Source organism: Algorimicrobium algoritergicola, assembly GCF_008086165.1.
Classification (GTDB): domain Bacteria; phylum Bacteroidota; class Bacteroidia; order Flavobacteriales; family Flavobacteriaceae; genus Algorimicrobium; species Algorimicrobium algoritergicola.
Genome location: NZ_VSKL01000005.1, coordinates 57,672 through 115,342 on the forward strand (window position 1 = coordinate 57,672; position 57,671 = coordinate 115,342).

Annotated in this window: 48 protein-coding genes, 1 tRNA gene and 1 pseudogene (2 of these 50 cut by a window edge); 26 read left to right on the forward strand and 24 right to left on the reverse strand. The window is 34.3% G+C overall.

The annotated features are described in order from the left end of the window. From asnB to secDF, 8 genes and pseudogenes are all read left to right on the forward strand, one after another. On the forward strand, window positions 1-1,022 hold the 3' portion of the coding sequence (gene asnB, locus ES675_RS12220; protein WP_066254013.1) for an asparagine synthase B. The gene continues 640 nt to the left of window position 1, outside the view; the window shows 1,022 of its 1,662 coding nt (coding positions 641-1,662); its start codon lies off the left edge, out of view; the stop codon is at window positions 1,020-1,022. A gap of 458 nt (window positions 1,023-1,480) precedes the next feature. Continuing rightward, complete coding sequence (gene tnpA, locus ES675_RS12230; RefSeq protein WP_066254015.1) at window positions 1,481-1,942, forward strand: IS200/IS605 family transposase; 462 nt, start codon at window positions 1,481-1,483, stop codon at window positions 1,940-1,942. Between the two features lie 125 nt (window positions 1,943-2,067). After that, window positions 2,068-2,724 (forward strand): annotated as a pseudogene (locus ES675_RS16630) (DUF6090 family protein). A gap of 439 nt (window positions 2,725-3,163) precedes the next feature. Next, the gene (gene gyrB / locus ES675_RS12245; RefSeq protein ID WP_066254022.1) at window positions 3,164-5,113 is read left to right on the forward strand and encodes a DNA topoisomerase (ATP-hydrolyzing) subunit B; all 1,950 of its coding nucleotides are present in this window, start codon (window positions 3,164-3,166) and stop codon (window positions 5,111-5,113) included. A gap of 98 nt (window positions 5,114-5,211) precedes the next feature. Beyond that, on the forward strand, window positions 5,212-6,222 hold the full coding sequence (locus tag ES675_RS12250) for a DUF6588 family protein (RefSeq protein ID WP_066254026.1): 1,011 nt from the start codon (window positions 5,212-5,214) through the stop codon (window positions 6,220-6,222). 85 nt (window positions 6,223-6,307) lie between these two features. Further along, window positions 6,308-7,234, forward strand: a complete 927-nt coding sequence (gene mdh, locus ES675_RS12255; RefSeq protein WP_066254029.1) for a malate dehydrogenase — start codon at window positions 6,308-6,310, stop codon at window positions 7,232-7,234. Between the two features lie 76 nt (window positions 7,235-7,310). Then, entirely contained in the window at window positions 7,311-7,973 is a 663-nt protein-coding gene (locus tag ES675_RS12260; protein ID WP_066254032.1) for a hypothetical protein, read from the forward strand. Window positions 7,974-8,132: 159 nt separating this feature from the next. After that, complete coding sequence (secDF, locus tag ES675_RS12265) at window positions 8,133-11,096, forward strand: protein translocase subunit SecDF (RefSeq protein WP_066254038.1); 2,964 nt, start codon at window positions 8,133-8,135, stop codon at window positions 11,094-11,096. 382 nt (window positions 11,097-11,478) lie between these two features. On the opposite strand, the gene ES675_RS12270 is transcribed toward secDF, so the two are convergent. The 6 genes from ES675_RS12270 to folE form a co-directional block, all read right to left on the reverse strand. Next, on the reverse strand, window positions 11,479-11,976 hold the full coding sequence (locus tag ES675_RS12270; RefSeq protein ID WP_066254040.1) for a DUF192 domain-containing protein: 498 nt from the start codon (window positions 11,974-11,976) through the stop codon (window positions 11,479-11,481). 5 nt (window positions 11,977-11,981) lie between these two features. Beyond that, window positions 11,982-12,908, reverse strand: a complete 927-nt coding sequence (gene lgt / locus ES675_RS12275) for a prolipoprotein diacylglyceryl transferase (RefSeq protein WP_066254042.1) — start codon at window positions 12,906-12,908, stop codon at window positions 11,982-11,984. Between the two features lie 230 nt (window positions 12,909-13,138). Next, on the reverse strand, window positions 13,139-13,381 hold the full coding sequence (yidD, locus tag ES675_RS12280; protein WP_082985965.1) for a membrane protein insertion efficiency factor YidD: 243 nt from the start codon (window positions 13,379-13,381) through the stop codon (window positions 13,139-13,141). A gap of 196 nt (window positions 13,382-13,577) precedes the next feature. Beyond that, window positions 13,578-15,056 (reverse strand): cysteine--tRNA ligase, encoded by a 1,479-nt coding sequence (gene cysS / locus ES675_RS12285; protein WP_066254049.1) that lies wholly within the window; start codon window positions 15,054-15,056, stop codon window positions 13,578-13,580. A 66-nt stretch (window positions 15,057-15,122) separates the two neighbouring features. Continuing rightward, window positions 15,123-15,485 carry a four helix bundle protein gene (locus ES675_RS12290; protein ID WP_082985966.1) on the reverse strand — a complete coding sequence of 121 codons (363 nt, stop codon included), beginning with the start codon at window positions 15,483-15,485 and terminating at the stop codon, window positions 15,123-15,125. 139 nt (window positions 15,486-15,624) lie between these two features. After that, window positions 15,625-16,302 (reverse strand): GTP cyclohydrolase I FolE, encoded by a 678-nt coding sequence (gene folE / locus ES675_RS12295; protein WP_066254054.1) that lies wholly within the window; start codon window positions 16,300-16,302, stop codon window positions 15,625-15,627. A gap of 202 nt (window positions 16,303-16,504) precedes the next feature. Here folE and ES675_RS12300 point away from each other — a divergent pair, with 202 nt between their 5' ends. Next, the gene (locus ES675_RS12300; protein WP_066254057.1) at window positions 16,505-24,478 is read left to right on the forward strand and encodes a T9SS type B sorting domain-containing protein; all 7,974 of its coding nucleotides are present in this window, start codon (window positions 16,505-16,507) and stop codon (window positions 24,476-24,478) included. Window positions 24,479-24,928: 450 nt separating this feature from the next. On the opposite strand, the gene ES675_RS12305 is transcribed toward ES675_RS12300, so the two are convergent. Both ES675_RS12305 and ES675_RS12310 read right to left on the reverse strand, forming a co-directional pair. Beyond that, on the reverse strand, window positions 24,929-26,452 hold the full coding sequence (locus ES675_RS12305; RefSeq protein WP_066254059.1) for an OmpP1/FadL family transporter: 1,524 nt from the start codon (window positions 26,450-26,452) through the stop codon (window positions 24,929-24,931). 29 nt (window positions 26,453-26,481) lie between these two features. Next, complete coding sequence (locus tag ES675_RS12310) at window positions 26,482-27,465, reverse strand: hypothetical protein (RefSeq protein WP_066254062.1); 984 nt, start codon at window positions 27,463-27,465, stop codon at window positions 26,482-26,484. 99 nt (window positions 27,466-27,564) lie between these two features. Between ES675_RS12310 and proS the strand changes: the two genes are divergently transcribed. The 3 genes from proS to rpsT all read left to right on the forward strand — a co-directional run bounded on the left by proS (window position 27,565) and on the right by rpsT (window position 29,549). Then, complete coding sequence (gene proS, locus ES675_RS12315) at window positions 27,565-29,043, forward strand: proline--tRNA ligase (RefSeq protein ID WP_066254065.1); 1,479 nt, start codon at window positions 27,565-27,567, stop codon at window positions 29,041-29,043. Window positions 29,044-29,200: 157 nt separating this feature from the next. Then, window positions 29,201-29,272: transfer RNA gene (locus ES675_RS12320), tRNA-Glu, on the forward strand. 25 nt (window positions 29,273-29,297) lie between these two features. Further along, window positions 29,298-29,549, forward strand: coding sequence for a 30S ribosomal protein S20 (gene rpsT / locus ES675_RS12325; protein ID WP_066254070.1), 252 nt, complete (start codon window positions 29,298-29,300; stop codon window positions 29,547-29,549). A 160-nt stretch (window positions 29,550-29,709) separates the two neighbouring features. Here rpsT and rho read toward each other — a convergent pair whose 3' ends face one another. Beyond that, on the reverse strand, window positions 29,710-31,374 hold the full coding sequence (rho, locus tag ES675_RS12330; RefSeq protein ID WP_066254073.1) for a transcription termination factor Rho: 1,665 nt from the start codon (window positions 31,372-31,374) through the stop codon (window positions 29,710-29,712). A 203-nt stretch (window positions 31,375-31,577) separates the two neighbouring features. Between rho and ES675_RS12335 the strand changes: the two genes are divergently transcribed. Continuing rightward, on the forward strand, window positions 31,578-31,988 hold the full coding sequence (locus ES675_RS12335; protein ID WP_066254076.1) for a DUF4293 domain-containing protein: 411 nt from the start codon (window positions 31,578-31,580) through the stop codon (window positions 31,986-31,988). Between the two features lie 56 nt (window positions 31,989-32,044). Here ES675_RS12335 and ES675_RS12340 read toward each other — a convergent pair whose 3' ends face one another. After that, window positions 32,045-32,536 (reverse strand): metallophosphoesterase family protein, encoded by a 492-nt coding sequence (locus tag ES675_RS12340; RefSeq protein WP_066254077.1) that lies wholly within the window; start codon window positions 32,534-32,536, stop codon window positions 32,045-32,047. 106 nt (window positions 32,537-32,642) lie between these two features. Between ES675_RS12340 and truA the strand changes: the two genes are divergently transcribed. Continuing rightward, window positions 32,643-33,392, forward strand: coding sequence for a tRNA pseudouridine(38-40) synthase TruA (gene truA, locus ES675_RS12345; protein ID WP_066254080.1), 750 nt, complete (start codon window positions 32,643-32,645; stop codon window positions 33,390-33,392). Further along, window positions 33,382-35,154 (forward strand): ABC transporter ATP-binding protein, encoded by a 1,773-nt coding sequence (locus ES675_RS12350; RefSeq protein ID WP_066254083.1) that lies wholly within the window; start codon window positions 33,382-33,384, stop codon window positions 35,152-35,154. Before truA ends, ES675_RS12350 begins: the two co-directional genes overlap by 11 nt. 7 nt (window positions 35,155-35,161) lie before the next feature. On the opposite strand, the gene ES675_RS12355 is transcribed toward ES675_RS12350, so the two are convergent. The 3 genes from ES675_RS12355 to folP are packed head-to-tail and all read right to left on the reverse strand — an operon-like array spanning window position 35,162 to window position 37,475. Next, window positions 35,162-35,947, reverse strand: coding sequence for a diadenylate cyclase (locus tag ES675_RS12355; protein ID WP_066254086.1), 786 nt, complete (start codon window positions 35,945-35,947; stop codon window positions 35,162-35,164). A 34-nt stretch (window positions 35,948-35,981) separates the two neighbouring features. Continuing rightward, on the reverse strand, window positions 35,982-36,647 hold the full coding sequence (locus ES675_RS12360; RefSeq protein WP_066254091.1) for a hypothetical protein: 666 nt from the start codon (window positions 36,645-36,647) through the stop codon (window positions 35,982-35,984). A 6-nt stretch (window positions 36,648-36,653) separates the two neighbouring features. Continuing rightward, the gene (gene folP, locus ES675_RS12365) at window positions 36,654-37,475 is read right to left on the reverse strand and encodes a dihydropteroate synthase (RefSeq protein ID WP_066254094.1); all 822 of its coding nucleotides are present in this window, start codon (window positions 37,473-37,475) and stop codon (window positions 36,654-36,656) included. A gap of 182 nt (window positions 37,476-37,657) precedes the next feature. Between folP and ES675_RS12370 the strand changes: the two genes are divergently transcribed. The 7 genes from ES675_RS12370 (at window position 37,658) to ES675_RS12400 (ending at window position 43,146) form a co-directional block, all read left to right on the forward strand. Then, window positions 37,658-38,203, forward strand: a complete 546-nt coding sequence (locus tag ES675_RS12370) for a DUF1599 domain-containing protein (protein ID WP_066254099.1) — start codon at window positions 37,658-37,660, stop codon at window positions 38,201-38,203. 80 nt (window positions 38,204-38,283) lie between these two features. Continuing rightward, a complete protein-coding gene (locus ES675_RS12375) occupies window positions 38,284-39,381 on the forward strand; it encodes a BT_3928 family protein (protein WP_066254104.1) in 1,098 nt (365 codons plus the stop codon). Window positions 39,382-39,416: 35 nt separating this feature from the next. Continuing rightward, window positions 39,417-40,493, forward strand: coding sequence for an ABC transporter permease (locus tag ES675_RS12380; protein ID WP_148367479.1), 1,077 nt, complete (start codon window positions 39,417-39,419; stop codon window positions 40,491-40,493). Between the two features lie 111 nt (window positions 40,494-40,604). Further along, the gene (tpiA, locus tag ES675_RS12385) at window positions 40,605-41,354 is read left to right on the forward strand and encodes a triose-phosphate isomerase (protein WP_066254109.1); all 750 of its coding nucleotides are present in this window, start codon (window positions 40,605-40,607) and stop codon (window positions 41,352-41,354) included. 12 nt (window positions 41,355-41,366) lie between these two features. Further along, on the forward strand, window positions 41,367-42,206 hold the full coding sequence (gene prmA / locus ES675_RS12390) for a 50S ribosomal protein L11 methyltransferase (protein ID WP_066254113.1): 840 nt from the start codon (window positions 41,367-41,369) through the stop codon (window positions 42,204-42,206). Window positions 42,207-42,250: 44 nt separating this feature from the next. Beyond that, entirely contained in the window at window positions 42,251-42,526 is a 276-nt protein-coding gene (locus ES675_RS12395; protein ID WP_066254117.1) for an ATP-dependent Clp protease adaptor ClpS, read from the forward strand. Between the two features lie 191 nt (window positions 42,527-42,717). Further along, a complete protein-coding gene (locus tag ES675_RS12400) occupies window positions 42,718-43,146 on the forward strand; it encodes an Ohr family peroxiredoxin (RefSeq protein WP_066256650.1) in 429 nt (142 codons plus the stop codon). Between the two features lie 552 nt (window positions 43,147-43,698). Here the strand turns inward: ES675_RS12400 and ES675_RS12405 are convergent. From ES675_RS12405 to ES675_RS16450, 4 genes are all read right to left on the reverse strand, one after another. Continuing rightward, window positions 43,699-44,646, reverse strand: a complete 948-nt coding sequence (locus ES675_RS12405; protein ID WP_066256613.1) for a HipA domain-containing protein — start codon at window positions 44,644-44,646, stop codon at window positions 43,699-43,701. Next, window positions 44,643-44,957, reverse strand: a complete 315-nt coding sequence (locus ES675_RS12410; protein ID WP_066256616.1) for a HipA N-terminal domain-containing protein — start codon at window positions 44,955-44,957, stop codon at window positions 44,643-44,645. Before ES675_RS12410 ends, ES675_RS12405 begins: the two co-directional genes overlap by 4 nt. Beyond that, the gene (locus tag ES675_RS12415; RefSeq protein WP_066256619.1) at window positions 44,929-45,171 is read right to left on the reverse strand and encodes a helix-turn-helix domain-containing protein; all 243 of its coding nucleotides are present in this window, start codon (window positions 45,169-45,171) and stop codon (window positions 44,929-44,931) included. The genes ES675_RS12410 and ES675_RS12415 overlap by 29 nt, the downstream gene beginning before the upstream one ends. Before the next feature lie 110 nt (window positions 45,172-45,281). Next, window positions 45,282-45,437, reverse strand: a complete 156-nt coding sequence (locus ES675_RS16450) for a hypothetical protein (RefSeq protein ID WP_170244089.1) — start codon at window positions 45,435-45,437, stop codon at window positions 45,282-45,284. Between the two features lie 191 nt (window positions 45,438-45,628). Between ES675_RS16450 and ES675_RS12420 the strand changes: the two genes are divergently transcribed. From ES675_RS12420 to ES675_RS12435, 4 genes are read left to right on the forward strand one after another with little or no spacing between them, the layout of a single operon-like run. After that, window positions 45,629-46,384, forward strand: a complete 756-nt coding sequence (locus tag ES675_RS12420; RefSeq protein ID WP_066256620.1) for a hypothetical protein — start codon at window positions 45,629-45,631, stop codon at window positions 46,382-46,384. Window position 46,385: 1 nt separating this feature from the next. Continuing rightward, on the forward strand, window positions 46,386-46,781 hold the full coding sequence (locus ES675_RS12425; protein ID WP_066256622.1) for a DUF5675 family protein: 396 nt from the start codon (window positions 46,386-46,388) through the stop codon (window positions 46,779-46,781). Window positions 46,782-46,785: 4 nt separating this feature from the next. Then, window positions 46,786-47,010: a hypothetical protein gene (locus tag ES675_RS12430; RefSeq protein ID WP_066256626.1), complete on the forward strand. Its 225-nt coding sequence runs from the start codon at window positions 46,786-46,788 to the stop codon at window positions 47,008-47,010. Between the two features lies 1 nt (window position 47,011). Beyond that, window positions 47,012-47,191: a hypothetical protein gene (locus ES675_RS12435; RefSeq protein WP_066256630.1), complete on the forward strand. Its 180-nt coding sequence runs from the start codon at window positions 47,012-47,014 to the stop codon at window positions 47,189-47,191. 1,510 nt (window positions 47,192-48,701) lie between these two features. Here the strand turns inward: ES675_RS12435 and ES675_RS12440 are convergent. From ES675_RS12440 to ES675_RS12470, 7 genes are all read right to left on the reverse strand, one after another. Then, window positions 48,702-49,433, reverse strand: a complete 732-nt coding sequence (locus ES675_RS12440; RefSeq protein ID WP_066256633.1) for an SOS response-associated peptidase — start codon at window positions 49,431-49,433, stop codon at window positions 48,702-48,704. Window positions 49,434-49,613: 180 nt separating this feature from the next. Then, window positions 49,614-51,419: a tetratricopeptide repeat protein gene (locus ES675_RS16690; protein WP_066256636.1), complete on the reverse strand. Its 1,806-nt coding sequence runs from the start codon at window positions 51,417-51,419 to the stop codon at window positions 49,614-49,616. Between the two features lie 224 nt (window positions 51,420-51,643). Then, a complete protein-coding gene (locus ES675_RS12450; RefSeq protein WP_066256639.1) occupies window positions 51,644-53,956 on the reverse strand; it encodes a DEAD/DEAH box helicase in 2,313 nt (770 codons plus the stop codon). Then, the gene (locus tag ES675_RS12455; protein ID WP_148367481.1) at window positions 53,953-54,636 is read right to left on the reverse strand and encodes a hypothetical protein; all 684 of its coding nucleotides are present in this window, start codon (window positions 54,634-54,636) and stop codon (window positions 53,953-53,955) included. Before ES675_RS12455 ends, ES675_RS12450 begins: the two co-directional genes overlap by 4 nt. A gap of 165 nt (window positions 54,637-54,801) precedes the next feature. Further along, window positions 54,802-55,440, reverse strand: coding sequence for a hypothetical protein (locus ES675_RS12460; protein WP_066253061.1), 639 nt, complete (start codon window positions 55,438-55,440; stop codon window positions 54,802-54,804). Next, window positions 55,440-57,092 carry an RNA-directed DNA polymerase gene (locus tag ES675_RS12465; RefSeq protein WP_066253065.1) on the reverse strand — a complete coding sequence of 551 codons (1,653 nt, stop codon included), beginning with the start codon at window positions 57,090-57,092 and terminating at the stop codon, window positions 55,440-55,442. Before ES675_RS12465 ends, ES675_RS12460 begins: the two co-directional genes overlap by 1 nt. A gap of 230 nt (window positions 57,093-57,322) precedes the next feature. Then, window positions 57,323-57,671, reverse strand: the 3' end of a protein-coding gene (locus ES675_RS12470) for an endonuclease (protein WP_066253067.1). It continues 716 nt past the right edge of the window; 349 of the gene's 1,065 nt are visible here — the last part of the coding sequence; the start codon falls outside the window, past its right edge — the gene reads right to left on this strand; its stop codon occupies window positions 57,323-57,325.

Here is a 57,671-nt window from a genome sequence, read left to right on the forward strand (position 1 = left end):
CCTTGGAAGCTGCAGTTCATAGACAGCTTATGAGCGATGTACCTTATGGTGTTTTATTGTCAGGTGGATTGGATTCGTCTGTAACGTCAGCCATCGCCAAGAAATATGCGCAAAAACGTATTGAAAGCGATGATACAACAGATGCTTGGTATCCACAATTACATAGTTTTTCAGTCGGATTAGAAGGGTCGCCAGATTTAGCCGCAGCCAGAAAGGTTGCGGACCATATTGGAACGGTTCATCATGAAATAAAATTCACAATCCAAGAAGGATTAGATGCGATAAAAGATGTTATTTACCAGTTAGAAACGTATGATGTAACAACTATTCGTGCGAGTACACCTATGTATTTAATGGCACGAGTTATAAAATCCATGGGAGTAAAAATGGTGTTATCTGGTGAAGGTGCTGATGAATTATTTGGCGGTTATTTATACTTTCATAAAGCACCAAATGCTCAAGAATTTCATGAAGAAACCGTTCGGAAATTAAGCAAATTGCATCAGTATGACTGTTTACGAGCTAACAAAAGTCTTGCGGCTTGGGGAATTGAAGGGCGTGTACCATTTTTAGATAAAGAATTTATGGATGTGGCTATGCGTATCAACCCACAAGATAAAATGATTAACGGCGAGCGCATGGAAAAATGGGTTGTTAGAAAAGCCTTTGAAGATATGATTCCTGAATCTGTAGCTTGGCGACAAAAAGAACAATTTAGTGATGGTGTAGGTTATAGTTGGATAGATTCCTTAAAAGAGGTGGTTGCCACAGAAGTAAGTGATGAGCAACTAGCAAACGCGAAGTATAAGTTTCCATTGCAAACACCAACTAGTAAGGAGGAGTTTTATTACCGTTCTATTTTTGCTGAACACTTTCCAAGTGATGCCGCAGCCTTATGCGTACCGCAAGAAGCTAGCGTAGCTTGTAGTACTAAAATTGCCTTGGAATGGGATGAAAGTTTTAAAAATATGAACGACCCAAGCGGAAGAGCCGTTGCTAATGTGCATGCTGACGCGTATTAATGAGGTTCTGAATTTTCTAGACGCAGTCGCAGAAAATTCAGTTAAACCGAATTAATCCCGATGTATATCGGGATCTTATAGTGATTACACATTTTGTTTTATTTATTCAAAGATTAAGCATTTTTAAAATTAAATAATTGAAAGCCAGTTTTTAAGCTGGCTTTTTTATGGGTTTATTTCTAATGTTTCATTACATTTAGAAGCACAAACCAACCATATCTACATCATAATTCCTGCTTACAAACTAATAGTAAGCCCATGATTAAATTTTTCAGGCGTATTCGTCAAGGTCTTTTAAACGAAGGCCTGCCTGCCGGACAAGCAGGGAAAACCTCCAGATACTTTAAATACACCATTGGTGAAATCCAGTTCAGTCCCATTAGGGACTACATATGGGTAGAAAAAAATAGAAAAGTCATCCAGCGTGCCGTTAGGTACGCCATGTAAAGCAGTCAAAAATGGCAAACACATATACCCAAATACATATCCAGACCGTCTTTGCCGTAAAAAACCGCCAAAGCCTCATACAATATGAATGGGAAGATGAACTTTATAAATACATGACAGGTATTATTCAGAATAATGGACATAAGGTATTGCAAGTCAATGGTGTGTCAGGTTATATCCATATTGTGTTTGGCATGCGACCTGTTCAATCATTATCGGATTTAATGAAACAGGTTAAACAGGATTCATTAAGGTGGATAAACAATAAAGGATTTTTGAAAGAGAAATTTTCGTGGCAAGCTGGATATAGCGCTTTCTCTTATTCAAAATCAGAGGTGTCAAATGTTGTAAATTATATTAAAAACCAGGAACAACATCATAAAACTATAACCTTTCAAGATGAATATTTACAATTGTTAAAGGACCTCAACATGGATTATGATGAGCGGTATATATTGAAATCGGTACTGTAATATATTCTGTACTTCAAGGCACAGAAACTATTTTGCCGTCATTTCGCTACCAATATAAAGTCCCTAGCGGGACAAATAATAATTAACCAATGATTAAATTCTTTAGAAAAACACGCTACAACCTCATGAAAACTGGCAAAATAGGTAAATACTTCAAACACGCCATTGGTGAAATCGTACTCGTTGTTATTGGTATTCTTATTGCACTTTCAATTAACAATTGGAATGAAAACCGAAAACATGCCATTGCCGAACAAGAGTTTTTTTAGAGTATTAAAGATGATCTAAAACAAGATCTAGATTTTATAAATTATGTTCAATCCTATTCCAAACCTAAAATTGATGCCTATAACCTGTTAAGTAGTAAATATTCAGAAGATTATGACAGCCACAAAACGACAATAGACTCTTTAATGGCTGTTTATCTTTTTGCTGGGCAACGAACCTTTTATCCAGTTTCGGGAGCTTTTAAATCATCAATAGCTGGAAATGAAATTAATACGTACAATCACAAAAAGATCATTCAAAATATTATAAAGTTGTATGGTTCTAATTACGATAGACTAATAGATAATGGGAAAATTGTTGATGAAAGATGGAGTAATTTAGGTGAAAAATATATTTATAGCAGAAGAACATCTTCGTTTAATAGAGTCACTAATGATGTTTATACTGATATGTTAGATGACTTCCACTTTCATTATATCCAGTTACACTGGTATAATAAATTATTAGATGAAACCGAAGTAGAAGTCAATCAGGTATTAAAACAATTACAATGATTAAATTCAAAAAATGGAATCCTTTGAAAACTAGGTATGATTAACTTTTAAAGAATACAAATAAGTAGAATTCAAGTGATTTTTAATCTATTTGAAACAAAATGAAAACAGTAAATTTTAGTTTTAAAGCCATTTAGAGAAAACCTATTTTTCCGAAGAATGAAAAAACATCAAAAATTCGTTTTAAGGTGTTTTTTAGTCGATTTAAAGCGCTTTTAAGTAATTAACAAATGTTGATAATTTTCAACTTCAATCCATAAAAAGCTTTTAAAAAGCATCAAAATGTTGTATCTTTGGTTGTATTCAAAAGGATGCTTTTAAAGCGTCTTTTTTTGTGCTAATAAAATTCATTTTTAAGAATTATAAAACTTAACAGTAAGCCATAATAGTGTTCTTTCCTTTGGAAAGGAGCCAGAAAAGGCTTAAAATTATTTAAAACATGAGCGAAAAAAGAGAAGAATTTAATAAGGATAACTATTCAGCAGATAGTATTCAGGCATTAGAAGGCATGGAGCACGTGCGCATGCGTCCTTCCATGTATATTGGAGATACTGGTACGCGTGGTTTACACCATTTAGTTTATGAGGTGGTGGATAACTCTATTGATGAGGCTTTAGCCGGACATTGTGATAATATTAGCGTTACCATAAATGAGGATAACTCGATTACCACCGAAGATGATGGTCGTGGTATTCCTGTAGACATGCACAAAAAAGAAGGCGTTTCAGCTCTAGAAGTTGTTATGACCAAAATTGGTGCAGGTGGAAAGTTTGATAAAGATTCTTATAAAGTATCAGGTGGTCTGCATGGTGTTGGTGTCAGTTGTGTGAATGCACTGTCTATTCATTTAAAAGCAACTGTTTACAGAAAAGGTGAAATCTGGGAGCAAGAATATGAAAAAGGTAAAGCCATGTATCCTGTTAAGAAGGTTGGCGAAACGGATAAACGAGGTACCATAGTTACCTTTAAACCCGATCCTACAATTTTTACACAAACTTTAGAGTATAATTATGACACGTTAGCTAGCAGAATGCGCGAACTAGCGTATTTAAATAAAGGCATCACGATTCATTTAATTGATAAGCGTCATAAAAAAGATGATGGTGAATTTGAAGGTGAAACATTCCATTCTAAAGAAGGGCTTAAGGAATTTATCAAGTTTTTAGATGGTAATCGTGATCCATTAATTAAAGATGTTATCTTTTTTGAAGGTGAAAAGAACGATGTTCCAGTTGAGGTAGCTATGATTTATAATACATCGTATGCCGAAAATTTACATTCGTATGTAAATAATATTAATACACATGAAGGTGGTACACACTTATCAGGTTTCCGTCGTGGATTAACACATACCCTTAAAAAGTATGCAGACGAATCTGGCATGTTAGACAAATTGAAATTTGATATTGCAGGTGATGATTTCCGTGAAGGATTAACAGCTATTATTTCTGTAAAAGTTCAAGAGCCACAATTTGAAGGCCAAACTAAAACCAAACTTGGTAACAGAGAGGTTTCTGCTGCTGTAAGTCAATCGGTTTCAGAAATGCTTACCGATTATTTAGAAGAACATCCAGACGATGCCAAAATCATTGTTCAGAAAGTTATTCTAGCCGCTCAAGCACGTCACGCTGCACAAAAAGCGCGTGAAATGGTGCAGCGTAAAACCGTTATGAGTATTGGTGGTTTACCTGGGAAATTAAGTGATTGTTCTGAACAAGATCCTGCAAAATGCGAAGTATACCTAGTTGAGGGAGATTCGGCAGGTGGGACGGCTAAACAAGGTAGAGACCGTATGTTTCAAGCTATTTTACCATTACGTGGTAAGATTTTGAATGTAGAAAAAGCCATGACACATAAGGTTTTTGAAAACGAGGAAATCAAAAATATCTTCACAGCTTTGGGTGTAACTATAGGAACAGAAGAAGATAGTAAAGCGCTAAATTTATCAAAATTGCGCTACCATAAAGTGGTTATTATGTGTGATGCCGATATTGATGGTAGTCACATTGAAACCTTAATTCTAACATTCTTTTTTAGATATATGAAAGAATTAATTGAAAATGGACACATTTATATTGCGACACCTCCATTGTATTTAATTAAAAAAGGAGCCAAAAAACAATATGCTTGGAATGATGAGGAGCGTGCTGCTATTTTGAGTGATTTTGGTGAAAATTCTAAAATTCAACGTTACAAAGGTTTAGGTGAAATGAATGCAGAGCAACTCTGGGATACCACTATGAATCCTGAATTTAGAACCTTACGTCAAATACAAATTGATAATGGTGTAGAAGCAGATCGTGTATTCTCCATGCTAATGGGAGACGAGGTGCCACCACGTAGAGAATTTATTGAAAAGAATGCTATTTATGCAAATATTGATGCATAAATAGAACTTTAGATCATAAAAAATTAACGCGCTTATAAACCAATAAGCGCGTTTTTTCGTTTATATTGTAAATAAGATCCCTAAAATTGAAAATAATTATGAAACATATACCTATATTACTGTTGTTGCTTGCCTCGTCTGGAATATACGCCCAACAAAACATAGACGACTTATTAGCTGCTGGTGTAAATGACGCCAAGCAGTTTAGTAAGGATTATTTAGCGCCAGCCACTGAAGGTTTGGTTTATGGTATAAATAATGGTTGGTTTAATCATGGAAAAGGCCAGAAGCAATTTGGTTTTGAAATCGGATTAGTAGCCAATACCTCTTTTATCGGTTCGGATAAAAAATCGTTTGAAATGCGGGTAAGCGATTATGATAATATACGGTTTCCTGACAATAGTCCATCTAAAATAGTGGCAACTGCTTTAGGGAATAACGATCCAGATATGGTTGTTATTTTAACCTATGATGATCCTATTTTTGGCAATCAAGAAACAGAAATCACCTTGCCAACAGGTTTGGGGTCATCTGATATTAATATAATACCTACCGCTTTTCTTCAGGTTGGTTTTTCACCTTTTAAAGGAACACAATTAAAAGCGCGTTATTTTCCTAAAATAGAAGTAGACGATGTGAAGACGGGGTTATATGGCATTGGTTTGCAACAGGAATTTACAACTTGGTTGCCAAAAGCAGAATTGTTTCCCGTGGCTATTTCAGGCTTAATAGCTTATACACATTTAGATGGTAGCTATGATTTTACAGATGAAGGTATCGTTGAAGGTCAAAATCAACAAATACAAACTCAAGTTAATACCATGTTGTACGAACTTATTGCGTCTACTAAATTCAAAGTATTAAACGTTTATGGAGGTCTGGGCTATGTGAGTGGAAAATCTGAAACCGATTTATTGGGAACCTATGTCGTCTCGGATGGAATTTTGTTTTCAGAATCCATAACAGACCCGTTTTCAATAGAAGAAAAAGTAACAGGTATACGCACTACTTTAGGTGCTAATTTAAAGCTTGGTATTTTTGTTATAAATGCGGATTATACGTTTGCAGAATTTAATAGTGCAACATTAGGATTACAGCTGTCCTTTTAGATTTTATTAAATCTTCAAACATATATGGTATAAAAATATTAAATTTGTAAAAATTAATGTTTCACAAATAAAAAATCATATATACATGAAAGTAACAGTAGTAGGAGCTGGAGCAGTAGGAGCCAGTTGTGCAGAATACATTGCTATTAAAAATTTCGCATCAGAAGTTGTTCTGTTGGATATTAAAGAAGGTTTTGCTGAAGGTAAAGCTATGGATTTAATGCAAACAGCATCATTAAACGGATTCGATACAAAAATAACTGGTATTACTAATGATTATTCGGCAACTGCCAATAGTGATATTTGTGTAATTACCTCTGGTATTCCTAGAAAACCAGGTATGACACGTGAGGAGTTAATCGGAATTAATGCAGGTATTGTAAAGTCGGTTTCTGCTAGTTTAATAGAGCATTCGCCAGAAACGATAATCATTGTGGTAAGTAACCCAATGGATACGATGGCATATTTAGTTCATAAAACAACCGGTTTACCAAAACACCGTATTATTGGAATGGGTGGCGCATTAGATTCGGCACGTTTTAAATACCGTTTAGCAGAAGCTTTAGGAGCACCTATTAGCGATGTGGACGGAATGGTAATTGGAGGTCATAGTGACACAGGAATGGTGCCATTAACCCGTTTAGCGACACGTAACTCTGTGTTGGTTTCTGAATTTTTATCAGAAGACCGTTTAAACCAAGTATTGGAAGATACGAAAGTAGGAGGCGCAACCTTAACCAAATTATTAGGAACATCTGCTTGGTATGCACCAGGAGCTGCCGTAAGTGGATTAGTTCAAGCTATTGCTTGCGATCAGAAAAAAATGTTCCCATGTTCTGTATTACTAGAAGGTGAATATGGTTTAAATGATATTTGTATTGGAGCACCAGTAATTTTAGGTCGCAACGGTATTGAAAAAATTGTTGAAATCGAATTGTCAGAGGCTGAAAAAGCGCACATGCAAGAAAGCGCAGAAGGTGTAAGAAAAACAAATGGCCTTTTGGCATTATAATTGTATAAAATGAAATCCGTTGTTCTAGATTACTAAAACAACTATTAATCAATAAATAATTTAAAAAATAATTCAAATGAAAAAACTAATTTTTGTTTTAGTATTCGCCATGAGCCTGACAGGTTTTGCACAAGAAGCGATGACTGAAGGTGTAGTTAAATCTAAACAAACCATGTCTAGTGATAACGAGCAAATGCAAGCGCAATTGGCTATGGTAGGAGATATTCTTACAACTACGTATTTTAAGTCAGATAAAACACGTTCTGAAACGTTTAACTTAATGTCTGGAAACACCACAACTGTTATGAATGGTGAAACCAAAGAAATGTTAACGTTTATGGACAACCAAATGACTGGAAAAAGTTATACGATTTCAGATATGACACCAAGTGAAGAGGATACAGCAGGTATGAAAGTAGTAAAAGGTGATGAAACCAAAACTATTTTAGGTTATGTGTGCCAAGAATACAATGTGACACTTGAAAAAGAAGGTGCAACTGTAGCAATGGATATCTATGTAACAGATAAAATTCAAGCTATGAATCCGCAAGTGATCCAAATGGGTGCTCAAATTGATGGATTTCCATTATATATGAAAATGGATGTAAGTCAAATGGGAATGGCATTAACTATTACAAGTGAAGTTACAGAGATTAATAAAGAAACTGTTTCTGCTGATAAATTTGATATGACACCTCCTGAAGGGTACAAAAAAACAGATAAATTAATGGGAATGTAATTTTCTTAAATTTATAATATTGAAAAAACAGCTGAATAAGCTGTTTTTTTTTGTTTAAAAACGAACAGAAACTATGCAAACCTTTTGTTAAATCATTATAGAAGATATATATTTGCTCGTTTTTAAAAATATCAACAATAAATTATAATTTGACACATAATGCAAAATAAAGGATTAGTAAAACTGTTTGCAATTTTGTTTGGACTGGTAAGTATTTACCAGTTGTCTTTCACTTTTAAGGCAAATAGTATTGACAACCAAGCTACGGCGTATGCAAATGGCGATGAGGTAAAAGAGCGCAAATATTTGGATTCTCTTGATAATGAGGAGGTTTATAACTTGGGTGTAGCTAGCTATAACTATTCAGAGGTTAAAGAAAATGCCATGAACCTTGGTTTGGATTTAAAAGGTGGTGTTAGTGTTATTCTTCAGATATCTGTAAAAGATATTTTAAAAGGATTGGCTAATTACAGTAAAAATCCAGTTTTCAATCAAGCATTAGAAAATGCAGATGAAGCACAAAAGAATAGTCAAAATACATTTGTTGAAGACTTTTTCCTAGAATTTGATAAAATTAAAGGCGATACTAAATTAGCGTCCCCAGATATTTTCTATACACGCGCACTTGATGGCGAAATAGAAGGTAACATGACAGATTCTGATGTAAAACCTATTATAGAACGTAAAATTGACGAATCTATCATTTCTGCTTTCGAAGTACTGCGTAAACGTATTGATGAGTTTGGTGTAACATCACCAAGTATTCAACGTTTAGGTAATACAGGTCGTATTTTAGTAGAACTTCCAGGTGTTAAAGACAAGGAACGTGCTCTTAAATTATTACAAAGTACAGCGCAATTAGAATTTTGGGAAGTATCGAAACGTGATTTATTTGGACAATTCTTATTTGATGCTAATAACCTTCTTAAAGAATTAGAAGCACCAAAAACAGAAGATGTTGCTGAAACAGAGCCTCAAGATTCTGAAGATACGGCTATTGAAGATTTATTAGGAGCAGATCCAGATTCTACAGCTACAGAAATTAATCCATTACGTGATTTATTATTCCAATCTCAAAACCCAGCTACCATTGCTATGGTAAACCTTAGGGATAGAGATAAAGTATTGGGGTATTTAAACATGCCTCAAGTAAGATCATTATTACCTGGCGAACAACGTTTTGTTAAGTTCGCGTTTGGAAAGCCTGCAAAGGATAGTGAAGTTGTTGAATTATATGCTTTAGAAGGCAACAGAGATAACGTACCACAATTAAGTGGAGCTGTTGTTACTGATGCACGTCAAGAGTACGATCCAATGGGTAAACCAACGGTTTCAATGGTCATGAACTCTAAAGGTGCTAAAATCTGGGAAGAAATGACCGGTAAAGCATTTACGCAAGGTTCTAATATTGCTATTGTTTTAGATAATGTTGTGTACTCGGCTCCTGGTGTATCTACAGGTCCAATTTCTGGTGGTAACTCATCGATCTCTGGTAACTTTACATTAAATGAAGCAACGGATTTAGCAAACGTTTTACGTGCTGGTAAATTACCAGCTTCAGCCGATATTATTCAAGGTGAAGTTGTTGGGCCATCATTAGGTCAAGAAGCTATTGAAAGTGGTCAAAATTCATTCCTTATTGCATTAGCTTTAGTATTGGTTTGGATGTTCCTTTACTACGGTAAGGCAGGTCTATTTGCTGATATTGCCATGATGTTTAATATTCTATTAATCTTTGGTGTATTATCAGGATTAGGTGCTGTATTAACATTACCTGGTATTGCTGGTATTGTTTTAACGATTGGTATGTCTGTGGATGCAAACGTACTTATCTTTGAGCGTATTCGAGAAGAAATTGCTAAAGGTAAAGGCCTGAAAGAATCTATTAATGATGGTTTTAGTAATGCATTGTCTTCTATTTTAGATGCCAACATTACAACAGGTTTAACGGCTTTAATTTTATTCATATTCGGAACAGGTCCTATTAAAGGATTTGCTACAACCTTATTAATTGGTATTGCAACCTCTTTATTCACGGCAATCTTTATTACAAGATTATTAGTGGATTGGTATGCTAACAAAAACGGAAATTTAGATTTCTCTACAGCAATTACTAAAAATCTTTTCAGAAATATCAATATCAATTTCTTAAAGAAACGTAAAGTTGCTTATATCATTTCAACGGTTGCTATTCTTGTTAGTTTAGGATCTTTATTTACAAATGGTCTAGATCAAGGTGTAGATTTTGTTGGAGGTAGAACCTATCAAGTGCGTTTTGCAGAACCTGTTAGCGCTAACGAAATTTCAGAAACTTTAGCAGATGCCTTTGGTAGTGCCGAAGCGAAAACGTTTGGTAATTCAAATCAATTGAAAATAACGACTAAGTATAAAGTAAACGAAACAGATAATGCTATTGATGAGGAAATCAGAAATACATTATTCACAGAGTTACAACCTTATATGCCAGGTCTTACTTACGATGAGTTTATTAGTGATGACCAAGGTAAAACAGTTGGTTTAATGAAATACTATAAAGTGAGTCCTACCATTGCTGATGATATTAAAAAATCATCTATATGGGCAATTTTTGGATCATTAGTAGTTGTATTCTTATATATCTTAATCCGATTTAAAAGATGGCAATTCTCATTGGGTGCGGTTGCGGCTGTATTCCATGATGTATTAATTTTATTAGGTGTTTTCTCTTTAACGTATAAGTACATGCCATTTAGTATGGAAATAGATCAAGCATTTATTGCGGCTATCCTTACGGTTATTGGTTACTCGTTAAATGATACGGTAGTTGTATTTGATAGAATTCGTGAATTCTTTAATGAACATACAAGCTGGCCATTTAATAAAGTAATTAATGTGTCATTAAGTAGTACATTAAGTAGAACATTAAATACCTCTTTAACAACATTAGTGGTATTATTATCCATCTTCATTTTTGGTGGTGATTCTATTAGAGGCTTTATGTTTGCATTAATTGTTGGTGTTATAGTAGGTACCTACTCATCATTATTTATAGCAACACCTTTAATGTATGATGCTGTTAAAAAAGGCGATGCTGCCAATGCATTAAAAGAAAAAGAGAAAGTAGAAGAAGCGGAAATTGCTTAATCTATAAATTTAAATATATTAAAAAGCCTTTTTGATTCACTTCAAAAAGGCTTTTTTTATGGGTTCATATTTCTATTTTAATATACTATCTGAATTACCAATTATTATGTTAATAATCTCTCTTTCATATAACATACCAATTTATTAATTCATGGTCACACGGATAAGTAGCTTGGAGAGCACCCAAAGATTTTATATATATAAAAAGACCTAACAGGTTTTTAAAACCTGTTAGGTCTAATAGAAGTCATTAAATAGTAACCCTCAAAACAGAATAAAAATATAGCTGTTTTTAATTTACAATATGGTTAGGTCTATATAAAGAGCGCTAAAATAGTGTCTCAAAAAAAGATGTAATTTGAACTTATATTAAAGATTAATATTAGTTAGTTTTGGAAAACGTCATCTTATCTCCAACCTCTAAATTCCATTTTTTAACCAATCCAGCATTAACCTCTAAAACATATTTGGCTGCGGCATTGGATGGCAAAGAGCCTTCATTAAATGGTTGTGCATTTTCCTGAAAACTAACCACATTTTTATTGGTGTCTAAATAAATAAGATCTAAAGCAAAACGGGTGTTTTTCATGTAGAATGAACGTGGTTGTTCGTTAGGGAAAATAAATAACATACCACGATTCGCCTTCATGGATTCCCGATACATTAATCCGGTTTGGGTTTCAAATTCGTTATCAGCAATTTCAATATCTAATGTAGAAACAACCGAATCGTTGGTTGTTTTTATAAGCTGTAGCGTGCCTTCTTTCTTAAAAGTGACTTTAGCTTGTTTGGGTTTTTTGGGTTCTTCTTTACAAGAGGTTAAAGCCAAAATAAATAATGTTGCAGATAAACAAACAATTTTAAAATAAGAACGTATCATAGAAACTAGCTACTGGTTTTCGGTTTATACATAAACATAAAATAGAGTCCAATTAATATAAATGGAACACTTAACATTTGCCCTGTATTTAATCCCAGGAACGTAATATACTCATCGCCTTGTGGTTCTTTTACAAACTCTACAAAGAAGCGAATGGTCCATAATAACACTAAAAACAGTCCAAATAAGTAGCCACTTTGTTGTCCTTTATTGGTTTTCTGATAAATAAACCAAAGGATCAGAAAAACGAATATATAACAAAACGATTCATATAATTGTGCTGGATGACGAACAGGAACCGCATCTAATAGATGTTGAAACTGCGGATTGTTAGTCACGGCCGCATATGCTTCTTTATAGTTTTCAATACCAGTTTCAGCTACAATCTGTCGCTTGCTATAATAATCTTGAACAAAACGAACACCTAAAGGTGAATCGGTTATTTTTCCTATAATTTCAGAATTAATAAAGTTACCAATTCTGATAAAAACAGCACCAGAAGCAACGGATATCACCACGCGATCTAAAATCCACATCAGTGATTTGTATTTGTATTTTCTTCGATATAAATACATACCTATTATAATTCCAATAGCGGCACCATGACTAGCTAATCCTTGAAAACCGGTAAATTGAAAACCACCTTTAAAACTAAATGGCAAAAAGATGCTAAAGAAATCTTCTGAAATCAATTCCGATTGGTAAAAAAGCACATGACCTAATCTGGCACCAAGCATGGTGGCCAAAACGGTATATATAAAAAGAGGGTCTAAATAATCTAGATTAACGTTCTCTTTAAGAAAAATACGCTTCATGATTTGAAAACCTAATAGGAAGGCAACAATCCACATGACACTATAAAAGTGTAATTCGAAAATTCCGAAAAGATCTAATCCCGTTATTGGGTTCCAATCAAATTGTAGTAAAAACATATGTCATCGTTTGTGTGCGTAAATATATGCAATTGGAAATGGATACGAAAGCAACAACTTATAATGAAATGTTATTTTTTAATTGATTTTGTCATATAGCAGGACGTATGATTGTGGCAACTTTCTTACTAATTTTGGAACATGAGGAGAGATTCATCATGGCGTTCTGAATGACATTTTGCTTTTCAATTTCTCCCAATTGCTATCGGGATTCAACTTCAACTTCAATTTCAAACGTCCTCCTTTCCCGGAACTGGATCAAATCCAGAACGTCCCCATGGATGACAACTAAAAATCCTAATAACCGCCAATTTCCCACCTTTAAAAAAACCATGTTTCTCCAATGCCTCTTTTGCATAATGTGAACAGGTAGGTTGAAACCGACACGTAGAAGGTGTCAATGGCGAAATTAAGATTTGATAAATCTTAATTATTAAAAGAAATGGATATGTGAGTATTTTTTTTAGCAAAATTTGCTGATAGTTTGTTTGTTGTTAAGTTGTTTGTTGTGTAAAACTGACAAAAGTTATTTCATGTAAAGCAATGGCTGGATAATTCTGTCAACGAGTTAAATCTATTTAGAAGATTATCAAATCTAAATTAAATAGCTCCAAAACAAAAAAACGCATAACAGTGAGCTACAACTGAACAATAAACGCATCACGGTCTCTAATATGAAAAGGTCGTTCCTTCACGACTATCATTTAATTGAATTCCAGCTTCAGCTAATTCATCACGAATTTGGTCTGATAATGCAAAATCCTTATTCGCACGTGCTTCTTGGCGTAATTTAATGAGTAATTCCACAGCACCTGATAATTTATCAGACGAGTTATCAGCTTTCTTCGAGTTTTTTAAACCTAAAACATCAAAAATAAAAGCGTGTATAGTTGTTTTAAGCATCTCTAAATCCGTAGCAGTAATCGTTGCTGAACCATCATGAATTTGATTAATAAACTTGACCGATTCAAATAAATGAGCAATAAGAATTGGCGTATTAAAATCGTCATTCATAGCATCATAACAAAATTGTTTCCATTTGGAAATGTCCTGTGTAGATGTGGTAGATTCTTTTAATAGTTCCAATAAATTAACAGCATCCATGAGTCGCTTAAACCCTTTTTCACTAGAGTCAAGGCCTGCATCGGTTAAATCTAAAACACTTCTATAAGACGCTTGCATCATAAAAAACCGAATAACACTTGGGCTGTAGGCTTTGGACATGATATCATTATCGCCAGAAAGTAATTCAGCCGGATTGATATAGTTACCCGTTGATTTGCTCATTCTTGCACCATTCAATTCTAGCATATTAGCATGCATCCAATATTTTACGGGCGTTTGACCTTTAGCAGCTTGATTTTGTGCAATTTCACATTCGTGATGTGGGAACTTTAAGTCCATTCCGCCACCATGAATATCAAAATAATCACCAAGATATTTGGTGCTCATGGCAGTACATTCTAAATGCCACCCTGGGAAACCATCGCTCCAAGGAGATGGCCAACGCATAATATGAGCTGGTTCTGCTTTTTTCCAAAGTGCAAAATCTTGAGGATTCTTTTTGTCACTTTGTCCATCAAGCGCACGTGTATTATGAATTAAATCTTCTAATTTTCGTTTGCTTAAAATACCGTATTCATTAGACTCATTATATTTATGAACATCAAAATAAACCGAACCGTTTACCACATAAGCAAAACCGTTATCTATAATAGATTGAATGAGTTCTATCTGCTCAATAATATGACCCGTTGCGGTTGGCTCTATACTAGGCGGTAAAAAGTTAAACGTATTCAATACATTATGAAAATCAACCGTATACCGTTGAACAATTTCCATGGGTTCAATAGCTTCTAAACGTGCTTTTTTAGTGATTTTATCTTCACCAACATCGGCATCATTTTCTAAATGACCAGCATCTGTAATATTACGGACATAGCGCACTTTAAAGCCCAAATGTTGGAGGTATCGAAAAATCATATCGAAAGACATAAACGTTCGTACATTTCCTAAATGGACATTACTATAAACCGTTGGGCCACAAACGTACATGCCAACATAACCATCGGTGATGGATTTAAACGTTTCTTTTTCACCACTTAATGTGTTGTAAATTTTTATGTTTTGTTGGTTGTATAATTGCATGTTTTGTTGTTTGGTGTTTGTCGTAGAGTTGTTAAGTTGACTTGTCTTCGGCTAGAAAAGTTTATTTTAAGAATTCAGAAAATGATTTCTTAATGCATTAATTTTATTGGTAATTGATTCTAGGTCTAATCTAATATTTTTATAATTATCTTCTGATATGAAATCTAATTCTTTTGAAATTATAGTTTGGTTCAATAATTCAAGCGAAGAACTATAAGCAATCGTCATAAAATGCGCTTTATCTTTATTAGTTAATCTGGCTGTACCTTCGGCAATATTCGATGACACAGAAACAGAACAGCGTCTCATTTGAGAGATAAGTCCAAATTTTTCTTTGGAAGGATATAAATCTGTTATTTTATAAGTTTTAACCGCTAATTGGATCGCTTCTTTCCAAACATCTAATTTTTCAAAAGAATATATATGCATGTTTTTTATGTATTTTGTTGTTTAGCGCTTAGTGATTAAAAAAAAATATTGATGTTGATAAATAATAATTAGAGGCTTTTTAACTAACTTTTTTATCATTGGACAGGCAACTCCACAACAAACAACTCTACAACTAACATTAAAAGGCAGTATCCAATTTAATATAATCTAAAAACTCACGTCGTGTTCCTGCTTCTTTAAATTTTCCGCCAAATTCCGCAGTAACAGTACTACTTTCCGTATCGCGAATCCCTCTGGAATTTACACATAAATGCTTCGCATCTATAACGCAAGCAACATCATCCGTATTTAATACGTTTTGAAGTTCCTTAACAACTTGAATGGTTAAACGTTCTTGAACTTGTGGACGTTTCGCAAAATAATCAACAATCCGGTTCATTTTAGACAACCCAACAACGGTTCCGTTAGAAATATATGCTACATGGGCTTTACCCACTATTGGTAACAAATGATGTTCGCACGTTGAATACACCGTAATGTTTTTTTCAACAAGCATTTCACCATACTTATATTTATTATCAAAGGTTGACGCGCTTGGTTTTTTATCCGGATTTAAACCGCCAAAAATTTCATTCACAAACATTTTAGCTACACGGTTTGGAGTTCCTTGTAGGCTGTCGTCTGTTAAATCAAGACCGAGTGTTTCCAAAATATGGCGCACATCTTCTTTAATTATTTTTATTTTTTCTTCTGAATTTAAAACAAAAGCATCGCTTCGTAATGGTGTGTCAGCCGATGTTCCTACATGGTCATCTCCAATGGCATCAAAATCAGCTGTATTATCATTAATTTTCATTATTTCGAAATAAATAGGTTTTTAATCTGCAAAGATAAGGAATTCCATTTTTTTGATAACTGAATTAACAAACAATTAATTTCATGTAAAAATTGGGAAGGTTTCCTTAAATTTTTCTTAATTTACACCTCAAAATTTATATGTATAATAATCCTAATATTATAGATCTCCCCTCTATGATCAAGGATTTAGTTAAAATCTCATGAAAAAGATAATTACTTTAGTTTGTTTTCTGTTTATTGGTACAGCTTATGCGCAACTTATTGCTATTGATGATGTCGTAACGGGCCGTTCTGATAATCCAACTCTAGCTACTGCTACAGGTGATCGTATGTTTTTAAACGATTACTTTAATGGTGTAGCCCTGAATTTTGGAACTCGTAATAACTTTACTTTTACGGAAATCACACCAGATCCTTCGGGTTTCACGACGTTTGATGGGGCTCAACAATTCGTTCAAATTGCACCAAACACGCCACAAGGAATTTATTATATTACCTACCAGATTTGTGAAAATGCGAATCCAACAAATTGTGATACCGCTGAAATTGAAATTCGGGTTTTTCCAGCTAGTTTAAGTTCTGGGTCCGGATCTTCTGAAATTGATATTTCTGTAAGTAGCGGAACCATTAACTGTGCAGCGAATGTTTGTATTACAGATGCGTTTTGTATCGATTTAAATACAGGAACTATTCCTGAAATTATTTTATCTGCAGATTATAACGAGGTAGGTGAGACATCTTCCTACGTTGTAAACCCTATAGATCCAAACCCACCATTTTCTTATGCAGAAGCCAGTGCTGGTATACCATTAACATCAGATGATAATTGGAGTGGTGTTTTAGATTTTGTATTCGATTTTGAGTTTTATGGTCAAAATTATACGCAATGTGTACTGTCTACAAATGGCGCGGTTAGTTTTAATTTAGGGAAGGCTGGAACTCCGCATCCATGGAATATGACAGGTTCACCAGTTAATATTCCAAATACTTCCGCTCCTTATAATGGCGCGAATATTTTTGGAGCCATGCACGATACAAACCCAGGTACATCTGGTACGCAGGGCACAGATTATGATATTAATTATCAAGTAAAAGGAGAAGCACCGTTTCGAGTATTTGTATTTAGTTCTCGTAATGTTGCCCATTTTAGCTGCTCTAGCTCAAAGACATATCAAATGATATTGTTTTATGAATCCACTAATATTATAGAAACCTATATTTCTCAAAAGGATATATGTCCATGGAATAACGGTCTGGCAGCAATAGGAATACAAAACCCAGCTATGACACAGGGTATTTTTCCTCCAAACAGGGCTAATAATGTTTTTACGGTTAGTTTTTTAAACCCAGAAGCCTATCAGTTTGTTCCTAGTGGTGGATCTACAATAACAACTTTTGAATGGTTAGATGAAGCAGGTACTGTTATTGGTACAGATCCAACAAATTTAGCAGTATCGCCAAGTCAAACTACCACCTATATAGCACAAGTAACCTATACAGATGCTATTTCTGGTACAGAATATGTTGCTTTTCGTCCAATTACCGTAGTGGTAGCGCCTACACCAGCCGTTACGGTTACCGCAAGTGCAGATGTATGTGATGCCGGTGATGCCGTATTTACTATTACTGGGTCAGAAAATGATGTGGTAGAATACAATATTAATGGAGGCGCAACACAATCCGTTATGCTAGACGCAACGGGAATTGAAGTTATTACGCTTACGGGAATTACAACCACTCAAACTATAAACTTGTTATCGGCAAATAACTTGAATTCTGTTTGTGGTGGTGCAGTGGCTTTATCAGCAACCGTTACCGTAAATACAACACCAACTGTAGATACCCCAGCAGATGTAACAGCATGTAACGATTATACCTTACCAGCATTAACAGTTGGTACTTATTATACTGCTACAGGAGGTCCAGCAGGAACAGGAACAGTATTAAATGCAACGGATGTTATTACAACCACGCAAGATATTTATGTCTATGCCGAAACAGGAACAACACCAAATTGTTTTGATGAACATGTGTTTACGGTCACTATAGATAGTTGTACGCTATCTGTAACGGCAACGGCTGATATGCCATCCATTTGTAATGATGCCGGAGTAGATGTGACGTTAACAGCAACACCTTCGCCTGCAGTAGCCATAGGAACATATAGTTACAGTTGGAATGTTCAAGGAAACGCAACGGTTTTAGGAACGAATCCAACGTTGGTTTTATCGCCACCACCTGCTGCTACAACAACTTATGAAATCACTCTAATCGATGATGGATTAGCGCCACCCAATGACACAGTAACCAATACGGTAACCGTAACGGTAAATACAACACCAACGGTTAATGCTCCAGTTGACGTCGTAGCATGCGATTCCTATATTTTACCTGCTTTAACAAGTGGTAATTATTTCACGGCAACAAACGGAGGAGGAACTGCGTATAATGCAGGAGACACAGTATCATCGACACAAACAATATATGTATATGGAGAAACAGGCACCACGCCTAATTGTTCTGATGAAAATAGTTTTATAGTAACCATAAATGATACACCAGTGGTTGATGATCCTGCCGATGTGACTGTTTGCGATACCTATGTGTTGCCAGCTTTAACTGGTGGGCAATATTACAACGGAACAGCTGGTTCGGGCGGTTTAATTGCGGCTGGAACAGCTATTAATGCATCGCAAACTATTTATGTATATGCGGAAACAGGAACAACACCTAATTGTTTTGCAGAAAATAACTTTCTTGTAACGATTAATAATACACCACCTGCAGATGCACCAGCAGATGTAACCGTTTGTAATGAATATGCATTACCAGCTTTAGGGAATGGAACGTATTATACAGGAGCAGGCGGAACTGGAACGGTTTTAAATGCTGGACAAATTCTTACCACCACACAAACCGTTTATGTGTATGCCGAAACAGGAACAACACCAAATTGTTTTACCGATAACAGTTTTATTGTAACTATTGATATTTGTACACTTTCAGTAACAGCAACTGCTGATTTACCTGTAATTTGTAATGATGCAGGAGCAGATGTGACGCTAACAGCAGCACCTACTCCAGCAGTAGCCATAGGAACCTATAGCTATAGTTGGAATGTGCAAGGTGATCCAACAGTTTTGGGAACGAATCCTACACTGCTGTTATCACCACCTCCAACAGCAACGACAATTTATGAGGTGACTTTAACCGATGATGGATTAACACCACCAAATGATACCGCAACCAATACCGTAACTGTCGTTGTAAATATAACGCCAACGGTTGACAATCCAGCCGATGTAACGGCATGTGACACCTATGTTTTACCAGCTTTAACGAGCGGAAATTATTTCACAGGATCAAATGGAACAGGAACAACTTATAATGCAGGCGATACTATTTCAACCACACAAACGATTTTTGTATATGGTGAAACGGCTACAACACCAAATTGTACTGATGAAAATAGTTTTATTGTTACTATTAATGATACTCCAATAGTTGATGATCCAGCTGATGTTACTGCTTGTGATACGTATGTATTACCAGCTTTAACAGGTGGACAATATTATAATGGTACTGGAGGAACTGGTGGAATTATTGCAGCAGGAACTGCCATCAATGCTTCGCAAACTGTTTATGTATATGCAGAAACAGGAACAACACCAAATTGTTTTGCGGAAAATAGTTTTGATGTCACTATTAATGCAACACCTATAGTTGATGATCCATTAGATGTCATTGCTTGTGATAGTTATACACTTCCAGCTCTAACGAATGGTTCGTATTTTACAGGAACAGGAGGAACAGGAACAGCTTATACTGCTGGAGAAGTAATTACAAGTACACAAACAATTTATGTGTATGCTGAAACAGGTACAACACCAAATTGTTTTGCTGAAAATGATTTTGAAGTGACTATTAATAATACACCAAACGTTGATAATCCAGCTGATGTTACCATTTGTGATTCTTATACGTTACCAGCTCTAACAATAGGAAGCTATTATTCAGGTCCTTTAGGAACTGGAACGGTATTAACCGCTGGTCAATCCGTTACTACCAGTCAAACCATTTATGTATATGCAGAAACAGGAACAACACCAAATTGTTTTGCAGAAAATAATTTTGATGTAACCATTAATCCAACGCCTTTAGTTGATGATCCTGCCGATGTTGCGGAATGTGTTACCTATACCTTACCAGCATTAACCAATGGAGCCTATTATACCGGAGCAGGTGGAACTGGAACTGTTTTATTGGCAGGACAAAATATTACAACCACACAAACGATTTATGTCTATGCTGAAACAGGAACCACACCAAATTGTTCTGCTGAAAATGATTTTGTTGTGACAATCAATCCACTGCCAACTATTATTGCACCAGCGCCACTTTTTGCTTGTGATGATAATGTGCCAGATGGTATGACCGAAATTGATTTAACCGTTACGAATAACGAAATTACTGGGAATAACCCGAATTATATTGTAACGTATTATAATTCCGCTGCAGATGCTATTGCAGGAACACCTCAAGTTACACCATCGGCAACAGCCTATATTGGAACGGATGGTGAAATTGTACATGTTCGTGTCCAAGATGCTACAACAGGTTGTTTTGATGTAACAACATTAACACTTAATGTAGTAAGTGCACCAGCAGCTAATACACCAGCAGACTTGCATTACTGTGATCCAGATAATGATGGTTTAGGAACATTCGATTTGTCAGGTATTGCAGCACAAGTAACAACAGATCCTGCTTTAGAAGTAACTTTTCACTTAACGCAACAAAATGCGATTGATGATGTATTACCATTAGGGAATACTTTATCTAATTTATTAGGTCAAATTATTTATATCCGTGTGGATTATGCGGGAGCAACAACGGATTGTCCAACTATTGTACAATTGTTGTTAATTGTGGATGAAACGCCAGTAATTGAAGAAAATCCAGATCCAATCGAGCTTTGTGATGACGCCGTTGCTGATGGTTTAACAGAATTTGATTTAACAGTAAGGAATACAGAAATTCTATTTACATTAAATCCAGCTAATTATACAGTTACGTATTATGCGGATCCTGCTGATGCCGATTTAGGGATAACAGCTCCTAGTTATATTGGGACACCAGCAGCTTACACTAATACAATTCCTGACCTACATACGGTTGGTGTTCGTGTAGAAAATAATTTGACAGGATGTTATACAGCAACAACTTTGGATTTAATTGTAAATCCACTTCCTGTTCCTGAAACAACAGTAGCAGCGCTATTTTTAACAATCTGTGATGATACCGTTGATAATGATGGCTATGCTGAATTTGATTTAACCGTTCAAGATGCTTTAATTACAGGTGGAAATACAAATTGGTCTGTAAGCTATTATGAAACAGCCGCTGATATTCCAGCGAATCCTATTCCTGATTTTACAGCATATACAAATACAATTGTTAACGGCTTACCACATAATCCACAAACATTATTTGTTTTAGTAACAAATGGAACAACAGGATGTACAAATACGTCAACATTAACACTTGAGGTTTCTAATGTGCCAACACCAACACCTACAGCAAGCATAACACCTCTAGAGGAATGCGATGCTGATAATAATGGCTATGCTGTTTTCGATTTACAATCGGCAACGATGCAGATAGATAATGGTGAAGGAAATAACATTACATATCATGGAACGTATGAGAATGCATTTGATGGTGTGAATGAATTACCTGATTTCTATGAAAATAACGATGAAGATATCGATCTTGTTTATGTAAGAGCAGAAAATCCAACAACAGGTTGTTTTACAATTGTTGAATTAACATTAATCGTTCAGCCAACACCAGTTGTTCCGTTAACTATTGATGATTATTCAGAATGTGACGATGATTATAATGGTATCACCGCTTTCGATTTAACAACCATGGATGCCATAATCTACGGAGCGCAAAATCCAGTTGATTATGTATTAACGTATCATGAATCTTTGGTAAATGCCCAAGCTACTCCTGGAATTAATCCAATAGTTCAACCGCAGTTATCAAATTATGTTACTGCTAATAGAACAATATATGTGAGATTAGAAGGCGCAAATGGTTGTATAACGACGGGTCAATTTAATTTAGTGGTTAATTTACCACCAACAATTGCTTCAGAAGATGGATTATTTGAAATCTGTGATGATGATATAAGTAATGATGGTTTTGCAAGTTTCGATTTAACAAGTCAAAATGATGTCATTACAGGTAGCGATGCTACATTAACTGTGGATTACTACGAAACCATGGCTGATATTACGGCAGGTACACCAATTCCTGATTATACGGATTATACCAATACATCAGTAAATGGTTTACCACATAACCCGCAAACGATTTTTGTAACGGTTACGGAAACCGCTAGTGGTGATAGCTGTTATGCAGTTACAACATTAACGTTGGTTGTAAATACATTACCAACACCAAATGATGTGTTGCCAGATTTAGAATTATGTGATGACAATAATCCAGGTGATTTAGAAGAGATGTTTGATCTTACTCTGAATCAAGCAGCTATGATGAATGCTTTTAATGAAACAGTAACGTATCATACAACAATTGCAGATGCAGAATCTGGTAACAATCCAATTCCAGATCCAACCATGTACCCTAATGAAAGTCCTACACAAACTATTTATGTGCGTGTTACAAAAACAGGTGATCCAGCAGATCCTGCTGATTTGGGAACAGGTTGTTATACCATTGTAACCTTCGATATTATTGTAAACCCACTACCTGATACACCAGCTTCAGTTGAAGATATTATAGCTTGTGATGATCCGTTTGATGATATATTTATATTCGATTTAACACAAAGAGAATTAGAAATTTTAGATGGTCAAAGCGCTACGGGTTTCAACGTAACGTATTATACAACGTTAGTAGCTGCGCAAGCAGGAACAGGAGGAATAGCCAATCCATCAGCATTTCCAAACACGATTAATCCGCAAGAGATATTTGTTAATATAGCCAATACAACAACAGGTTGTGATATTGCGACTGTAAGCTTCTTTATTATTGTTCAAGAAGCAGCTGTGGCAAATCCAGATAATAATCCAATAGACTTTGCGCTATGTGATGATAATATGGAGTTTGATAACGATCCAACAAACGATTATGTTGGTTTTGATTTAGTATCGCAAAATCCATTTGTGTTAGATGGTCAAAACCCAGCGAACTTTACGGTTTCTTATTATACATCTCAAACAGATGCAGATTTAGCAACAAACGCAATTGATACAAATGCGTCTTTTGAAAATACCGTGAATCCACAAGTTATTTATGTACGTGTGGATAATGACACAACGGTTGATGATATCTGTTATGATACCACGACCATGACGTTAACGGTAGATCCTATTCCAGCCTTCACGCTAGAAGATTCTTATACTTTATGTATTAATACAAATGGAAGCGAAGTTGTAAATAGTCCAAGTTTAGATACAAATCTAGATGCTAGTCAGTACACATTTGAGTGGACAGAAGCTGGTGATCCAACCACTATTATAGGAACAGGTTCTAGTTATGTGCCAACCATGGGAGGAACTTATACGGTATTAGTTACAGATGTAAATAACCTGTGTCCAAGTATGCTAACAACAGAAGTTATTGTTAGTTCTCCTCCAATTTTAGTGGCGGACGTAACAACACAAGCTTTTGCTGACAACCATGTTATTGTTGCTACGGCTTCAGGTGATGGTTCTGCATTATTTGAATTTAGTATTGATAATGGTCCTTGGGTTAGTAATGAGCCAAATAACAATACATATACCTTTACAAATGTATCAATAGGCGAACATACTATTAGAGCCAGAGATATTAATGGTTGTGGAGAAGCAAGTGATACCGTATTGGTATTAGATTACCCGCTTTTCTTTACACCTAATAATGATGGTGATAATGATACTTGGCAAATTTCAGGTATAACGTCATTAGAGAATGTAAAAATTTATATTTTTGATAGATACGGTAAATTAGTAAAACAATTAAGTCCAAATGGACCAGGTTGGGATGGAAATTATAATGGGCAACCATTACCATCAAGTGACTATTGGTTTAGCATAGATTATAAAGAACCGTCTGATGAAGCTATGAAGCAGTTTAAAGCTCACTTTACCTTAAAGCGTTAAAACAACTAATTAACCAACCATTAAAAAGGCTAAACTTTTATAGAAATATAATTGTTTAGCTTTTTTTCGTTATATATCATTGATAGGTAATGACGAATGTTTTATATATATTATCATTTATGTTGAGGTGAATTCTCTTAACTAAAAACCTTCTAGTCTATAGGTATTTTATTTCATCTGTCATAATAGGGTAGTAGCTTTGCGAAGAAGGAGTGATGTTAGATTGAAAAGATATAGCTTTAGTAATTGCGCTAGCTTTTGTTTTGCGAAGAATTGACATTCTGTTTACGGTGCATAACAAGCATTCAATAAATGGTTTCCTTATATTATTTTAAAAGGAATTGTGTCCGCATTCGTAATGAAAATATACGCCAAATAAAAAGCCCAAGAATCAATTTGATTCTTGGGCTTTTATATAAACTTTGAGCTTATTTCTAGCTCTTATTTGTTTTATAAATTAAAACTCAATGTCAATGTTACATTCGAGTTACGTGAGTCAATATTTGCTCTGTCAGTTAATCCTACGCTATATAATTGCGTTTCATTGGTTTGTTTCGCTTGGTCATAGGTTAAATCTAATTTGGTAGAATTTCCAAAGTTATAACCTAAACCAAGGGAGTATCCTGATAAATCACCTTCAAACGAGCCGTTTTTATAAGGACTTTCTTCAAAACGATAACCAGCCCTTAAACTTAAACGGTTTAATTTATATTCTCCTCCAACTTTATACGTGGATGCTGTAGTTAATAAATTACTCATTTTATTATTTTCCGATCTAAAATAAGGATCAGATGTTGGCTTAAATTGAGTGTTACCGTAATCACGTAGTGAGTAATCAAAACTTATTAAACCAAAGTTTCCAAAAACATAGGCTAAACTACCTGTGAATTTCCCAGGGCTATGCAGCCTATAACTTGGATAGATATTAGTAATATACGGATTAACTAACTGTGAAACATTTCCACCGCCTTCTTGTCTTACCGTAGAAACATATTGAGATGATTCCTCATTAATAGTAAACCATGTTGGCGAGTTGTAGCTTAAACCAGCTCGTAAACTTTCCGTTATTTTATAAATAGTACCTACTTGAAATGAAAACCCAGAACCCGTTGTGTAAATATTATTTTCAAAACGAACTCTATTTACCGTCGATCCTACATTGTCATTGCTTTCATATAAGTAAGTTGATCGCTCGTAGTTTATAAAATGAGAATTTAAATTAAGACCTAAATATAGTTTCTCACCCAATTGTGCACCAGCATTAAATGTGAATTTTCCATTATATCCGCGAGATGCGTAACTGTATTCTTGGTAATAGTCTCCAGGAGCAATATTGGAAGAATAAGTCGTATTATCATCATCTCCAGTTAAAGGTTCTAAAATATAAGATTCATATCCTAGAAAAGCTTGTTGATTCCCGTAACCATAAATACTACCAATTTCTCTGTATGCTTGAGAATAGGTTTCACCTGGGAAACCAGAAATTTCGTCAAGTCTTAAGCCATTGGCATAGCCTTCAAAATAAGAGCCAATAGAGCGATTTTGGTTATTTCCATAAGCAAACCAATTATCATCGTAGTCACTTATCTTATCATAAGCAGCAGCAATTGTGAATTTTTTCAAAATTGAATTTGGATTGCTAATATTGAAAACAAAAGCGGCTCCTGTCTGATTTAAATCAAAACTTGAACCTGTTGATTCGCTGTAACCATCATAAAAACCTGTTTTGTTTTTGGTGTATATATTGGATAGAGACATAGAGATGTGTCCTGAAGTAAAAACAGCAGAACCTGCGGGATTAATACTTACCGCACTCATGTCGCCTCCCAAAGCACCAAAGGCACCACTTAAAGCTCTATATCTTGCTGTTCCTTGAACATTATCTTGTGAGTATCGTAAGGCGTCCGAAATATCTTGAGCGTGGATTAAGGACATGCTCAAAAGTGCCATAGATAGTAGGATTATCTTTTTCATATAACAATATTTTTCTTTTCAATTATTAATTATAGACCACCGCCACGTCTACTGCCCGAACTTCTTACACCACCACCTGAACTACCGCGACTTCCGCCAGTACTCATAGAGGGAGATGAGGTTCTTCTAGGCGTACTAATAGTATTATTACTTTTTGGCCTTGTATTGGTTGTATTTGTGCGTGTTCTCGTGTTATTATTTGTTCTAACTTGAGGCGTACTTGTGTTGGTTCGTGTGCGTGTACGTGTACGAACATCATTATTGGAGCGTGTAGTTCTAGGCGTTGAATAAGTTGATTGAGATCTACTGCGTCTAGTGACATCACTTTTCGAAGCATTTCTTCTTGTTTGCGTGTTATAAATACGATCTGAATCATAGTATCTAGAACTAGCATAACGTCCTGATTGGTTATATGCACTACCGCGTCTACCATTTACATAGGCAACATTGTTTCGGTAATAATAACCATTCCATTGATGGTTGTAATATCCACCACCATACCAAGGACTGTAATATCCGCCATAGCCCCAACCAGCATAATAAGGAGGGTAATATCCGTAGCCATATCCGTAACCGTAACCAGACCAAAATGGAGAGTAGCCATAGTTAAAAGGTGAATAGAAAGAATCATAAAAACCGACACCTCCATAAACATTAATAGATACATTAGAGTTTTCTTGCCCCCAACCAGCATAAGAATCACGTTCAACTTGTAAAGAATCATTTTCTACATAATCACCTTCGTAGTCATCAACATCAGTAAAAACTTCATCTTCCGTATACAATTCTAATTCAGAAGATTTTTCTTTAAAGTAATTTTCATAATACGTGCTGCTATTGGCATTGTTAGCTTCTGCGTAGGTTTCTTGTTCAACTGAAGTTGAAGTGGAACTATAAATTCCATCATTATCAGTATCTACTTGTTGGTAGGTACCACAAGCCGTCACTAAAAGCAAGCTGCTTAAAATAGCTATTGTGGGTATTTTTTCTGTAAAGTAGTTTTTATAGGACATATCTCTTAATTTTATTGTTGAACATAACAAAAATAGTTAGTTTTGCGAAACTATTCTTATATTTAACATAGTCGCAATATTTGTGCCAAAATCCTGTATATGAGCAAAAAACTTACAAGTAGAGAAGAAGACTACTCCAAATGGTACAACGAATTAGTTGTTAAGGCGGACTTAGCAGAGAATTCAGCCGTTCGTGGTTGTATGGTTATTAAGCCTTATGGGTATGCTATCTGGGAGAAGATTCAAGCGGAATTAGATCGAATGTTTAAAGAAACTGGACATCAGAATGCCTATTTCCCTCTATTTATTCCTAAAAGTTTATTTGAAGCCGAAGAAAAAAATGCCGAAGGGTTTGCTAAAGAATGTGCTATTGTTACACATTATAGATTGCAAAACGATCCTGATAGACCAGGGAAACTCCGTGTTGATCCAGAAGCAAAATTGGAGGAGGAGCTTATTGTAAGACCTACCAGTGAAGCTATTATTTGGAATACCTATAAAGGTTGGATTCAATCCTATAGAGATTTGCCAATTCTTGTAAATCAATGGGCAAATGTAGTACGTTGGGAAATGCGTACACGCCTCTTTTTAAGAACAGCCGAGTTTTTATGGCAAGAAGGCCACACAGCTCACGCAACAGAAGCGGAAGCTATCAAGGAAGCAGAATTAATGAATAATGTCTATGCAACCTTTGTTGAGAATTTTATGGCTATACCAGTTATAAAAGGAATAAAAACCGATAGCGAACGTTTTGCAGGTGCAGTAGAAACCTATTGTATTGAAGCACTGATGCAAGATGGTAAAGCTTTACAAGCCGGAACATCTCACTTTCTAGGACAGAATTTTGCCAAAGCTTTTGATGTTAAATTTGCAACTAAAGAAGGAAAGCAAGAATATGTTTGGGCAACGTCTTGGGGTGTTTCAACCCGATTAATGGGCGCTCTAATTATGACACATAGTGATGATCATGGTTTGGTTTTACCACCAAATTTAGCACCAAATCAAGTCGTTATTGTGCCAATTTATAAAACAGATGAGCAATTAGAAGAAATAACAACACTCGTTAATGTTATTATGGGTGAATTACGGTCAAAAGGCATTACCGTTAAGTTTGACGATAGAACAACATTTAGACCAGGCGCTAAGTTTGCGCAGCACGAATTACAAGGTGTGCCATTACGTATAGCTATTGGACCAAAAGATCTTGAAAATGGAACTGTGGAGCTTGCTAGACGTGATACCTTAACTAAAGAAGTAATTGCTATAGATAATCTAACGGCTACTGTAGAAGGTTTAATGGAGGAAATCCAGACTTCCTTATATAAAAAAGCACTTGATTATAGAGATTCGCATATCACAGAAGTAGAAGATTTTGAAACTTTCAAAACTGTTTTAGAAACAAAAGGAGGATTTATTTCGGCTCATTGGGATGGAACAGAAGAAACGGAGTCAAAAATTAAAGAAATAACAAAAGCCACAATTCGCTGTATTCCTATGGAAGCTGACACGCAAAGTGGTGATTGTGTGTACTCTGGTAAGCCATCCAAACGACGTGTGCTGTTTGCAAAAGCGTACTAATTGAAAATATTTTTAAAAAAGTTCAAATAGTTGTTGCAACATTTAAAAATAGTTGTATTTTTGCATCCGCAATGGAAACATTGTGAGTTATTTTGTCAAACAAAAGGCTTGCAAATTTAAATATAAAAATTTATATTTGCACACTCAAAAACAAAATGGCCCGTTCGTCTATCGGCTAGGACGCATGGTTTTCATCCATGTAAGAGGGGTTCGATTCCCCTACGGGCTACAATTTTTAATAAGAAAAGAAACAAATGGCAAATCACAAGTCAGCGTTAAAGAGAATTAGAAGTAACGAATCTAAACGTTTAGTTAATAAATATAAGCATAAGACAACGCGTAATGCAATTAAAAAATTGCGTGACACTAGCGACAAGAAGCAAGCACAAGAATTGTTTGTTGACGTATCGTCTATGATTGATAAATTAGCGAAGAAAAATATTATACATGCTAATAAGGCTGCTAACTTGAAGTCAGGTTTAGCCTTGCATATAGCTTCTTTATAATTAAAGAGGAAAAGTTCATATTTTAAAAGCTTCTCTTCGTGAGAGGCTTTTTTTATTGTGAAAAATCTAAAGTTGAAAGTTTAATCCAGTTTTGTTTATAAATAAAAATGCCTTGAGAAATTCTCAAGGCATTTTTTAGTTCTATTAAGTAAGGCAGATTTTAACCATTCATAGAGATTAAAAACTCCTCATTATTTTTAGTTTGCTTGAAACGCTCGTTGATAAACTCCATAGCTTCCACAGGGTTCATATCAGCTAGATATTTACGCATTACCCACATTCTTTGTATGGTGGTTGCGTCTAATAAAATATCATCACGACGCGTGCTTGAAGACGTTAAATCAATGGCAGGGAAAATACGACGATTCGATATTTTACGATCCAATTGTAATTCCATATTACCAGTACCTTTAAATTCTTCAAAGATAACTTCGTCCATTTTAGATCCTGTTTCTGTTAATGCCGTAGCGATTATCGTTAACGATCCGCCGTTTTCAATATTACGAGCAGCACCAAAGAAACGCTTTGGTTTATGTAGCGCATTCGCATCCACACCACCACTTAATATTTTACCAGATGCGGGTTGCACCGAGTTGTATGCTCTTGCCAAACGTGTAATGGAATCTAATAAAATAACTACATCATGTCCACATTCTACCAATCGTTTTGCTTTTTCTAAAACAATGTTAGCAATTTTTACGTGTTCATGCGCTTCTTTGTCAAATGTAGAAGCAATAACTTCTCCACGAACATTACGTTGCATGTCTGTTACTTCTTCTGGACGTTCATCAATTAAAAGGATCATTTGATAAACTTCTGGATGATTGGCTGCAATAGCATTTGCCACATCCTTTAATAACATGGTTTTACCAGTTTTAGGTTGTGATACAATCATACCACGTTGTCCTTTTCCAATAGGCGAAAACAAATCCATGATTCGTGTTGAAATCGTGCTTTGTTTTTCTGCTAGATTAAATTTTTCTTGAGGAAATAACGGTGTTAAATGCTCAAAAGAAACGCGATCTCTTACCACATCTGGACTTTGTCCATTAATGCGGATGACTTTTATAAGTGGAAAGTATTTTTCACCCTCTTTTGGAGGTCTCACATTTCCTAAAACGGTATCTCCAACTTTCAAGCCGAATAAACGAATTTGCGATTGTGATACATAAATATCATCAGGGGATGATAAATAGTTATAATCAGATGAACGTAAAAAACCGTAACCATCTTGCATGATGTCTAAAACACCTTCACTTTCTATAATAGCATCAAACTCAAAGTCTGGTTCTCTATAACGATTCCGTGTATCTTTATTGCCGTTATTCTTTTTGTCGTGTTTCTGACTTTGAGTACGGTTATCCTTTTGCTTATCATCTCGAGTATTACCATTTTTATCATCACGTTTCTGTGGTGGATTTGGCTTTGGTCTCGGATTTGGTTTGTTTTGTTTTTGAGGAGCTTTAGGCTTTTCTGCAACAGGTTGTGGCGTATTGCTCTCTTTTGCGCTGTCCTGATTAGTATCTGTTGTACTATTTTGAGCCGTAGGTTCTGGTGAACGTTCCACACTAGGTTTATTTTCGCGAGCAGGTTTCTGTACACGTTTTCTAGGTGCTTTTTCAACGGGTTTTTCTGCCGTGCTTTCAGATTTTGTTTCCGTAGTTACAACTTCTTTTACTGCTTTAGGGTTTGCGGCTTGTTGATCTAGAATTTGATAAACTAAATCTAATTTTTTTAATGAACGATATTTTGAAACGTTCAGTTTTTGAGCTATTTCCTGTAATTCAGGTAGCTTCATTGCTTTTAATTGAGATATTTCAAACATTGATGTTGAATTGAATGTTTTATTTTAATGTTGTTAAGTTGAATGATTCCGAAGAAAAATTGATCTTATTTTTTTTGAAGAATTAATGTCTTACAACTCTGATAGTTGCAAATCATTACTGCAATTATACAACTTTATTTTCTTTTTTTTAGTTTAATTTTAAAAGAAACTGCTATTTTTGCTCTGGATAAATTAGAAAATTAATGCTTCAACGAATTCAAACTTTATTTTTATTATTAGCCGCTATTGTTTCTGGTGGTTTAATTTATGTGTTTGAATTATGGACCACTCCTGAAGATGTAAAAGTGTTTGCAGATGATATTAATTATGTGTTTGCTTTATTTTTGGTGTCTGCTTTTTTTTCCATATTTTCCATATCAAGATACAAAAGTAGGAAGTCGCAATTTATGTTGGGACGACTGAACATCATATTAAACTTTATTTTACTAGGATTATTTGTGTATCTATCTCTAAACTTATCTGGAGAAACGATTGTTTCTGAGAAGGGTATTGGGATTTTTCTTCCAATTGTTTCTATCGTGTTATTGGCATTAGCTAATAAGGCCATCAAAAAGGATGAAGATCTCGTAAAATCTGTAGATCGATTACGATAAACCTTTCATCTTAGTAGTATGAGTGCGTGAGCCCAAGGTGAAGATCTTGGGCTTTTTTATTTCTTAAACTCAATCACTTCCAAATTATCAATTTTTTTTCCATCAATTGTAAAGCGTAACATGGTTCGTACTTGATGAAAACCGTGTTTCCCTATTGCACCAGGATTCATGTGTATTAAATTGAGTTTTTTGTCTGGCATGACTTTTAAAATATGCGAGTGTCCTGAAATAAAAATACGCGGCGGATTTTCCTTTATCATGTCTCGAATTCTCACATTATATCTATTTGGATAACCACCAATATGCGTTATCCAAACATCAACATCTTCGCACATAAAGCGGTTGTCTAATGGGAATTCCAACCGTGCCTTTTCATCATCAATATTACCATACACGGCTTTTAAAGGTTTCAATGCTTTAATAGCATCGGTGACTTTTAAATCGCCAATATCACCAGCATGCCAAACTTCATCAGCTTGTTTTATGTATTTTAAAACGTCATCATCAATATAACTGTGGGTATCGGAAAGTAGGAGTATTTTTTTCATGCTCACTTCCCACGAATGTAGGAATCTCTTTTTATTTAACTTTTATTTGAAATTTCAAGAACGATTAAAATTCTATCTTTGCGTTTTACAAAAATAGCACAAACCATTGAGATATTTTATAGCGCTTTCATATTACGGAAAAGATTACCATGGCTGGCAAAATCAGCCTAATGCTATTTCGGTGCAGGAGGTTATTGAAAAAGCCTTGTCTACATTATTAGGCCAAGAAACACCTATTATGGGAGCAGGCAGAACAGATGCAGGTGTACATGCCAAAAACATGTTTGCGCATTTTGATTCGGATGTTGTTTTTGAAAATGAGAATCTGTGTTATAGACTCAATGCGTTATTGCCAAAAGATGTCGCGATACAGAATATATTTGCTGTAGTACCAGAAGCACATGCGCGTTTTCATGCTACAAGTCGCACGTATTTATATAGAATAGCTTTAGAGAAAAACGCTTTTAATTTTGAAAGCGCATATTTTATAAAGCAAAAACTTGATATTCCAAAGATGCAAGCAGCAGCTGAAAGTTTATTAAACTATAAAGATTTTCAATGCTTTTCCAAAACAAATACCGATGTAAAGACGTATAATTGTAATATTATGAATGTGCATTTTGAACTGGTAGATGATGAATTACACTTTACCATTCAAGCCGATCGATTTTTGCGTAATATGGTTCGGGCAATTGTTGGCACTTTAATAAATATTGGGTTAGGAAAAATTAATGTATCCGACTTACACACTATTATTCAATCTAAAAACAGACAAGAAGCAGGCTATTCCGTTCCAGCTCACGGTTTGTATTTAATTCATATTTCGTATCCAGAGACGATAAAAAATGGCAACTAAAACAGATAATAAATTATTAGATACCAATCTCCTTAAAAAGCTTGTAAAGTTCATGAAACCTTACAATAATGTATTTGTAGGTGTCCTTTTCGTGGTGGTTTTATTGGCGCTTTTAAGTGCTGCAAGACCGTATATTTTACAACAAGCTATTGATAATAATATTGCCACGAAAACCTTGGAAGGATTTCTGCCTTATGTTTTATTAATGGCAGCCTTATTGTTGTTTGAAGTTATTAGTCAGTTGCTATTTATCTTTTATGCCAGCTGGTTAGGGCAAACCGTTGTTAAGGATATTCGGGTAACATTATTTAACCACATGCTTCGTTTTAAAATGAAGTATTATGATAACTCTTCAGTAGGTGTTTTGATTACAAGAGCCGTAACGGATATGGAGCGAATTGCTGCTATTTTCGGTGAAGGTTTATTTATGATTTTTCGTGATTTGTTAACCATGATAGTCGTTTCAGCTGTTATGGTATATATGAATTGGCAGTTGAGTATTATTGTGTTTTTAATGCTGCCTTTGGTTTTATACGCAACACGAATTTTTCAGAAGTATATGAAAAAGGCCTTTGAGGAAGTGCGCACGGAAGTTTCCAACCTAAACTCCTTTGTTCAAGAGCGTGTTACAGGCATGAAAATTTTACAACTATTTACACGTGAAGACACCGAATATAAAAACTTCAAAATAATTAATGAGCGTCATAAACAAGGTTGGCTAAAAACCGTTTGGTATAACTCTATATTTTTTCCAATTGCCGAATTATCATCATCTATTACCATTGGTTTAATAGCTTGGTATGGTGGTTTAAATGCGGTTGTTGATGATACAGCAACATTAGGAGATTTAACAGCATTTATCATGATGATTCCTATGTTATTTAGACCGTTGCGTCAAATAGCTGATAAATTTAATACACTACAAATGGGTATGGTTGCGGCTAATCGTGTGTTTAAAGTTTTGGAAACCACGTCACAAATTGATGATACAGGAATGCTAGTTGCCGCACATTTTAAAGGAGATATTCAATTTGAAAAGGTGCATTTTAGTTATGTCACGGATGAAGAAGTACTTAAGGGGATTTCTTTAAACGTAAAAGCTGGAGATACCATTGCTATTGTTGGAGCAACAGGAGCAGGGAAGTCAACCATTATCAATTTATTAAATCGTTTTTATGAAATAAACAAAGGCGTTATAAAAGTTGATGGTACAGATATTAAAGAATTCACATTGGCTTCTTTAAGGCAACAAATTGCAGTGGTTTTACAGGATGTATTTTTATTTGCGGATACTATTTTAAGTAACATTACTTTGAATAATCCAAGTATTACAGAAGATGATGTTATTGAAGCCGCTAAAGCAATCGGGATTCATGACTTTATTATGACTTTACCAAATGGATATCATTATAATGTAAAGGAACGTGGTGCTATGTTGTCATCTGGGCAACGCCAACTCATTTCGTTTTTACGTGCTTATGTTACCAATCCGAGTATTTTGGTCTTGGATGAAGCCACATCGTCTGTTGATTCTTACTCTGAACAATTGATTCAAAATGCTACTGATAAAATAACTAAGAATAGAACATCCATTGTAATTGCTCATCGTTTGGCAACGATTAAAAAAGCAGATCAAATTATTGTTATGGATGCTGGAAAAATTGTGGAGCAAGGATCGCATTCTGAACTTCTTGGAAAGGTGAATGGTTATTATAAAAACTTACACGACGTCCAATTTGCTAAAGAGGAAGAAGTGGCTTAATTCGCAATTATGTCAAGTCTTTTCTAATCAATTCAATTAATTCATCAGTGTCTTCATACCTAATAAATTCACCATCCTTAAAATAGGCAATTTGACCAGTTTCTTCACTTACAGCTAATGCCAAAGCATCTGTTTTTTCAGTAATTCCTACAGCAGCTCTGTGACGTAAACCAAAACGACTTGGTAAAATTTTATCATTATTAACCGGTAAAATAACACGTGTGGCTTTTACAATATTATTAGAAATAATAATAGCACCATCATGAAGCGGACTATTCTTAAAAAAAATGCTTTCTATAATAGGTTGCGTCACCGTAATATTCATGGCATCACCTGTGGTCGTTAGGAAATCTAAATTATTATTGTGTTCTAAAACAATTAAAGCGCCCGTTTTGGAAGAACTCATTTTGATACAAGCAGATATAATAATTTGGACATCCGTTTCATTCTCTGTTTCGGTTTTCAAAAACTTAAACTGCTTGAAAAATTTTCCGCGTTTGCTGAAATTGGTAGAACCTACCATAAGTAGAAACTTTCTTATTTCCTGCTGAAAAACGACTATCAAAGCAATTAGTCCAACACTCATGAAACCGCCTAAAATCTTACTTAACATTTTCATTTGTAAAGCTTCGGTAACCAAAAAAATGAGGTAGATAATAACAATACCAATAAAAATGTTGATAGCTACGGTTCCTTTTACCAGTTTATAAACATAGTAGAGTAGTGCTGCTACAAGAACAACATCTATAATGTCTATGACTGTAAATTTTAATAGGTCGTCAAAAATTTCCAAAGGCTAGTGTTTTTGTAAATGTAAGAATTTCAGATTAATAAATAAATTCGTTGTTATCAACTATCAAATCTTCAGAAGTCACTGAAATCAAAGCTGATTTCAAACTAATATAATCTTGAAATGTTAAAGATTCAGATAGGTGAAGAACTACTGGTTTTGAATTGAAAAGTGAATCCGTTTGCAAATCAGAAACCAATTCCTGTAAATTTCGTGTTTGTTCAGAATCTGTAAGTTTGATAAGTTTTAAAGATTCTATTTGAATGTTTATACTATTCGCTTTCAAATTATCGATAGCTTTTTTTGAGGAAGCTACTGAATCTTTCGTATGATAATAAACATCTGTAAATTCTATAAAACCGAGATTTTTAATACTCGTATCATTACACGAATAATAATTTTTGGCATCTTCATTTTTATGTAATTCAGAACTTCGTTTTTTGTTTTGAATAAATTGAATTTCGGGAATCAGTTGTTTTAAAGTCAGTCGCTTATCCACATTTACCAGCCAATTCGTGGAGATGATTAAGTTTTTTCTGTTTAGTTCCACACCATTTACAGCCGTAGAATCGTAAAATAAATATGCTGGTGATACATCCAAAACCTCATGAACATTGGCTTGTTGTACTTCAGGAAGTAAAATAACCTTGTCAGAACTGCAAGCAACGAAAAGTAAAGGGATTAAAAATTTAAAATATTTCATAAGTCATTAATTCATTTCGTTAGTTAATTTGATGCATTCCATGGCTTCCTGAACATCATGAACCCGAAGCATGTTAGCACCTTTTTGTAAGGCAATTGTATTTAAAACAGTTGTACCATTCAAGGCGTTGTTGGCTGTGTTTTCTAATGTTTTGTAAATCATTGATTTTCTTGAAACACCTACTAATAGAAGTTTCTCAAGTATTTTAAATTGTTCTAAATGATTTAAAAGCTCAAAATTTTGTTCCCGTGTTTTAGCGAAACCAAAACCAGGATCGATTATAATATCTGTAATATGATGTTTTTTTGCTTCGAATACACGTTCCGAAAAATAAAATAATATGTCTTTTACAAGCGACTCGTATTCCGTTAAGTTTTGCATAGTTTGTGGTGTGCCACGCATGTGCATCATAATGTAAGGAACTTGCAGTTTACCAACAACTTCTAGCATATTATCATCCAATTTTCCAGCCGAAATATCATTTATCACAGCAGCTCCAGCTAAAATACTTTCTTTTGCAACTTCACTGCGAAACGTATCAACGGAAAGTAGAATATTTGGAAATTCAGAAACAAGGGCTTGAATTACTGGAATTATCCTATTTAACTCTTCCGTTTCACTTACAAAATTAGCATTTGGTTTAGAGCTATACGCACCAACATCAATAAAGGTTGCACCTTGGTGGAGCATTGTTTCCACTTGAAAAAACACCTCGCTTTTGTTTTTGTATTTACCGCCATCATAGAAGGAGTCTGGTGTTAGATTCAGAATTCCCATAACTTTTGGTGTTGATAAATCAATCAGGTTTCCTTTACAGTTAATGGTCATATCAGGTTATCTAGTTTATAATTTGAAAGTGTTATCTTCCCACAATCAATCAAAAATCAAGCACAAAATTAAGATATTCAGACTAAAATAGTTGGGTATTTATATCAAAATAAAAACAATCATCATTCAACTTTGAACTTTAAACAATTTAAGCGAAATTTACACAAAATTCAATAGTACACATGCCAAATACATCACAAGAATATGATGCTGTAATTTCTATTTGCAGAAACCTTTTCGAGAATAAAATGTCAGATTATGGTAGCGCATGGCGTATTTTACGTTTGCCGTCTTTAACAGATCAGATTTTTATAAAAGCGCAACGCATTCGCGGTTTACAGCAAAATGCGGTTCAGAAAGTGGATGAAGGCGAAGTGAGTGAATTTATAGGAATTGTAAATTACTGTGTTATGGCATTGATTCAGATTGAAAAAGGTGTGGTAGAACAACCTGATTTGGATACAGAAGAAGCCGTAAAATTATACACAGAAAAAGTGGCTGTTACCAAGCAACTTATGATGGATAAAAATCATGATTATGGTGAAGCTTGGCGTGACATGCGGGTGAGTAGTTTAACAGATTTAATTCTTCAAAAACTATTACGCGTTAAACAAATTGAAAATAACCAAGGAAAAACATTAGTAAGTGAAGGCATTGACGCTAATTATCAAGATATGATTAATTATGCGGTTTTTGCAATGATTCATTTGGGCGTAGCAAAAAATTAATTATAATACCTAATTAGGTTTAAAATAGCATCAATTTTACCATCCTGTTGATAGACAGGGAATTTAAATTTTAAAGTATCATGAAATACATTGTAGCATTTAGTCGGATATTTGTAGGAGTTCTTTTTATCATTTCAGGTTTCATTAAACTGAATGATCCACTTGGGTTTTCATATAAATTGCAAGAATATTTTGGCGAAGGGGTTTTAAATCTCCCTTTTTTAGCACCTTACGCATTAATTATTTCAATTCTTGTGGTTGTTTTTGAAGTCGTATTAGGTGTTTTCTTACTCATTGGTTACAAACCTAAATTTACAGTTTATAGTTTATTAGCTATGATTGTGTTCTTTACATTTCTAACATTTTATTCAGCATATTTTGATAAAGTTAAAGACTGTGGTTGTTTTGGCGATGCCTTAAAATTAACACCATGGGAAAGTTTCACGAAAGATATTGTGTTGCTATTCTTTATTTTAATTCTATTAGTTGGAATCAAACACATTAAGCCGCTATTTGGAAGACCAGTTATAACAACTGCCATTGCTTTATTGAGCTTTTTGGTGTCATTATCATTTGCCTATTATGTATTAATGCATTTGCCAGCAATAGATTTCAGAGCTTATAAAGTTGGTGCTAATATTCAAGAAGGCATGACTATTCCTGATAATGCGCCAAAACCCATTCAAGAATTTACATGGACATTTAACGTAAATGGAGCCGAAGAAATATTTGTAACCGATGGAAGTTACCCAACTGTTGATGGTGAGTATGTTGGAGTAGAATCGAAAGTAATTGATCCAGGTTATGAACCATCTGTTGTCGATTTTTCAATAGAAACAGAAGATGAAGATCTTACAGAATATTATTTGCAAGAAGATAAACTCATCATGATTGTCATGTATAATTTAGCAACTGCCGAACCAGATGGTGTAGCTAAATTGAAAGCTTTTTCAGATGAAGCCCTTAAAAATGGCTATACGGTAATTGGTTTGTCGGCCTCTGGAGGACAAGAAAAAGAACAATTTAAAGCGACACATAAACTAAATTTCGATTTTTACTTATGTGATGAAAAAGCATTAAAAACAGTTGTTAGAGCAAGTCCTGGTGTTGTAAAATTAGAGAAAGGAACCATTGTTCAAAAAGCACATTGGAATGATATTGAGAATATAAAACTGTAAGTTTATATACCATAATAAAATAAAGAACTTTAATTCTGATAAGCTACTTATTACATAAAATCATGTATGCATTACTGACGCTTTTTGGCGTGGTAACGGTTATATTTTTATTATTTAATGTATTGCCTGGCGATCCAGCTAAAATGATGCTTGGACAAAATCAATCAGCTGAACAAGTAGATGCCGTCCGTCAGAAATACGGTTTTGATAAACCCAAAACAACCCAATATTTTTATTATCTAAACGATTTGTTACCCATATCATTTCATTCTAAAAATGAAACTGATTACACCTTTTTAAGAACCGGAAAATATGCAGCAACCGCCTTATTTTCTGTTGGGAATACAACAACTGTTTTAAAGCTTCCCTATTTACGTGAATCCTTTACAAAACAGGGTAAACGTGTTTCTGAAGTTATAGGAGAAACCTTACCGAATACAGCTATATTGGCCGTGTCAGCAATAACTATCGCTTTGTTTTTAGGACTTATTCTTGGTGTTATTTCGGCCATTTATAAGGATACATGGTTGGATAAAGGCATTCAAATTGTGAGTACCGTTGGAATGAGTGTGCCTTCATTTTTTAGTGCTATTCTATTCGCTTGGTTTTTCGGATTTGTATTACATAAATACACCAATTTGGAAATGACAGGGAGTCTGTATGAACTGGATGATTATGGCCAAGCCATGCATATTCAATGGAAAAATTTAATACTTCCGGCTATAGTTTTAGGAATTCGGCCGTTAGCAGTGGTTATTCAGCTCATGCGAAACTCATTGTTGGAAGTGTATAATCAGGATTTTATTCGCACAGCAAGAGCAAAAGGCTTAAGCGAATATCAAATTATTAGAAAACATGCTGTTAAAAATGCGTTGAATCCCGTAGTAACTGCCATTTCTGGATGGTTCGCATCTATGTTGGCAGGAGCTGTTTTTGTAGAATATATTTTTGGTTGGAATGGTCTTGGTAAAGAAATTGTAAATGCTTTAAACACACTAGACTTACCTGTTATAATGGGTTCTGTATTGATAATTGCGGTAATCTTCATAATTATCAATATTTTTGTCGATATTATTTATACGTGGTTGGATCCAAAAGTAGAGTTGGAATAGAGTTCTTGTGAAAGTAAGAACTTCTTGAAGTCATCCTTAAACCAAAATCAAGTAGCGCCCAAGTCAAATATATTTTTTAAAATAAGCATAAAGTATTATAAAAATAGGATTATGAGAAAACAAATAGTTGCCGGAAACTGGAAAATGAATAATGATTTGTCTCAAACCGAATTATTAATCACGAATTTAAAAAAACAAGTAAAAACGTCTGAAGCAGAAATGATGATTGCGCCAACTTTCACTAATCTTTGGCATGCATTTGAAGCTTTAAGACAATCGGATATTGAGGTTGTAGCACAGAATATGCACTTTGCAGAAAGTGGTGCGTATACTGGAGAAGTGAGTGCGGGTATGTTGAAAAGCGTTGGTATACAAACGGTAATTTTAGGTCACAGCGAACGTCGTGCGTATTTTAATGAAACGGATGATTTATTGGCGAAAAAAGTAGATGCAGCTTTAAAAAATGACATGCGTGTAATTTTTTGTTTCGGTGAAGAATTAGCGGATAGAAAGTCCAATAATCATGAAACGGTTGTAGAAAATCAAATTAAAAATGGGCTGTTTCATTTGGATGCAGATGCTTTTAAAACTATTGTTTTAGCTTATGAACCTGTTTGGGCTATTGGAACTGGCGAAACTGCTAGTCCAGATCAAGCACAAGATATGCATGCGTTTATCAGAAAAACATTAGCTAATAAATACGGTCAAAAAGTGGCGAATTCGGTTTCCATATTATATGGTGGAAGCGTGAAACCTAATAATGCGCAGGAAATATTTTCCAAACCAGATGTAGATGGTGGATTAATTGGAGGTGCAGCATTGAATGCGGATGATTTCATGGCTATTGTTAATGCGTTTTAAGTAAAAAAATATATGTCAAATACAATTTATATAGGTTACGATTTTACAGTAACACCATTACAACCAGCTGTTGAAATTTTAATTGCTGAACTGGGTTATGCAGGTTTTGAGAGTTTTGTAGAAACTGAAACAGGCGTCACAGCCTACATTCAGAAAGACGAATGGCGAAGCGATATTTTAGAAGATATTCAGATTTTGGATTCCGATGAATTTGAAATTACATTCGAATTCAACGAAATAGAACAAGTTAATTGGAATGCCGAATGGGAGCGAAATTTCAACCCAATTATTGTGGACGATATTTGCGCTGTTCGTGCACCTTTCCATGAGAAATTCGATACACAATACGATATTATTATCGAACCCAAAATGAGCTTTGGAACTGGACATCATGAAACCACACATATGATGATTCAGCATATTCTTAAAAATGATTTTACGGATAAAACCGTTTTAGATATGGGTTGTGGAACTGGTGTTTTAGCTATTTTGGCCGAAATGAAAGGCGCCAAAAAACTAGAAGCTATAGATATTGACAACTGGTGTTATTTAAATAGTGTGGAAAATGTAGAGCGTAATAACTGCCATCAAATTACAGTATATGAAGGTGATGTTGCATTGCTGAAAGATAAAACCTACGATATAATCATTGCGAATATTAATAGAAACATATTATTGCAGGACATTCCTGAGTATGCTACTTGCTTAAATGCGAAAGGTTTATTATTTTTAAGTGGATTTTATTTTGATGATATTCCAGCAATTGAAGAACTTTGTAATAAAATGAACCTCAAGCGCGTTGATACATTACAACGTAACGATTGGGTTGCTTTAAAATTCCAAAAAGAATAACCGTTAGTTGAAGTTGGCTTCAGGTAACGATAAATTTAAAAATTATGAGTACCAAAGAACAAACATTAGAAGACGTTCTCCTTAAAGAAGAGGTTTTAAAGGAAAACGAAATTATTCTTTATAATGATGATGTTAATACTTTTGATCACGTTATAAATACTTTAATTTACGCTTGTGATCATACAGCTGAACAAGCCGAACAATGTTCCATTTTAGTTCATTATAAAGGGCAGTGTACGGTGAAAACAGGTTCTTATAAAGAATTAGAGCCACAATGCTCGATGCTTTTAGAAGCCGGTTTAAGTGCGGAAATTAGTTAAATGTATGGATGTTAATCGATTAAAAAAAAGCAAACTTTAACAATAAGTTTGCTTTTTTTATTTACAGGAATTATAAAAATCGTTTTTAAGTTTTCGCATCTTTCTTGACACTTTATGAGAATTTTATGAATTTTCATTTTTCAAAGTATGATTATCGTGGTATATTTAATACGAACCATAAAAAAGTAAAAATGAAAACATTATATGAGGCAACCACGCAAGCAATAGGTGGAAGAAATGGACATGTAAAATCTGATAATAGTCCAGTAGATTTCAATTTATCAGTACCAAAATCCATGGGAGGCGCTGGTGGAAATGGTGCTAATCCAGAACAGTTATTTGGAGCAGCATATGCCGCATGCTTTGGTGGAGCCATACAAGCTGTTGCTAAAAATGAGGGAATTGAAATAGATGAAGATGAACTAAGTGTCACAGCTATTATAGGGTTCTGTAAAGATGATGACGGGTTTTTTCTTGAAGCTACGTTGGATTGTTATATTCCCGGAGTAGACCTTGAAACAGGCGAAGACTTGGTAGAAAAGGCACATGAAGCATGTCCTTTTAGTAAAGCAACTCGCGATAATATTACGGTAAATTTGAATTTATTGATAGATGAGTAGATTTTAATTGCTCATTAATTATTATAAAGAAAGCTCACCATTTGGTGAGCTTTTTTTTGAACTATACGCAAAGCTTTTGGCTGATTACTGCGTATTTATAAGGCTTCTTTTTTAAAGGTACTCCATCAAAAGATGCTCAAGTAAAGGTGGCATTTATTCTTATGGTTTGCTTCGCATCCATAAATTTCTATTGAGAAACGATTTAAACATTATAAGTTTGGAGGTATATTATTAGGAATCGAGCCTTTCTGGATTGCTTCGCATCCATAAAACTCCGCTTTGAAAACACTTAAAACGAAAAAAAACGCTCAAGCTAGCTTGGCGTTTTTTTCTTATTTAAGTATTTATTCGTGACCTCGACTGGATTCAAACCCAATCGGCAAACGCTTGATATTGTTGAGGTTTACAGATTTGCTTTTACAAATGGTAACCGAATAGCAGACACTTTGAATGAACGTGTTTGGTTTTAAATGACTTTCAAACCTTTCTACTAAAATACAAAAAACAAGGATTCAAACCTATATAAATTAGATGAAATACTATTAAAAGTCTCTAAAATTTTAGATTAATCTGTTTTGCTTTTTTAGCTATTAATTCTTTGAATTCTTCTTTTTTATCATTGCTTAAGAAACTGTTGTTAATTAGTTGCTCCCATTCTGTCATTCCAGTTTCTATACGTTTCCAGATATTTTGGATGGCCTTTTTAGGAATGCCACTTCCCTCTATGGCACCATCAAAATCTGAACGACCTATACGATTCTTTTTTCCATTGATATTAAGTGCTAATTCTTCGGGATCGTCAACAAGTAGTTGTGCCGCTATCATATCATACACAGGTGTTAAACTATAGTTTCCTGGTGCTTCGGCTATCAGTGAGAAGTTTTTTAAATGCATATCATTGTTCCCTATAAGAAATGAAACTATGACCTGTTCATAAAAGCGTATAATATCAATTAAGGGATTATAACCGTAGGTTTTTATGCTTTTGGCAATTTGCTCATAAGATCCTCTGTACTTGTGCTCGGTTAATCGTTGTGTAAACTGACAGGCATCTTCCATAGCCAACTTGCTGCCATCTGCTTTGCGATCTATTCGTCGCGTTAGGTAAGCGAGCTCGCCATCTTTTAGTGGGATTAATAAAAAAGGTACGGTGTCTACACCGCAAGCTTTGGCAAGATGCATGGATAAAGCTTCTATTTGTGGCATTTCGGGATGTAGCGCAAAAGGCGGTTTTAATATAAACCGTCCATTTAAAGCCCCAACAATGGTTAGGCGCTTATCATTAGCCGCTTCATTGTTATAGCCTAAAGAGAGCTTTGGCTGTACACCTGTAACAATTAAACGTTGTGCTACGTTTTCTTTGGCCAGCTTGTCTATTTCCGACGTGCCGTATTCCAATTGCAAAACCGACTCGTTGTCTTGCCAAAATTCTTTAAGGCAAGCTTCATGATACATAGTAGTACCATTGTCAATGGCTTTATGGCATGCTAAACAAATCATATCTCGCGTATGCTTATGTTGCCGATACAGTCGCGGCAAGTGGTTAATAATAGCCCCATACGATCTCTAGGATTGAGCTTCCAGTTTTTATGTGCAATTTCAAGCAACCAGCCTTCAGGAATTAATCCATCAAAAAAGGGGAATAGGTATTCCGACTGATACACGTCTTCCTGGAGCGGTAATGATAGCGCTACGGGCATTGGGTTGTCGGTATTCAAATAGTCAGTGTCATAAGAAAAGAAGTAACCATCATCGGTTTCTTTTAGAATGCCTGCTTGTTGGTTATTTATCCAGATTGCTCCTTGTCTCATTGTTTATAGGTGTCGGGGTTAATGTATGACGAAAGAATTGTAATAACTGATTAACTTTATCTGTCATCACATTTGGTTTGCCTTGTTCGAGTTCGCGTAGGAAGCGTAAACCTATTCCTGTCAAATCTGCTAGTTCTATTTGTGTATAGTTTGCCTCCTTTCGTCTGTTACGAACGAAAGTCGCTATGACATTATTGCGGTCCCATGATTTCATAATTATACCTTTATGGGTGCAATTTACTAATTTTTATTGATATTATACCTTAAAGGGTATAATTATTATATGATTGATGTAGAATATACCCGACAGGGTATATTTAAGAATTACTCTAGATAGCGCATAACGGTCTCTTGTTTAATACCACTGTATTCAGAGAATTCTTCTGCAGTGATAAACTGGTAGGACTTTTTACCAAAGTGCCTTTTTATGTCGTTTAAGAGCTTACGACCATAGCGCTCACTTCTGCCCGTGATGCGCATAATATCTTTTGGGTAGATACATAGTCTTTTGATGTTGCTCATACTTTATCCATGCTTTATCCATACATGATCTTGCCATCATCCATAGGTTTAAACTGGCAAAAAAGGCACTTTTCGGCATAGGAGTGAAGTGCTTTTGGGATTGCTTATTAAAGATACGGAGTTTTGATTAAAATAAAAAACTTTGAACCATGGCAAGACAAACTGGTATTATAAAATTAAAGGGAACTCTGGATGATATTTCCTTTTACAAGACAAGCGACGGGCATTTGGCCCGTACTAAAGGCGGTATTGATGGTAATCGTATTGCGAATGACCCTGCGTTTCAACGTACGCGCGAAAATGGCTCTGAATTTGGGCGTGCGGGCAAAGCCGGCAAGCTGATTCGGAATGCGATTCGGGTGTTGCTGCAAAACGCCAAAGACAAACGTGTGGTTAGTAGATTGACTAAAGATTTGGTGGCCATTATTAAAACAGACCTCGTGAATTTAAGAGGAGAGCGTACCGTTCAAGATGGGGATTTGAGTCGTTTTTTAGGCTTCGAATTTAACCTCAACGGTAAACTGGGCTCCACTTTATTCGCTCCTTTCGTAGTGGCTTTTGATCGGGTGACAGGAAGTGCTGATGTTACATTGGCAGCTTTTAGTCCGACGGTACGAATAGCAGCTCCTTCAGGAACGACTCATTTTAACGTTGTTATGGGTGCTGCAGAAGTAGACTTCACTACAGAAACTTTCGTCTTTGAAATGGCAAGTTCTGGAATTTTGCCTTACACAGCACCAGATACGGTACCAATTGCATTAAACGCGGCACTTACGGCTAACTCGGTATTACCGGTTATTGAAGTGGTTGGTATTGAGTTTTACCAGGAAGTGAATGGTGACATGTACCCATTGAAAAATGGTGCTTTCAACGCGCTTTCTGCAGCTCTTGTTGACACACTTTAAAATGGATTTAATACTCCAAAGACATTATTTTGAAGAGGGTACCAATGGTACCCTCTTTATTAATGGTCGGTTTATCTGTTTTATGATTGAATTGCCTTGGCTTCATAATAAGCGCCAAGTTTCCTGTATTCCGGAAGGGATTTATGAATTAGGATCACGATATTCTAGTCGTTTAGGGAATCATATTCATGTTATGGGTGTGGATGGTCGGCAATTGATATTGATTCATAAGGCAAATGATGCGGCTAAAGAGTTGGAGGGCTGTTTGGCACCGGTGAGTCAACTTTCGGGCATAGGAACTGGTTGGTCTTCCCAACTAGCAATGCAGAAAATCCTTTCACTTTGTCATCAAGCTTTTGAGCGCAAAGGACAAATCTCATTAACCATAAAATCTTAAAATTATGAATCTAGTTGAACGTTATAAAGAACCTACTCCAAGGTTTTTCAAAATTTTGAGAAATATTGGAATCGCATTGGCTGCTGCTGGTGGCGCCATTATTGCAGCTCCCATTAGTTTGCCTACAATTGTAATTACCATTGCGACTTATATGGCCGTTGCAGGAACTGTAGCTACAGCCGTAAGTCAGGCGGCCGTTATTGATGATACATCGGATAAAAAAGATTAGAATGGATTTTACTGATATAAATACCAAAATCGGGTTTTTGGGTGGTACGTTTTTTTCTATCGCCTTAAATATTAGTTTGGATGCTATTCTATTCACAGTTGTAATGGCTAGTATAGGCGCTTCTGTTAGTTATGTGGTGGCCAAACTCCTTAATTATCTTTTCAGTTTCTTCAAAAAATAGTCAAAGGCTCTTCTTCAAGGGCCTTTTTTTATGGTTCTTTTTCAAAAATAACGAGGCTTATACTTTCATAATGCTTGCAGTTAGTGTTCTTTCGCTATCACGGTTGTTTTAAAAACGATCTATTCCCTTCATTATTTTTTCAAAAGAAAAGAAAAAAAGAAAGCCATTAACCTGTAGCCGTGGCGATACTGTCAAGTTTTTTGGATAAAATTTTTTTTCTAAATTTTGTTCAAAACCCGGAGGGCTTGAACTTTATAGTATTATGGCGTGGGCTGAAGGGAGGCTACTATATTTGTTCTCTTTTTTTATTTTATTCTTCTTGTTTCTTTGCTTTGTATGTTATTGAATGTTTTTATTCGGCAGGTAATCTTTAAGGCGCGAGCCGACTGCGAGTTTAGCAAGGCTGGTGTGGTAATAGCACGTTGCCTTTTCGGCAAAAGTGCGTACCACAGCAACGGTTTACCGCAAGGGTGGCGGATTTTTTGATTTTATAGTGTAGTCGGATGTAGTTTTGTGGACGGTAGGAGGATAGTCAAATTTTGGAAGTGCAAGGCTTGGTATTGAGAGGTGTTATTTACGTTAAGTTTTAGATTGGTTTTTGATGAGGTTCCTGATTTCGCAGGAATTTGGGCCTTGCTCTTGTGATTTTTGCGAAATGGGATAACCCTTGGGGTTGCTGGTTGGTCTAATACGAAAAAAATTGATTGTACTTAAAAGAGGTCCCTGCTTTCGCAGGGATTCAGGGGTTATCTTATTTGCAAACTGGACAGGTCAAAAAATATGCCACCCGCAGCCCCACATATTTGAATCGGCAGTAATAGTCATATGTTAGCTAATTTTTTCTTAATAGACGCTATTGATTTATGTCGCTATTATATATGTGGGGTTTGGCCGCAGCGACCCGCAGGCTCGCATCATATGAAGTAGCGGTTTTACCCCAAATACTTTACATGCGCTTGCGCGCATACCTAAATGGGGTTTGGGGTAAAAGAGTAGCTACGGGTGAGGAGGGAGTGAATGTGTGAAATAAAACAAATAAATGGAGCCAACGAGGACGTCTCGCCGCAGTGGTTTCATTTATGGTATATGCAAGCCTTGTAATAGCTTGATTTTATAGGTGCTATGAGCTTTTTTTTAAAAAACGGTATACCGAACGCATACCGAATTGGCTTGCAGATATGTTTTATGGAACGAAATGGAGCGACCAACGAACACCTTATTACCTGCCTTCCTGTTTTTTATAGTCAGACGAGTTTTTAAACAGATGATTAGTTTTCGTGTTTAGATTGACTAAACTATAATGAATTTCCGGTATGTAATTAATACGACGTTATTAGCGGTGGCTTTAAATACTTGTTATAGGAATGTAGCATCTATCCGCAGGTAGGTGCGAAATGGAGATAACTAGTATTGCGCGGAACTGGAAGCTTTTGCGCGTGAGGGCGTGCAGCCATTTTGCGGAACGACGGAATGCGTAAATGCTGGAGGTGGGGATTTTTGAAAAGGTATTTTATATGACTAGGCCTTCATATTTTACTTCGTCGATAATTGATGGGATATTACTATTTACTTTTGGGCTAAATAATTCTTTACTAATTGTATAAGTGCTTAATTTACTCTCTGGGTATGGGCTGTTTATTAATTCCATGATGTCTTTTTCGGAAATATTATCTTTTAACCATTCTTGTTCGATATCCTGGTTTAATAGAACTGGTTGTCTGTTTTTTTTGTTGTGAATTTTAGCTAATAGGGGTGAAGCTGATTTGGTTAGAATTGTAAAGGTAAAAACATTATCAATTATAGTGTAAATGCCAGCTAGTGATAAAACCTCATCATCTTTTCTTTTAATATGGAATGGGTACTTTTTACCTTTATATTCGTGTGGTTCGAAAAAGCCGGTAACAGGAACAATACATCTTTTTGATACTACGGAATGTTTATATATGAAATGATCGAATAGCTTTTCGGAGCGTGCATTTAAACCACCACCATAACGAACGGCTTCTTTGTAATAGTCTGTTATTTGCGATGCTGTTTTATTGTTTGGAACAATTCCCCAAAGACCCGGTGTAATAACTGAAGGTTCTTCTTGTGGAATGATAAGCATATCGGGATGTGAGAAACCGTTTAAGTGATACCTTGGTTTGTCGTATTTTTCTCTTGAGCCTTCATCTGTAAGTGACACTTTATAGTGCTTTTCAAGTTTTATTACTTTTTGGGTTTGAGAGGTGTGGAAGCACATTATTTTTTGAGTTAGAGTTTTAAAGGTATGATTATGGTTTTTTTTTAACACTAACAGTGAATTAAATACCAATAAATGAGTATAGTTACTAAATATTGAGGTTTTGGGATTAAAATTAAGAAGTGCAGTCGATAACCAAGTAATTAATTATACACGGCTTAAGTTGTTTCTTTCTACTGTTCAATTTTGCGCTATTCTTTTCATAATTTCAATTGCTTCAGGTTTTCCTAATTCGGCAGCTTTCTTAATTAAAGGTATTGCTTTCTCAAATTCATTAGCATTGTAATAAGTAACACCTGCGTTCCAATAGGAATCTGTATGTTCTGGATTTAGGTTTATTGAATTTTGAAAACTTTGAATAGCTTCATTTACTTTTCCTTGTTTAAGATATACTATTCCCATATAATAGTGTGGCACATTATCTTGTGAATTTAACTGATTAGCTTTTTTGAAAAGCGGCATTGACTTATTATATGCCTTTATATAATGATATTCTTTTGCTAACCCCAAAACAATTACGTAATTGTTAGGCTCAATTTTATATAATGTTTCATATTCTGAAAGTAGATTTTTATAATCTTTCATATCGTCTAAAACTCTAATTTTTTCAAGACGGTAATCTAAATCTCTTGGTTCAAGTTCAATAACTTTATTTATATAGAATAATGCTTTATCATATTTCTTTTGATGTCGGTAAACTATAGAAAGACTGTGCTGTGTGGGTAAATCACTAATGTTTAATTCGAGAGATTTTAATAAAAACTTTTCAGCTTTTTTATAGTATCCGTTATCATCGTTTATAACTCCAAGTCTCCAAAAGGCTTTTTGATTAATAGTATCATATTTTATTGCTTTTTCTAAATATTCAGAGCTTTTATCAAAACCCCCAAGATGTCCATATGATTTACCAATATTATAATAAGCTATTCCTAAATATACTGTATCCAAATTTAGGATAGCTTTTTTGTAGTTTGAAATCGCTAAATCATATTGACCTAAATCACTATAAACATTAGCTAAACTGTTTTGATAAAACGGCTCATTTGGACTTAACTCTAAACTTTTTTCAAAGTCTTTTTGAGCTAAATCTAATTTATTCATTGAGCGATATGATATTCCTCTATCAAAATAATGTACTGAATTGAAAGCGTCATATTCAATTGCTTTGGTCAAATCTGCAATAGAACCATCGGGATTGCCAAGTTCGTCTTTAATAGCACCACGGTTATGATAGGCATCTGCATAATCTGACTTTAATTCGATTACCTTTGAATATGAAAGGATTGCTTTATCTTTTTGACCAATTTTATTTAGAATAGTTCCTTTTACAAAATGGGCATCTGCATTATCTGGATTTAGTTCTATGGATTTGTTGATATTTTGGAATGCTTGAGATAAACTGTCGGTTTTAATATTTTTAATAGTTTTTTTTAAAAACTCTTTAGATTGAGATATTTTACTTTCTTTATTATAATGGTTGAAAAAAAATATTCCACCACCAATTATGAGTATAACTACTAAAAAGGCTATTATTTTTTTTAGGGATTTTTGGTTCTCGTTTTTCTGTAAAGATTTTGCTTTCTCTTTATATTTTGTTGATTTTTCTTTTTCTTTGTTAACCTTGACTTGTAAGTCTTTTTCTATTTGTTTTTGATTTTTTATTTCTTCCTCGTATCGTTTTTGCTTTTCATCAAATCCTTTCTGTTGTCTTTTTAATTCTTGTTCGTATTTGTATTTAAAGCTTCTTTCAAAGTCTTGATTGTTGCCTTTTTTTTGAGTGTTAAATTTAAAGTCATAATTTACCCTTTTAGTATCATCGGATAATATTTCGAAAGCTTCGAGTATTTCTTTAAAACGCTCTTCAAAAAATTTATCGCCATCGTTTTTATCAGGATGAAATTTTACGGATAATTTTCGGTAGGCTTTTTTTATTTCTTGTGAAGATGAATTTTTCTCTATACCAAGAATGTAATAATAGTCTTTCATCTATGAATTTTGTTTTTAGCAATAAAAGTTAACGGTTTTGTATATGGCTCGTAGCGTGCAAATTAGCGATAACTTTTCGATTAAGCACGAGCAGATTTTTTTAATTTTCTTATTATCTTTTCTTTTCAATAAGCCAAATTAAAAAATTTGGCGGACTAGCAAATATGCCTTAACTTCGATTAATCAACTGATTAGCTATGAATTATATGCGGTGTTAGTGACAGTTATTTATTCACAATAAATCGTTCAATTGAAATTCTTTGTTCTTTCGGTACGTTCAATATTGATTCTTCAAAAACTATTTCTTCTGCATTTATTGATTTAATGTGTTTAGCTAATAATTCGATGTCCTCGAAAGACATACCATATCTTAACATCCATATAGAACTTTCATCATCAGTACCAAATCGTATGTATTTTGCTAATTTTTGAGTACGCTTATCTTTTGTTTTTTCATAATACTTGATAAAAGTGGCATAGAATATATCACTCAATTTAAATCCTATTAATTTATCAATAAAATCGTAAGTATCATACATTACAAGATCATAATCTACATCAGAAGCTTTTGTACCTAATGGGAACAAACTATATACTCTATGGTTTTTGTCCGGAATATCGTGAAAGCCTGTAATAAATTCTGCGCTTAATAAATTTGTCTTGCGTCCTAATCTCTCTAAATCTTTTCTCTCTTTAGTTTTACTAACATAAGAATAGCGATACCAACATATATTTTTAAAAGTCTTACCGTGGACTTTCCATAGCATAATTTTAATGGCGGTATCTAAAACATTACTTTCTCCATCTTCAAGTTTTCTTCCTAAATAAATAGAATATAAATCACGAAAATTTTTGTAAAAATGAAGCCTATTTCTATGGTCAGAACTAATATTGCTTAATGACACTATTTCATTATTTTTAAAAAGCGTATTTAAAATATTGATGATAATTTTTTCTACGCTTGTTGCGGTAAGTTTGTTTAAATCCTTTTCAGTAAGATTATATTCGTCAGAATAGGTGTCATTTAATATGGCCTCCTTAAAATCATTATAATCGTCATCTTTTTGTTCTTTTTTCTCTAATGATGAAACAGTATCTAATTCTTCATCTTGAGTCATAATTTTCCTAAAATTTGACATCTTATTGGGTGAACTTATAATAACATAGCCGAAATCAAATTTGGTTTCTAATGTTGACCTTCCCGCTCTACCAATTAAATTTTTTACAGACAAAGGTTTACTGCTCTCCAGTCTATCTAAAAAAACGACATCAAAAGGCATATTGATCCCTTGTTCTAACGTAGAAGTAGCAAAACAGATACGACAGAAGCCAGCCTGAGTGAATTCCTCAACAATTATTCGTGTTTGTAACGGAAGAGATCCGTGATGAATTACTATCCCTCGCTTTAATAATGAAATCATTTGAGAATAATAATTCTTATTTGCAATCGTATCGCCTCCAGTATACTGTTTTAATTGAGAAATATACTTATCAATTTTGCTACTCTCTATTTCCTCGCATAAGTTTATATATTTTTCAAATTGATTTAAGAATGTGCGATTGAAAATTTTAGATTTAGATATATAGAATAATACCGAGCCACCATTTTGGATAGTTTTCTCAATTGGATCAAATCTACACTGTTTTTTTTGTGTGCCTAAAATAGCTTTATCAATTCCAAAATGATGGAAGTTCCAGTTATCGTCAGAACATAAAAAAAGCTGTCCGACATTTTTCTGAATATATTGGATTGAACTAGATGTGTTTTTTGGAAAATGATTTTTAATAATTTGTGATTCTGGATTTTTTACAAATGGGTGCGCAAAAACAAATGTGGCATTAGGAAAAGCCTTTTGAGATCTTCTCACGATACTGTCAAAATACAATCCTCGTTTTGAGCTTTCATTACTCAATTGTGCTTCGTCAAACAAGAATATGCCTACATCATATAATTCTTTTTGCTTGAATAATTCTCGGCACCTTTCAGGTGTAACAATAAACACATTTCTAGTTGCATTTTTCGTGTTTATTTTGTCAATGAAGGTTAGTATATTAACTTTTTTGTCTTGGATTAAAGTATTTAGATTTAAAAAATATTCATTGATCAATGCCCTTGATGGAACTACTACAACCACATCCTTGTCAGTTTGTAGGATTAAATTGAGAAATACATATGATTTTCCAGTGCTTGTTGGTGCTGAAAAACTAAAACAATTGTTTGATTCGATTCCTTTTATTATACTAGCTTGTACTGGTGTGTAAGTATTTTGAAATGTATCTAATATATATTTTCGATATTGTCTGAATACAACCTCTTTGAGTGTTTTTGGGGTGGCATCTTTGTAGAAGACACCCATATAATTTAGAATAGTAGATTCAAATTCTGTGAATACATCTGGGTGATACAACTTTAAAAGAGATAATATCTCCATATCAGTTGTGGAAATTGGACCTTTCTTAAAAAGGTTATCCAGTACAAAGTGAAAAGCTTTCCTAACCTCTATATCTTCCATGATATTGGATATTAAGTTTTTCATAGATTAACTGCTACTAAAACTAATTCTTCGAATCTATCAAGTGTAATAAAATCAGTATTTTTTTTAATACTATTTATTATTTTTTCAGTAGTAGTTGATTTACAAGAAAAAGAAGCTACAAAACCCTTTAAACCTTTTGCGTGATTCTCTTTAGAAGGTTCACAACAGAACCTATCAATATCGATTATATCTGACGCATCTCGTTTTTCTCTTTCAAATCGAGCAATTTGTTCAAATGATCGTCCGTAAGCATTTTGACTAGAATTATATTTTGCCTCTCCAAATAAAAGAACATTCTCTTTGTTTTTGGTATAAAAATCGAATCCGTGATTCCCGATATCTTTAATTTTTATTAATTCAGCCAGTGGTATATCTAAATATTTTAGTTCATTTACGATGGTCAATCTTGATAATTCGGAAACGACAAGTTCTCCTGTGTCTTTAGTTATTTCATCATCATTTTTTGATATAATGTTTTCCGAAATATATTTAACTGTATCTTCAGCACGAGTTTGAAAACCTGCTTTTACATAATCTTGATCAAATTGACTAATCCAAGCCAAATTAGATAAGCTTTTAAATATTTCCGAAAGTGTTAGTTTAATATCGGTAGGCTCGATTCTAATAAACGAAATATGTTTTTTTATTTTAATTTGATCAAGGATTTTATATCCAATCATTTTTATTTAATTTTTTGTTAATTGCACATAAAGTGTTTGTGTATGATTAGTTGCGTGTTTTAAGCACTAAAATTAGCAAATAAAATAAAGATAGAAAGTCTGCAAGGACTTTCGTAAATTGATTAAAACCAAGCAATTAATAATACAAAGTGTTGCCCACAGTTTTTATTTATAATGTTCTTTATATGCTTTTCTAAATGATAATAAAGCCTTTGGGAAATCATTTTGAATTTTTTTTCTCGCTTTTCCAAAATCAGGATTTACAAGAATTTTCTTTCGCTCGTCATTTGGGTCTTTTATATATCTATGTTCTAATGTATTTCTTTGTTCATATAGGTTATTCATAACTCTACCAGCTACTTTAGCGGAATATTCTCCTGCATTTATTTGGACATACATTGAACGTTCAATTCCGTGGTCTGGATGTTTAACAGGGTTTATCTTTAGAACATTTTGGATGTAATGTAAAACAAGTTGGTCAGTATACTTTAAAGCAGTAATAATCCAAGAAAGTACTGAACGATTATCTTTCATTTCTGAAAGTCTTGGAAATATATTTATACAAGCTTCTGCATCTTCTCTTGCTGAATTATAAGCATCTTCGGATAGTGCGGTTTTAAAGTCAAATTCTATTTCCTTTTTAATGACGTCTTCAAAAAAGCGAATAAAATAATCATCTGAAGATTTCTCTTCAATAATTTTTTCTTCAATCATTCCTAACATAATCATACGTTGGGCATAATTGTAGTCTTCATTAGACATATTCATTCGAGCTAATTCCTCAAGTTCTTCAAGATAACTCATTATAGAAACCAATTTTTTAAAGTAGCAATTGGTATTTTCAATTGACTTTTGTTTATTGAATTGAGAATTGAGTTTTTTACATAAACATTTTTTTCCTCTTTTATTAATTCTGCTACTGATTGGAAAAACTTTGTATCAGTTTTAATTGTTTCCAATAGAATCTTAAAATAACCTAATCGAACGAGAGGACTTTCTGTTTTTGGTATAGATTGTAATAATCGTTGTTGTTCATCTATGTTTAAATACGATGCATTTTTAAAAATCGATAAAATTTGATATTGAATCCATTCGTAGGTATCAAATTCGTCAAAAACAGTAAAAATATCGTTATATACATTTGATAGGTTTTCGTACAGCTGTAAATTCCAGACAAAATTATTTGTTTTCCAATTGAATGCCCTAATGCCAAAAAGCCAAACGTTAATCATTGATTCTTTAGGCTTATAGTCAGTTTCATCTATGAGTATTTTAACAATAGTTCTCCATTTTTGAGAAAAAGTCAAAAATTCTCGCATTTCAGATGTTTCAATTAACCAAAAATCCTTTTTTTTATTTTTTCTATGGAATTGATTAAGCTTTTGCTCATAATCTTTTAAAGCCATTTTATATAATGAGATATATTGTTTTGGGTTCAAACCTCCGAAATCATCTTTTTTTTCTCCAAATTGAGTAATGTTTTGTTCTAAAACCTCTCGATTAATTTCCTCTATACTTTCGTCTTTTATGCTTATTCCATAATCATCTAAAAATTTTTCTTTGCCTGAATTGTGTTCGTCAATTAATTCAATTAAGGTTTTTTCCGAATTTAAACACAATGATTTAGATTTTAGATGACGGTCAATTTCTACTAAACATTGCACTAATTCTTTACGTGATTTACCGTAAATACGAATATCATCCATAAAGCGATAATAATGAAGACTTTTTTTAATTGCAAGTCTATCCAAACTATCCAGTATGATGTTGGCTATTAGAAAAGAGCCTGCCGGTCCTTGAGGAATTCCAACTCCGAAAGTAGCAGAATCTCTTGTCCCAGACCAGACATTCAAGCATTTAGACAAAACGTCTAAAATTTTTACATCAATATTTCTATTTCGTAATTCAAGTAAAATCGTTGAATGAGGTATTGTGTCAAAAAATCCCGTTATATCCGTTTCAAGAATATGAGTAACATTTCCTGTTTCTATGGTTTCATTTATGCTATTAATAAATCGATTATATGGCTCTACATAAAACTCGAAGAAATAAAAATCATCAGGTTCTTCATCTAAAAGTTCAACGCCTTTTGATACATTTTTGTTCAGCACACTGCCAAATACACACTTATTTGTTTCTATTAAATTTGAATACTCTAATTCTGCAATGTGATTTGATATTGCTTGGAAAACTAAAGCATCTTCTATATCTAATACAGTTTTAGTTCTTTGAGTCCCATTTTTTTTCGGTTCGAAATATTTAAAAGGTCTTTTCGGTTGATATTTATCTGATAATAGTAATTCACTCAATGAAGCTAACATTCTATCAGTATCATTATTAAACACACCAATTCCAAAGTAGTCTTTTGCATCAGCTCCTACACTTGAAATAACTCTTTCCCAAGATAATTTTAATGAAGATTCACTAAAACAATATTCATATGTACTTTTTTTCATTCTTTGTTCGATTGTTTCTTCAAATTGTGGGCAACTTGATATATAGTAACTTTTGTTTTTCTTATCCCGTGAATAAATCAGGTTATGGCATCTTTTAAATTATTCATACTATATAGTTTAATATGTGGTATTTTGTTGTACTGATGCTAAAATAGAATATATGTTTGACTAAACATTGTGGTTAACCGTAAAGTGCTGATAAATCATGTTTTTTTGTGTGGATTTGTAACTCAATTTGTGTTTGTTTTGATTATTTTTTTTACTTGGGCTGTGTTATTGGACATTAATTTGAGGAGGTATAAACCGTTTTCTAAAGTTGAAATATCTATTAGTTCTGTTGTGGTTGCTGTTTTTACTTGTTGGCCCATTGTATTGTAAATGGTATAATTATATTTCTTATTTGTATTGGCCTTTATGTATATGTAGTTGGATGTATAGGTTGGGTAAATTGTTAGTTGTTCTAATTGTTCAGCTGGAATTGATAAAGTGCCCCAGGTATCTTCTGCGTCTTGACCGTTCCAAATTAGAGTGGCTAGGTATGGATTATCAATGTAGGGGTTTCTGTTGCCTTGATTCTGG

Bases quoted from the DNA above. Each gene is read 5' to 3' on its own strand.
- ES675_RS12270 (WP_066254040.1), bottom strand. From the start codon at position 11,976: ATGATACGTTCTTATTTTAAAATTGTTTGTTTATCTGCAACATTATTT.
- ES675_RS12335 (WP_066254076.1), top strand. From the start codon at position 31,578: ATGCTTCAACGAATTCAAACTTTATTTTTATTATTAGCCGCTATTGTT.
- ES675_RS12415 (WP_066256619.1), bottom strand. From the start codon at position 45,171: ATGAAATCATGGGACCGCAATAATGTCATAGCGACTTTCGTTCGTAAC.
- ES675_RS12425 (WP_066256622.1), top strand. From the start codon at position 46,386: ATGGATTTAATACTCCAAAGACATTATTTTGAAGAGGGTACCAATGGT.
- ES675_RS12310 (WP_066254062.1), bottom strand. From the start codon at position 27,465: ATGTCCTATAAAAACTACTTTACAGAAAAAATACCCACAATAGCTATT.
- ES675_RS12400 (WP_066256650.1), top strand. From the start codon at position 42,718: ATGAAAACATTATATGAGGCAACCACGCAAGCAATAGGTGGAAGAAAT.
- tpiA (WP_066254109.1), top strand. From the start codon at position 40,605: ATGAGAAAACAAATAGTTGCCGGAAACTGGAAAATGAATAATGATTTG.
- ES675_RS12410 (WP_066256616.1), bottom strand. From the start codon at position 44,957: ATGAGACAAGGAGCAATCTGGATAAATAACCAACAAGCAGGCATTCTA.
- secDF (WP_066254038.1), top strand. From the start codon at position 8,133: ATGCAAAATAAAGGATTAGTAAAACTGTTTGCAATTTTGTTTGGACTG.
- ES675_RS12395 (WP_066254117.1), top strand. From the start codon at position 42,251: ATGAGTACCAAAGAACAAACATTAGAAGACGTTCTCCTTAAAGAAGAG.
- ES675_RS12450 (WP_066256639.1), bottom strand. From the start codon at position 53,956: ATGAAAAACTTAATATCCAATATCATGGAAGATATAGAGGTTAGGAAA.
- ES675_RS12435 (WP_066256630.1), top strand. From the start codon at position 47,012: ATGGATTTTACTGATATAAATACCAAAATCGGGTTTTTGGGTGGTACG.
- ES675_RS12340 (WP_066254077.1), bottom strand. From the start codon at position 32,536: ATGAAAAAAATACTCCTACTTTCCGATACCCACAGTTATATTGATGAT.
- ES675_RS16690 (WP_066256636.1), bottom strand. From the start codon at position 51,419: ATGAAAGACTATTATTACATTCTTGGTATAGAGAAAAATTCATCTTCA.
- ES675_RS12440 (WP_066256633.1), bottom strand. From the start codon at position 49,433: ATGTGCTTCCACACCTCTCAAACCCAAAAAGTAATAAAACTTGAAAAG.
- cysS (WP_066254049.1), bottom strand. From the start codon at position 15,056: ATGCAATTATACAACCAACAAAACATAAAAATTTACAACACATTAAGT.
- tnpA (WP_066254015.1), top strand. From the start codon at position 1,481: ATGGCAAACACATATACCCAAATACATATCCAGACCGTCTTTGCCGTA.
- rpsT (WP_066254070.1), top strand. From the start codon at position 29,298: ATGGCAAATCACAAGTCAGCGTTAAAGAGAATTAGAAGTAACGAATCT.
- folP (WP_066254094.1), bottom strand. From the start codon at position 37,475: ATGACCATTAACTGTAAAGGAAACCTGATTGATTTATCAACACCAAAA.
- ES675_RS12360 (WP_066254091.1), bottom strand. From the start codon at position 36,647: ATGAAATATTTTAAATTTTTAATCCCTTTACTTTTCGTTGCTTGCAGT.
- ES675_RS12405 (WP_066256613.1), bottom strand. From the start codon at position 44,646: ATGATTTGTTTAGCATGCCATAAAGCCATTGACAATGGTACTACTATG.
- mdh (WP_066254029.1), top strand. From the start codon at position 6,308: ATGAAAGTAACAGTAGTAGGAGCTGGAGCAGTAGGAGCCAGTTGTGCA.
- proS (WP_066254065.1), top strand. From the start codon at position 27,565: ATGAGCAAAAAACTTACAAGTAGAGAAGAAGACTACTCCAAATGGTAC.
- ES675_RS16450 (WP_170244089.1), bottom strand. From the start codon at position 45,437: ATGCGCATCACGGGCAGAAGTGAGCGCTATGGTCGTAAGCTCTTAAAC.
- lgt (WP_066254042.1), bottom strand. From the start codon at position 12,908: ATGTTTTTACTACAATTTGATTGGAACCCAATAACGGGATTAGATCTT.
- ES675_RS12290 (WP_082985966.1), bottom strand. From the start codon at position 15,485: ATGCATATATATTCTTTTGAAAAATTAGATGTTTGGAAAGAAGCGATC.
- ES675_RS12305 (WP_066254059.1), bottom strand. From the start codon at position 26,452: ATGAAAAAGATAATCCTACTATCTATGGCACTTTTGAGCATGTCCTTA.
- folE (WP_066254054.1), bottom strand. From the start codon at position 16,302: ATGAAAATTAATGATAATACAGCTGATTTTGATGCCATTGGAGATGAC.
- ES675_RS12370 (WP_066254099.1), top strand. From the start codon at position 37,658: ATGCCAAATACATCACAAGAATATGATGCTGTAATTTCTATTTGCAGA.
- ES675_RS12465 (WP_066253065.1), bottom strand. From the start codon at position 57,092: ATGAAAAAAAGTACATATGAATATTGTTTTAGTGAATCTTCATTAAAA.
- prmA (WP_066254113.1), top strand. From the start codon at position 41,367: ATGTCAAATACAATTTATATAGGTTACGATTTTACAGTAACACCATTA.
- ES675_RS12455 (WP_148367481.1), bottom strand. From the start codon at position 54,636: ATGATTGGATATAAAATCCTTGATCAAATTAAAATAAAAAAACATATT.
- ES675_RS12430 (WP_066256626.1), top strand. From the start codon at position 46,786: ATGAATCTAGTTGAACGTTATAAAGAACCTACTCCAAGGTTTTTCAAA.
- ES675_RS12460 (WP_066253061.1), bottom strand. From the start codon at position 55,440: ATGAGTTATCTTGAAGAACTTGAGGAATTAGCTCGAATGAATATGTCT.
- rho (WP_066254073.1), bottom strand. From the start codon at position 31,374: ATGTTTGAAATATCTCAATTAAAAGCAATGAAGCTACCTGAATTACAG.
- gyrB (WP_066254022.1), top strand. From the start codon at position 3,164: ATGAGCGAAAAAAGAGAAGAATTTAATAAGGATAACTATTCAGCAGAT.
- ES675_RS12420 (WP_066256620.1), top strand. From the start codon at position 45,629: ATGGCAAGACAAACTGGTATTATAAAATTAAAGGGAACTCTGGATGAT.
- ES675_RS12260 (WP_066254032.1), top strand. From the start codon at position 7,311: ATGAAAAAACTAATTTTTGTTTTAGTATTCGCCATGAGCCTGACAGGT.
- ES675_RS12300 (WP_066254057.1), top strand. From the start codon at position 16,505: ATGAAAAAGATAATTACTTTAGTTTGTTTTCTGTTTATTGGTACAGCT.
- ES675_RS12375 (WP_066254104.1), top strand. From the start codon at position 38,284: ATGAAATACATTGTAGCATTTAGTCGGATATTTGTAGGAGTTCTTTTT.
- ES675_RS12350 (WP_066254083.1), top strand. From the start codon at position 33,382: ATGGCAACTAAAACAGATAATAAATTATTAGATACCAATCTCCTTAAA.
- ES675_RS12250 (WP_066254026.1), top strand. From the start codon at position 5,212: ATGAAACATATACCTATATTACTGTTGTTGCTTGCCTCGTCTGGAATA.